The following is a 56,878-nucleotide window of genomic DNA, read 5'->3' as shown; positions in this document are numbered from 1 at the left end:
TTGACCCGACACTTCGTCGTCTCGAAATTGCCGACGTTGGCCCTGTGGTGATGGCCGATACAGTAGGTTTTATTCGCCATCTGCCCCACAAGTTGGTTGAAGCGTTCCGAGCAACGCTTCAAGAAGCGACGGAAGCATCGCTGTTAGTGCATGTAATAGATGCGGCTGATCCTGATCGTGATGCCAACGTTGAGCAAGTCGATCGTGTGCTAAAAGAGATAGGCGCTGATAGTGTGCCAGTGCTTAAGGTCATGAATAAAATTGATCGTCTTGATAGTGCACCGCGAATTGAGCGCGATGGCCACGGCGTTCCCGAGGTTGTGTGGCTCTCAGCTCAGCAAGGGCAAGGCCTTGATTTGCTGCATGAGGCGCTAACCGAGCGTTTGGCAAATGATGTTATTGGCTTTTCGCTTACACTGTCTCCGGAGCAGGGTAAGCTGCGTGCAGGCCTACATGAGTTGAACGCAGTTCGAGAAGAATATTTTGATGAGCAAGGACAGTCTGTTTTAGACGTGCGCTTGCCTAGACGTGATTTCAATCAGCTCATGGCTCAACTTGGTGAGCGTGCCAATACCTATTTACCCGTCGCTTTACGCGAAATTGACGAATGGTAGTCAAGTAGGCGGCATTGCATATACGAGCTTAAATATAAGTGAGCCTGGGTATGTGAAGCCTATGTGAACTCGGGTAGAAGTATGGTACAAAATTTATATAGTAATAATATTAAAAGCACCATGCCTTGCTAACTGTGAGGCTAAGTGCAGGTGAACACCTGAGTGGAGAAGATGTATGGCCTGGAATGAGCCTGGTGGTGGCAACCAGCACGACCCCTGGAGCAGTGGTGGCCGACGTGGTAATAACGGCGGTGATCGTGGTGGAAGTAATGGTGGAGGTGATAATGGTGGCAATAATCAGGGTCCGCCCGACCTCGATGAAGCACTCAAGAAATTCCAAGATAAATTAAACGGAATGCTGGGTGGCGGTGGCAAAAAACGTAATGGTGGTAACGGGAGTGGTAAAAGCGGTGGTGGTAAGCCGCGTAACTCTCTAGCGCTACCTGGTTTGCTGGTCGTTGTCGCTTTAGCTATCTGGGCCGCATCCGGTTTTTATCTGGTCGACCAGTCTGAGCGTGGCGTCGTGCTACGTTTTGGTGAGTATCAGGGCATCGTAGACCCAGGTCTGCAGTGGAACCCGCCGCTAATTGACGATGTTCGTATGGTGAACGTTACCCGTGTTCGGTCAGTTTCCCAGACGCAGTCTATGTTGACTCGAGACGAAAACATCGTTGAAGTGGAAATCTCTGCTCAGTATCAAGTGGCCAATCCACGTGACTTCGTGTTGAACGTACGCGATCCGGCACTTTCTATCGAGAATGCCTTGGATTCTGCGTTACGTCACGTTGTCGGCGGTACCGACATGATCGACATTCTAACCTCTGGTCGTGAAATCTTAGGTAGCTCTGTGGCCAGCCGCCTCCAATCTTATTTGGATGCTTACGGCGCTGGTATTCGTCTCCAGACAATTAACATTGAGTCAACCTCCGCGCCTGCACCCGTTATCGATGCTTTCGATGACGTTATTCGTGCACGTGAAGATCGTCAGCGTACGATCAACGAAGGGATGGCCTACGCCAATGCCATTATCCCGGCGGCTCAAGGCCAAGCGCAGCGTGTCGTTGAGCAGGGCCAAGGTTATAGAGAGTCGGTCGTGGCCGAAGCGCAAGGTCAGGCTAACCGCTTTAACGCATTGTTGACCGAGTATCGCAACGCGCCTGACATCATGCGTGAGCGTATGTACCTGGATGCGATTGAAGACGTCTTTGGTAATACTCCCAAAGTACTGCTGGATGTCAGTGAAAATGCGCCTTTGATGTATTTGCCATTAGATCAAATGCGTGGCGGTAGCGCTGCTAGCAGTAATGCTTCTTCCAGTAACAGTGGTGATGGTAGTAGTGAATCGATTGATCCGCGGGTGCTTGATTCGTTGCGGGGAAGCCAGAGTAGCTCGTCATCCTCGTCATCAAGTAACCCCATTCGCAGGGAGGGCCGCTAAATGATTAATAATCGATCCCTGCTAATCGTAGGTGGCTTGGCCGCTGTGGCTTGGCTAGCTAGTAATAGCTTGTATGTAGTGGATGAAACCGAGCGTGCCGTTAAGCTGCGTTTTGGTGAAGTCATCGAAGAGAATATTCAGCCAGGACTGCATGTCAAAATACCGATCGCGCAAACGATTCGTAAGTTCGATACGCGTCTGCTGACTCTTGATACTGATACCAGTCGTTATCTGACCCTTGAGCAGAAAGCGGTTATTGTCGACTCTTACGTCAAGTGGCAGGTGATAAATCCCACGCGTTACTACGAGGCGACTGCAGGCGATGAAATGATGGCGATTCGCCTGATTCAGCCGCGTGTAGACGAAAGCTTACGTAACGAGTTTGGTCGCTTGAATCTTCAGGAAATTATCGCCGAACGTCGCGATGATCTGATGACAGGGCCTACCGCTGAGCTAGATGAGCTGATGCGTGATGAGCTTGGTGTGGCGATACGTGACATTCGTATCAAGCGTATCGACTTGCCAGAAGATGTATCGGCAGCGGTATTCGAGCGGATGCGCTCTGAGCGTGAGCGTGAAGCTCGTGAATGGCGTGCACAAGGTCAGGAAGAGGCTGAGCGTATTCGCGCTAACGCTGATCGTCGGCGTCAGGTACTGCTCGCCCAGGCCAATGAGCGTTCTGAAACGCTGCGTGGTGAAGGCGATGCAGAAGCAGCAGCAATTTTTTCCCAGGCTTATGGCCAGGATCAGGAATTCTTCGCTTTCTGGCGCAGCTTAAACGCTTATCGTGAAAGCTTCGCGGGTGATGACAACCTGCTGGTACTGGAACCGAATAGTGATTTCTTCCGCTATTTGCGTAGTGCGGTTCCTAGTAACGGAGAGTAGTCATATGTGTGCCTAGCCCCGCAAGGTTATGCAATCCTAGCGGGGTTCATCTGGCGCACAAACGTGATAGACTTAATTAACCGGGCGTCGCCCGGTTTTTTTGTGGCCCTCATTTCACTAGCGCTTGTCCATGAACGCCTAAAACGCGTCATGATGTAGCTGCTTGTTTGGGCCTTCATTGTCTCGCAGGATTGTTCACATGACCATCGCTGACCGCTGGCTATTGCCCGACGGCATGGATGAGGTGCTGCCGCCTCAGGCAAGCCGCATGGAAGAGCTGCGCCGTGCGCTGCTTGATCTCTACCATTGCTGGGGCTACGACCAAGTAATGCCGCCGCCGGTGGAGTTTTTGGACTCCTTGCTTACGGGTACCGGTACCGATCTAGATCTTCAGACGTTCAAATTAACTGACCAACTAACGGGTCGCATGATGGGTGCATCTGCCGATGTAACTCCTCAGGTGGCGCGTATGGATGCCCACTCCCTGAAGCGGCAAGGGCCGGTTCGATTGTGCTACTGCACGAATGTGCTGCGCGCTAAAGCCGACCAGCACCAGGGGGGGAGAAGCCCTGTGCAGGTAGGGGTCGAGCTGTTTGGTCACGCAGGTTTAGAAGCTGATAGTGAAATTATTCATTTGGCACTGGCCAGCTTAAAAGCAGCGGGCGCTGATGAAATTCACCTGGCGCTAGGCCATATTGGCATTTATCGTAGCTTTGTCGAGGCAGCTGCGCTTAGCGATGAGCAGGAGCGGGCGCTGTTTGAAGCGCTGGCGCTGAAATCGCCGGGCCAGTTAGCTGAGCTCGTTCACCGCAGTGTCAGCGACCCAGCCTTGGCCGATATGCTGATAGCGCTTGGTGAGCTGCATGGTGATGCAAGTGTGTTAGGGCAAGCACGAGATCGTTTTGCCGGTGCCCCCGCGCCGGTGAGGGCGGCACTTGACCAGTTGGAAGCACTCTATAAAGGCGTATTGGCGCGCTTTGATGTTTCGCTCTATTTTGATTTAGCGGAGCTGCGTGGTTATCAGTACCACACTGGTATGATGTTTGCTGCCTATGTGCCTGGTTATGGCCATGCATTGGCCAAAGGCGGGCGTTATGATGACACTGGTCGTGCTTTTGGACGTGCGCGTCCGGCGACCGGTTTTTCTATGGATTTAAAACAATTGGCATCCCTGGCACTGGCTTCACCCAGCCAGGGGGCTGTTTGGGCGCCTGCCCAAGAAGAAGAGTCGTTTAACGCTGCCATTGCTGCGCTGCGTGAGCAGGGTGAACGCGTGATTCAAGCGCTGCCTGGGCAGCGTACTGGGCCGGCGGAGCACAGTTGTGACCGCCGTCTTGAGTTTATTGACGGTCGTTGGCAGACAATGACCCTGACACAAGAGACGAGTGCATAATGGGTAAGAATGTCGTAGTCCTGGGTACCCAATGGGGTGATGAAGGCAAAGGCAAGATTGTTGACCTGCTCACCGAATCAGCCTCAGCAGTGGTGCGCTTTCAAGGCGGTCATAACGCAGGCCATACCTTGGTGATTGACGGTGAGAAAACGGTTCTTCACCTGATTCCCTCTGGTGTGCTGCGTCCAGGTAAAACCTGTGTGATCGGTAATGGCGTCGTATTGTCGCCTGAAGCGCTGATCAAAGAGATCCGTGAGCTTGAAGAGAAGGGCGTACCGGTACGTGAGCGCTTGCGCCTGTCACCAGCTTGTCCGCTAATCCTGCCTTACCATGTGCGTTTGGACCAAGCACGTGAAAAAGCGCGCGGCATTGCTAAGATCGGCACCACTGGTCGTGGAATCGGGCCGGCTTACGAGGATAAAGTTGCCCGTCGTGGTCTGCGTTTAGGCGATATGCTTCACCGTGAGCGTTTTGCCTCGAAGCTTGGCGAAGTATTGGACTACCACAACTTTGTGTTGGTGAACTATCACGGCGAGCCGGCGGTGGACTTCCAGGAAGTGCTGGATACCGCTATGCAGATGGCCGAAGAACTACGACCTATGGTTACAGACACCGTTAGTATGGTGCATGATCTGCGTAAAGCCGGTGAGAACATCTTATTTGAAGGTGCTCAAGGCTCGCTGTTGGATATTGATCACGGTACCTATCCCTACGTCACCAGCTCTAATACCACCGCTGGCGGAACGGCTACTGGTTCAGGTGTTGGCCCGCTTTATCTGGACTACGTACTGGGTATCACCAAAGCCTATACCACCCGCGTTGGCTCTGGCCCATTCCCGACCGAGCTTTTTGACGACCATGGCCGTCATCTAGCCGAGCGTGGGCATGAGTTTGGCGCAACCACGGGGCGCGCGCGCCGTTGTGGTTGGTTTGACGCCGTAGCGTTGCGTCATGCGGTGCAGATCAACTCAGTCTCTGGTATCTGCTTAACCAAGCTTGATGTTTTGGACGGCCTGGAAAATATTCGTGTGTGCGTGGGCTATCGTAGTAAAGATGGCGATGTGCTGGATAATCCGGTTGATTCCGAAGGCTACGAAGCTGTTGAGCCGCTGTACCATGATCTACCGGGCTGGAAAGAATCTACCCTGGGCGCCAAGAAGGTTGAGGATCTGCCGGCCAATGCACGTGCTTACATCAGCTTCTTAGAAGAGCAGGTAGGTACCAGCATTGATATTATCTCAACTGGCCCTGACCGTATGGAAACCATTGTCCTGCGTAACCCGTTTGAAGGCTAAGCTAGCATTCATGCATAAATAATTTGTGTGTTTGTAAGCTGCTGAGATGATTGAGTAGTTGAAAAAATGAGTGGTTGAAAAAAGGGGCGATTGAATCGCCCCTTTTTGCTTTTTAGCAGCCGTATTGAAACTAAAAGTCGATGCCGCGACGGGCTTGCAGGCCATTGTTAAACGCGTGCCGTACTTCTTGCATCTCTGTCACTGTATCCGCCATTGCCACTAAATCCCGATGCGCATTGCGTCCGGTAATAATTACCGTTTGTTCTTGCGGTCGATTGATCAGTGCTTGCTTAACCGTATCAATATCTAAATAACCGAACTTCAACATGTAAGTGATTTCATCCAGGACAACGAGGTAAGTCGCTGGGTCTGCGAGCATTTTTTCAGCTTCTTGCCATACTGCTTGGCAAGCTTGGGTGTCTGACTCGCGATTCTGAGTATCCCAAGTAAAGCCCGTGGCCATGATGGCAACACTGAGATTTGCGTCTTCTTCCAGCCGATTGCGTTCACCGCACTCCCATAATCCCTTAATAAACTGCACGACACCAACTTTATAGCCATAGCCAAGCGAGCGAGTGACGGTGCCCCAGGCGGCAGTTGTCTTACCTTTGCCATTGCCCGTATTTATCAGTAACAGCCCACGCTGCTCGGTAGCGTTGGCCACTTTCTCGTCAACGCGGGCTTTCAGTTTTTCCATCGACGCCTTGTGACGTGCATCGCGATCGCTCATGGTCGGTGTCCATCGGTTAGTGATTAAGTAAATGATGGCTAGGTTAATTCATCCAGCGCCAATTTAATATTGCTATGGTTAAGTCTTGTATAGTTAATGAATGATTCTGTGCAAGTTTTGGGGGGCTGAAATTAGCGCTGCAAGACACATTATGTAAGAAATTGGCCGGGTGGGGGCTAGCTGCTCTAGAATAGTGGGTCATGTCTTACTAGGAATGATGCCATGCCCTCATTTGATATTGTGTCAGAGTTTGATCAGCACGAAGCTTCCAACGCTATCGACCAAGCAAATCGTGAAGTGCAGTCGCGCTTTGATTTTAAAGGTGTTGACGCCAGCTTTTCACTTGAAGGAGAGAAAGTTCAGCTTGAGGCTGAGGTTGATTTCCAATTAAAACAAATGCTTGATGTGTTGCGCAATCGACTGATCGCGCGGGGAATTGATGCCCGGTGTATGGATATTCAAGACCCAGTGTTGTCTGGCGTGAAAGCCCGTCAGGAGGTCGTTCTAAAGCAGGGACTTGATCAGGCTGAAGCAAAAGATGTGGTTAAGCGTATCAAAGCCAGCAAGCTAAAAGTACAGGCTCAAATTCAGGGTGAAAAAGTGCGCGTTACGGGTAAAAAACGCGACGATCTTCAGAGCGTGATGGCGCTTTTACGTGGCGAAGAGGGGCCTGAACTACCGTTACAGTTCGATAACTTCCGTGATTAATTAACTCGATCGACAGTAATACGATGGTGCAGCGTTAGGCGCTGCCTCATCAAATAATTTATAAGCTTACAGGAGTCACGCACTATGTCTGATCCGCAGCCGGTTTATTTAAGCGACTATCAGCCGCCCGCCTACCTAGTTACCCATACCGAGCTGACGTTTGATCTTGACCCTGCAGCAACCCGCGTGAAAGCACGCCTGCAAATAGAGCGTCATCCAAGCGCTGATTCACAAGCGCCGTTAGTGCTTAACGGTGAACATCTGACGCTGATATCACTCGCTATCGATGGCAGCCCTTTGTCTGATGCTGCGTATCAGTTAACGGGCGAGGTGCTGCACATAGCGGATGTGCCAGAGACCTTTATGCTGGAAAGTGAGGTGGAGTTAGCTCCCAGCAGTAATACTGCGTTGGAAGGGCTGTACCAATCTAACGGCATGTATTGCACCCAGTGTGAGGCAGAAGGCTTTCGGCGAATTACTTATTACCCCGATCGTCCTGATGTGATGGCCACTTTTAAGGTAACAGTGATTGGTAACGCCACCAGTGAGCCAGTGCTACTCGCCAATGGTAACCCTATTGATCAAGGTGCGTTGGAAAATGGCCGCCACTTTGCAACCTGGGAAGACCCGCACCCGAAACCCTGCTATCTGTTCGCTTTAGTCGCCGGTAATTTGCATAAGGTGGAAGATTCTTTTGAGACTATGAGCGGTCGCAACGTGACGCTGCAGTTATGGGTCGAGCAAGAAAACTTAGATAAAACCGAACATGCGATGGCCTCCCTTAAGCGTGCCATGGCATGGGACGAACAGACCTATGGCCGTGAATACGACCTTGATCTGTTTATGATTGTGGCAGTGAATGACTTCAATATGGGAGCAATGGAAAACAAAGGGCTTAATATATTTAACTCCGCTGCGGTATTAACGCATCCCAATACCGCGACGGATGCAGCCTTCCAAAATGTGGAAGGGATTGTTGCCCATGAATATTTCCACAACTGGTCAGGCAATCGAGTGACTTGCCGTGATTGGTTCCAACTCTCTTTAAAAGAGGGCTTTACGGTATTTCGTGATCAGTGTTTTTCCGCCGATACCAACTCGGCTCCCGTTAAGCGCATTCAAGACGTATCGTTTTTCCGCACTGCTCAGTTCGCCGAAGATGCAGGGCCAACGGCGCACCCGATCCGTCCAGACCACTTTATTGAAATCACCAACTTTTACACCCTGACGATTTACGAAAAGGGCGCAGAGGTGGTGCGCATGCTGCGTAATTTACTGGGTTGGGAAGACTTCCGTCGCGGCTCAGATCTTTATTTTGAACGTTTTGATGGTCAGGCAGTGACCATCGAAGACTTTGTGGGCTGCATGGCCGAGGTGTCTGATGTAGACCTTAGCCAATTTATGTGTTGGTACTCCCAGGCAGGTACGCCTGAAATCGATGCGCACGGTGAATACGATTACGCCCATGGGGAGTATCATCTCACTCTGCGCCAACGTACCCCCGCGACTCCAGGGCAATCAGACAAACTGCCGTTACACATTCCTGTGCGTATGGGGCTAGTGGGCACCAAGTCGGGGCAGGACCTGACATTAACACTGTCAGGTGAGAAGCTGGGTAACGACGCTGTTATTCATCTCACCGAAGATGAACAGAGGTTTGTCTTTACTGATGTTGCTGAAGCGCCAGTTCCGTCACTGCTGCGCGATTTTTCTGCACCCGTAAAGCTACACTTTCCCTATTCGCGTGAAGACCTTGCGTTTTTGCTGACACATGACAGCGATGGCTTTAACCGTTGGGATGCGGGCCAGCGGCTTGCTATGCTGGCGTTAGATGATCTAATCGCTGCACACCGTAATGGTGTTGAAAAGGTCATGGATAGCCGTGTTGTGGAAGCCTTTAGAACGCTGCTTACCGGCTCTATGAGCGATAAAGCGGTGCTGGCAGAAATGCTGACGTTACCCTCTGAAGCCTATATTGCCGAGCAGCAGCCGATTGTAGATGTGGACGCAATACACGCCGCTCGCGAATTCGTGCGTCAGTCGTTAGCCGTTGCGCTGCGTGATGAATTTGTCGCTGTGTATAAAGCGAATCAGCGCGATGAACCCTACGCGCCAACGCCTGAACAGATTGCCCAGCGTAGCCTCAAAAACGTCGCCTTAACTTATTTAATGGCGATTGAGGACGAAGAGGGCATTGCGTTTTGCGAAACGCAGTTTGCTGCGGAACATAACATGACCGATGTTCGTCATGCGCTGACCTTGTTGGTCCATAGTGACCGTGATGATATTGCGTCTCCAGCGTTGAAAACATTTGGCGAAAAATGGGCACATGACCCGTTGGTTATGGATCAGTGGTTCACCATACAGGTATCACGCCCACAGCCAGATGTTCTAGAGCGTGTGCAATATCTTATGCAGCACCCAGCATTTTCAATTAAGAATCCTAATAAAGTGCGTGCCTTGATCGGAGCATTTGCCCAAAATCGGGTTAATTTCCATCGTTTAGATGGTAAAGGATACGCGCTGTTAGCCGATGTGGTTATTGAGCTAAATCGCCTGAATCCCGAAATAGCTGCACGGCTGGTGACACCGTTAACCCGTTGGCAGCGTTTCGACGAAGAGCGTCAACAGTTAATGCGCGATGAACTTGTGCGTATTAAGCAGGAGCCTTTATCGTCAAACGTATTCGAAGTTGTTGAGAAAGCGCTGGCATAAGGTAAGCCAACGAACTAACCATGGAGAGGGAATGCGCCGGTGACAGATGCACAGCAGCACTATTTACTGATTGTTAACGGTAAGTCTGCCGGTAACCCGGCGCTGCGCGAAGCTGTTGAAGAGCAGCGCAAGGCAGGGATGTCGATCATCGTACGTTCGACCTGGGAAGGCGGCGATGCCGCTGAGTTCGCTGCCCAAGCGGTCGAGCTGGGCGCCACGCGGGTCATTGCCTGCGGTGGCGATGGTACCGTTAATGAAGTGGTTAACGGGCTCATGCGGATTGCTCATGATCTGCGACCAGCGCTAGGCATTGTACCTTTAGGCAGTGCCAACGATTTTGCTACTTCCCTCGGTTTGCCGCTGGAGCCAGGGCCAGCGCTTGAGGCCGCAGGACACTTGTCTCCATCGCCGATTGATGTGATCAGAATGACCGCTCAGTCAGGATCAGAAGAAGCGGTTAGTTATTACATCAATATGACAACCGGTGGATTTGGCGCCGAAATTACCTCATCAACCCCCAAAACGCTAAAGCGCATGTTAGGTGGTGGCGCATACTCCCTGATGGGCGCTTTGAAAGCATGGCGGCATCGCAGCTATTGCGGCACGTTGCATTGGGGGGATCAGCAGCAAGAAGTATCGCTATTACTTCTCGCGCTGGGCAATGGTCGCCAATCTGGCGGCGGGCAAGTATTGGCGCCAAGAGCTAAGCTCGACGATGGCCGTTTCGATGTGCTACTGGTTAAGGACTTTTCATCAGCGACAGAGTTGCCGAGGTTGCTGAATGAGCTGCAGCAGTTTCCAGCCGAAGGGCGCTTTGTGCGTTATTTTACCGCCAGCCAGCTGTCGGTGACGACTCAGCCAGATGACGAGCCTTGGCCGTTAACCTTAGATGGAGAGGCGCGCCGCTATGAGCGATTTTGTGTCGAAGTCGTGCCACTTGCCTTAAAAGTGCTGCTGCCGGAAGGGTGCTCACTATTGACGGCTAATGATCGCCACTAAGTGTTTTTTTATTATTTGAATCACTGTTAAGGAGAAAGCCCAATGGTAAATCGCTTTTGGATGCCACTACTGGCCAGTCTCGCGCTGCTGTTAAGCGCCTGCGGCGATGCTCAGGAAGATGCCACGCCAGAAAACGAAGAGAGCACCTCTAGCAGTGACGTTGATGCTCAACAGGCACCTACTGCTGCAGATGGCAGCGAAGAGACAGATGAAGCCGCTAGTGCGGATGATATCGAAGAAGGCATTGAAGCGCGTCAAACGGCAGAGGCGCTAGAGGAAGCAGAGGCGCTGAAAGATGACAGTAATGATGCATCGGAAGCCTCAACCTCGCCCAATAACCAAGAGGTGCAGGCAGATGAAGACACGCTTGCAGCGGACCCTGAAGATGCTCTCGATGAAGCCAGTGCTATGCCTGGCGAAACCACTCGTTCAGATGTCGATGACGTTATTGCTGAAACCGAGCGCCGCTTTGAAGAAGCCCAGCGTCGCTTAGATGAGCAATTTCAAGAAGTCGAGCAGCAGACACCGACCTTGGAGCCGATGGATGGTGACGCTCCAACCCCAAGTTGGGAAACGGAGTCCAGCTTACCCGGTACATCAGACTTAGATGATCATTTGGAAGCCACCGACGTAGATGCGCTGATTGAAGACACTGAGCGACGTTTTGAAGAAGCGCAAAAGCGTTTAGAAGAGCAGTTTGAGGCCCTGGAGAGTGAGCAGCCGATCAGTGAAAGTATGGACAGTGAAAGTATGGACAGTGAAAGTATGGACAGTGAAAGTATGGACAGTGAAAGTATGGGTAATGAAAGTATGGATAGTGTTGGTGAGGAGCAAGAAACTGAGCGTACTCAGGAGTAATGTGCTTACATAACCAGTGAATATGAATAAGGCCCGCTGCATGAGCGGGCCTTGTTTTATTCCTCTGGTGTTAGACCGGACGAATGTTAGAAGCCTGAAGGCCTTTTTTACCCTGTGTTACCTCAAAGCTGACTTTTTGACCGTCTTGCAGGGTCTTGAAACCTTCAGCTTGAATTTCGGAGAAGTGGGCAAATAGATCGTCACCGCCATCATCAGGAGAGATGAAGCCGTAACCTTTGGTCTCGTTGAACCACTTGACAGTGCCAGTCGCCATCGTCCATATCCTTAACATGCTTAATGATTGGGCATGCATCCATTGTGAATGCCTGCCAAAATTAATGTAGAAGCAAATAATTCAGACGTCCAGTTGCGGACTTAAGATTTTTTAACTTTTGGCGGGCTTCCTCTTATGACACAAATCGGCTTTATCGATGCTCAGTTTGTCTCGTTCCTTGTGGCAATAACGCTGCTATCAATAAGCCCTGGGGTTGATACGCTGCTCGTCATTCGCAACACTGCCCGTGGTGGTGTTCGAGATGGTGTTGCAACAAGTATTGCTATTTGCTGCGGACTGTTCGTCCACGCGACTGTTTCAGCGCTGGGTATTTCGCTGATACTGCTGCAGTCGGCCTGGGCATTTAATATGCTAAAACTGGTGGGGGCTGCCTACTTGATTTGGCTAGGTATCTCCAGTCTGCTGGCGGCGCGTCGTGGTACTCCCTTGCCTGTTCGGGGCGTAGTGACAAGCGGCTCTCCAGTGCCATTTTGGCAACCCATCAAAGAAGGGTTGCTGTCCAATGTCTTGAACCCCAAAACCGTGGTGTTCTATATGGCATTTTTACCCCAATTTATCTCGCCTTCTGATCCAGCACTGCTGAAATCATTATGGCTCGCCGGGGTTCATTTCGTGATTGCCAATATCTGGCAAATTAGCGTGGTGCTAATGGTGGGCGGGGCAAGTAAATGGTTGGCCAGCGCTCGTTTTGCACAAACGCTCAATGCCGCTACCGGTGTGGTGCTGGTGGTATTTGGCGTTCGTTTAGCGTTAGAACAGCGCCCGGTATAACCGAGCGCTGTATCAGTGGTGGGTATGTCGAGGTTATCGGCTGACAAGCAGCGCGCGATCATAGCGAACGGTCTGCTCACTCTCACTAAGCAGTGAGACACCCTCGCTGTTGCCGCCGTTTGCCAGGCTTTCGAAAATAACCCGATAGCTCAACACGGCCTGCACATAATCTCGGGTTTCCCGGAAAGGAATGCTTTCTACAAACAGGTCAAATGATTCCATGCTGTTGTTGCCTAGCCATTGATCTACTCGGCCTGGTCCTGCGTTATAAGCGGCGGTGGCGGCCAACCGATTGCCTTGATAGCGTTCCAGCTTGTCACGCAAGTAGGTGCTACCTAAGCGAATATTAAGCTCAGGCTCTAAAACGCCGTAAGGACCCGGATCATTTAGCCCCAGTTGACGGCTAACTTGGCTTGCAGTCCCTGGCATTAGCTGCATTAACCCTCGGGCACCCGCAGGCGAAAGGGCGACTGGGTTGTAAGCGCTTTCACGACGGGTAATGGCCATCAGTAAATAAGGGTCGACGCCGGTTATGCGGCCCCAATGTAGGAAGCTATCACGATAAGCCGCAGGGAAACGCCAATCCAGCGCGTCCCACATTTCAGCTGCAATCGTGGTTTGCACTAAGCGAGCATGCCACTGCTGGTGAGCAGCGTAATCGGCGAGCGCCCGCGCCTGATAGGGTGTGCCATTCTGTACGGCATATAGCCACTCGCTGTTGGCTAGCCCATCTTCGCCAATACGTAGAAGTGCTTCGGTGCGCTGAACCACCGGCAGGCGTGCCGTTTGTGCCCTGGTGGCTTCGTCAAAATGGTTGCGTTCTAAGTTGAGCTGGTAGGGTTGGTTGAGTTTTTCGGCAGCAGCAAAGCCATAGAAACTCCGGTCGGTTGCTGCTTGTTGGTAACGCGCTAACGCTGCGTCACGATTACCCAGTTGCTCATTGGCCCTTGCTAGCCAGTACTGCCAGCGGCTGCTTTCCTGCTGACTGCTCGGCATCTCGGTGATCCAGTGGACGACATCGGTCCACTGTCTTTTGGCCAGAGCGTCGCGAACGCGCAATTCTAATACGCGTTCGCTGTTCAGCGAGGGTAGGACGCTGTCGACCCAGGAAAGGGTGCCAGGAACGTTACGTACGAGTGCATAAAACGCAAGTTCTTCTTCGATCGCTTGGCGGTCAGTATGGGCTAAGTTGAGGCGTGGCCCAATGGCTTGCCACGTTGAGAAGGCTGCTGGAGTGTTTTCACGCGTGTAGCGCTGCATGGCGGCTTTATAAAACGCCGCCGTGGCAGCGCATTCAGGGCCAAGGCAGGTAGGCGCTGAGGCAAGCGAGCTTGGTGAGTTATTGACCGTTTCAGCGGTATTCAATGCTGCTTGCCACTGACTGCTCAGTAACCCACCTAGATAGCTGCTTAAGCGCTCTTCGCCCGCCTGCCAAGCGAGCATTTTACGCTCCCAAATTGCCGTGGCATCAATGGTGCCATCCGCGCGAAGGCGATTAAATAGTGGGTCGCAGGCATCTGGCTGGGAGCTACCCACGAGCCACAGCCCAAGCCCCGCTTCGCGAGCTTCAGCAGGTGCTCTATCCAAGAGAGCAGTGTAGTAGTAACACTGACGGGCAGTGCCTGCTGGTACGCCGTCAGCAACGGCAAGCAGATCGCCAAATCGGCCCGCATAGCCATACTTTGCGATCGCTTGGCCACGCATCCATTCTGATAGCGGTGAATCAGTATGGCGCTCGATAAACTGCAGCACTTGACTGGTGGCTGCATTAGGCAATTGGCTACGTAGGCGATGGTAGTCAACATAACCGCTAAGGATATGCCCCTCTATCGCGCGGTCATTGATCTGTTGCCACTGCTGTTGACGTGCAGCTTCAAGTGCTTCACGCATCGCTGAGTCAGATGTTGCCCAGGAGGCAGTTGGTAAACCGATGAGCATCGCCGCACATAGGCTGCGAAATGTTAATCGAAATGGCGAAGCTTGCATGGCACTCCCTCTTGCTCGCTAATGGTGTCTAGCCGCTATAGTGCTAGAACTGTATTGCTGGGTCGATGATGAACTAAATGTGCCAACAATGTTCTGATAATTACGAAACCTGGAGGATTCAATAACGATGGCACGAATGTCTACGTGGTGGTTGTTTCGACGGCTCAAAACACGTGTATGGGCAGTGAAACGCATTGGCCGAGCTCTAAAGCTGTTTTTGCCCATGACGCGTGACGTGCTGCGAGGCAGTTTTCGCCCTATTCCCTGGTCGGCCTTTGGGCTGATGGCGCTAGCACTTGCTTATCTTGTCATGCCTTTTGATCTTATTCCCGACTTTCTCGTAATGATTGGCGTTGTTGATGATGTTCTGATCGTAGGTTGGTTACTTAATCGTGTCGATGCCCACCTGTCAGAATATCGTCATTGGAAATATGCAGAGGAAGCGCCAGCCGCTTCTTCTCACTCACCTTCTTGAAATCCCGCCGCTTATCCCCATATTGAGTTCACAACCTTTTTCGCTCCTGCCTAACGTTAGGCAGGAGCGCCAAGCACAACGTGATTAATGAGGGCTAAGCGCATGACGACGGCAACCCAGGAAGAAACTCTTGGCTTTCAAACGGAAGTTAAGCAACTCCTAAATTTAATGATTCACTCCCTGTATTCTAACCGGGAGATATTTTTACGCGAGCTGATCTCTAACTCAGCTGATGCCTGCGACAAGCTGCGATATGCCGCACTTGATAACGATGCGCTTTATGAAGGTGACAGCGAGCTGCGCATTGAAATTGAGCATGATCGCGAGGCTAACACCATCACGCTACGTGATAATGGCATTGGCATGAATCGCGATGATGTCATTGCGAATCTGGGTACTATCGCACGCTCAGGTACCGCAGAGTTCCTAAAGCAGCTCTCTGGCGAGCAGCAGAAAGACGCTAAGTTGATTGGCCAGTTCGGGGTGGGTTTCTACTCTGGATTTATTGTGGCTGATGAAGTGACGGTACGCACCCGCAAAGCGGGCACTGACGCCTCAGCAGGGGTCGAATGGCGCTCCAAGGGTGAGGGTGAATTCACCGTTGCTGATATTGAATGTGAACGTCACGGTACTGAAATCACGCTGCATCTTAAAGACGATGCGAAAGAGTTTGCCGACGACTATCGCCTGCAAGGGCTAGTGCGCAAATACTCCGATCATATTGAAGTGCCCGTGCGCATGCCTAAAACCGAAACGGCGAAGGACGACGAAGGCAACGATATTGAAGGCAGTGAAATCACCACGTGGGAAACGGTGAACGAAGCGACTGCATTATGGGCGCGTCCGAAAAGCGATGTCACTGAGGACGAGTACAAGGCATTTTACAAGCACGTTGCCCACGATTTTAGCGACCCGCTGACCTGGAGCCACAATAAGGTTGAGGGCAAGCTGGAGTATACCAGCCTGCTGTATGTGCCGGGCCGTGCACCGTTTGACATGTTCGATCGTGATGGCGCTAGAGGCGTTAAACTGTATGTTCAGCGTGTGTTCATTATGGACGACGCGGAGCAATTCTTGCCCCTGTATCTGCGCTTTATCAAGGGCGTATTAGATACCCGTGATCTCTCTCTGAACGTTTCTCGTGAGCTGCTTCAGCAAGACCCCAAGGTCGATAAGATCAAGGGTGCGTTGACCAAGCGTGCGTTGGATATGCTTAAGAAGTTGGCGAAAGACAATGAGCAGTACCAGACCTTCTGGAATACATTTGGCAGCGTGCTAAAAGAGGGGCCAGGTGAAGACGCCGCCAATCGCGAAAAGATTGCTGGCCTGCTCCGTTTTGCTTCAACGCATACCGATACTGCCGCCCAGGAGCACTCGCTGGTCGACTACGTTGAGCGCATGAAAGAGGGGCAGAAGAAGATTTACTACGTGGTTGCCGACAGCTTTAATGCCGCGAAAAACAGCCCGCACTTAGAGATCTTCCGTAAGAAAGGTATCGAAGTGTTGCTGCTATCGGACCGTATTGACGAATGGCTAATGAGTCATCTCACCGAGTTTGATGGTAAATCGTTTGCCGATGTGGCTAAAGGTGAGTTGGACCTTGGCGATGTGGAAGACGAGGAAGAGAAGAAAGCTCAGGAAGAAACAGCTAAGGCCAAAGAAGACCTAGTTAAGCGCGTCAAAGAAGCGTTAAACGAGGGTGTTCAAGAGGTGAAAATCACCCATCGCCTAACGGATTCGCCTGCCTGTGTCGTGCTTCCTGAGCACGAAATGGGCTATCAGATGCGTCGGATTATGGAAGCCGCTGGCCAGCCATTGCCCGAGGTGAAGCCTATTCTGGAGCTAAACCCCAGCCATGCTCTGGTGGCGCGTCTGGAAAATGCTGACGGTGACCTGTTTGGCCAGTTGGCGCATATTTTGCTGGATCAGGCGATCATCGCTGAAGGCGGTCATCTTGATGACCCCGCTGCCTATGTTAAGCGGCTTAATCACGTCTTGACGGCTTGATGAGTCCGTAGTTGATTGATGCGGCCCGCTTGGATATCCAAGCGGGCCGCTTGTTTTAATAGAGATGATGATAAAGTAAGCGCTAAACGCACGAGACCAATGATCAGGATATCGTCATGGCTGATGAGCAGCAGATGAATGTCGCAGTGCTGGGGGGCGGAAGTTTTGGTACCGCTCTGGCGAGTATTGCAGCAGATAATGGCGCAAAGGTGCGCCAGTGGATGCGCGATGAAGCTTTGGTGACGCAAATAAATCACGAGCATCGCAATGGGCGCTATCTACCACATTATGTAATTAATCCCGCCGTCATCGCGTCTACGGATCTTCAATCGGTGCTAGAAGACGCTGAGTTAGTGCTGATTGCTATCCCTTCCAAAGCATTTCGCAGTGTTGTTCAGGCTGCCAAGCCCTGGTTAACCCCGGAGCAAATTCTGGTCAGCACCACCAAAGGTATTGAGCAAGATAGCTTTTTACTAATGAGCCAGGTGCTTGAACAGGAAACTGGGTTTGCCCACGTTGGCGTCATTGCAGGGCCTAATTTAGCGTCCGAAATCGCTGATAAGCAGTTGACTGCCACCGTCATTGCCAGCGCCGATGCGCTCACCAGAACGCGGGTGCAGCAAGCGTTAGGCTGTCGCTACTTTCGCGTCTATGCCAGTAATGATCGTCATGGCGTTGAGCTGGGCGGGGCGCTTAAAAATATCTACGCCATTGCCGCAGGTATGGCGGCAGCGCTGGGAATGGGGGAGAACACTCGCAGCATGCTGATGACGCGAGCGCTAGCAGAAATGAGCCGCTTTGCCGTTGCTCAGGGCGCTAACCCGATGACGTTTTTAGGCTTGGCTGGCGTCGGTGATTTAATTGTTACCTGCTCTTCAAATCTATCCCGCAACTATCGGGTTGGCTACGCCATGGGGGAAGGGCGAGGTCTTGATGAGGCAGTATCGGCATTAGGTCAAGTCGCTGAAGGGGTAAATACCGTCAAGCTTGTCTGCGCTAAAGCGCGTGAAATGGGTGTTTATATGCCACTGGCTGAGGGCCTGAATCGCGTGCTGTTTGAAGGTGTTCCGGCTCAGGAGATGGCACGCACTCTGATGATGGGCGAGCAAAGCAGTGATGTGGAATTTATTCTGCCTCGTGAGGCTGTTCAGCAAGCCCACCGTGAAAATGGGGGCAAGAATGCCTAGTGTGCTAGTGATGCGTCATGGTGAGGCTGCATCGGGGTTTCCCGATCAATCGCGCCGATTAACGCCTCGTGGTGAGCTTGAAGCCGAAAAAATGGCCCGCTGGCTGGCCATGCGTATTGAGCAGGGGGAACTATCTTGCCCCACGATTTATGCCAGCCCTTTTGTACGAGCTCAGCAGACCGCTCAGCGGATCTGTGATGCGTTGGGTGTGCCACTGACTACATTGGCGTTTATTACCCCGGAAGATTCACCCAGTGATGTTAGTGAATGGCTGCTTAATCAAGCTGCAGATGCCCCGATGATGCTCGTCAGCCATATGCCGCTGGTGGGTGAGTTGGCGGGTCTGTTAGTAGAAGGCGTGCCGAGCCAGGGGATTGGCTTTCCTACCGCTGCCATTGCAGAGCTGGAGGCTGACGTGTGGGCCGCCGGTTGCGCACAGCTAAAACGCTTTACCCAGCCAAGTCAGTTGTTATAACGCTTCTAGACACAAAAAAGCGGCTGCCGAGGCAGCCGCTATGACATGGATGTCACTCGTCGGTCGATGTTACAGCAATGCGTCCAGCTTCTCTTTTAACAAGCCATTAACTTGCTGCGGATTCGCCGTGCCGCGAGATGCCTTCATGACTTGGCCAACGAAGTAACCAATCATCTTGCCGCGTTTCTCTGGCTCAGAATCACGATATTGGGCAACCTGAGCTGGGCTCTCTGCGATAACCTGGTCAATCATCGCTTCGATCGCGCCAGTATCCGTTACTTGTTTCAAGCCTTTTGCGTCAATGACGGCGTCGGCGCTATCGCCTTGGCCATTCCACAGTGCTTGGAAGACTTGCTTAGCGGCTTTGCCGTTAATGGTGTCATCCAGTACGCGGCTAATCAGCTCGCCGAGCTGTTTTGCGGAAACCGGGCTGTTCTGAATGCTTAGGTTCTCACGGTTAAGTGCACCCGAAAGCTCCCCTTGTACCCAGTTGGCGGCCTGTTTAGCATCGCCGCACACTTGCTGTACTTCTTCGAAAAATTCGGCCATTTCTCGGCTAGCCGACAGTACGTGGGCATCATAGGCCGATAAGCCTAGCTCATTCTGGAAGCGCGCCCGCTTGTCGGCAGGAAGCTCTGGCAACTGGCTGCGAAGGTGATCAAGGTAAGCTTGATCTAACACCACGGGTAACAGATCCGGGCAGGGGAAGTAGCGATAGTCGTTAGCTTCCTCTTTGGTACGCATGCTGCGGGTTTCATCGCGCTCAGGATCAAACAGGCGGGTTTCCTGCACGACCTTGCCGCCGTCTTCGATCAGCTCAATCTGGCGCTCGACCTCATAAGCAATGGCGCGCTCAACAAAGCGGAACGAGTTGACGTTTTTGATTTCCGCACGAGTGCCGAAGGCTTCTTGGCCTTTAGGGCGTACTGAAACGTTAACATCGCAGCGCATTGAACCTTCCGCCATATTGCCGTCGGAAATGCCCAAATAGGTCACAATAGAGTGAATCGCTTTGAGATACGCGGCGGCCTCTTTTGCACTGCGCATATCCGGTTCAGAGACGATTTCCAGTAGCGGTGTGCCCGCCCGGTTAAGGTCGATGCCCGTCATGCCGTGGAAGTCTTCGTGCAGCGACTTGCCAGCGTCTTCTTCAAGATGGGCGTGATGAATACGAATACGCTTGGTCGATTCGTCATCTAGGGTGATTTCGACATCACCTGCGCCGACGATCGGATGATACATCTGGCTGGTTTGGTAGCCCTTGGGCAAATCGGGATAGAAGTAGTTTTTACGGTCGAACACCGATACTTCAGGAATGTCGGCATGTACCGCAAGCCCAAATTGAACGGCCATGGCCACGGCCTGCTCGTTCAGCACAGGCAGAACGCCGGGTAAGCCAAGGTCAACAGCACAGGCTTGAGTGTTCGGTTCTGCACCAAAAGCGGTGGAGGCGCCGGAGAAAATTTTCGAACGAGTTGCGAGCTGAACGTGTACTTCCAGCCCAATCACGGTTTCCCATTGCATTAGGCGTTCTCCTCGGCAAAAGCAGGGCGTTGTAAGTGCCAATCAGTGGCTTGCTGGTACTGGTGAGCCACGTTTAGCAGCTGTGCTTCTGCAAAGTGGGTACCCAGGATCTGCAGACCAACCGGGCGGCCATTAGAAAAGCCTGCAGGAACGCTGATGCCAGGAATGCCGGCTAGGTTAACGGCGATGGTGTAAATGTCCTGTAGATACATAGACACCGGATCTTTCTTAGCGCCAAGATCAAATGCGGGCGTTGGCGATGCTGGCCCCATCAGTACGTCTACGTCTTCAAAAGCGTCCAGGAAGTCCTGTCGAATCAAACGACGCACTTTCTGTGCTTTGGTGTAGTAGGCGTCAAAAAAGCCTTCAGAAAGCGTGTGCGTGCCAATCAGGATGCGCCGCTTCACCTCATCACCGAAGCCTTCCGCACGCGACCGCGTGTAGAGATCAATAAGGTCAGCCGGTGCATCGCAGCGATGCCCGAAGCGCACGCCATCATAGCGGGAGAGATTCGAGGACGCCTCAGCGGGGGCGATAACGTAATAAGCTGGAATCGCATAGTGGGTATGCGGCAGGCTCACTTCGCGTACGGTCGCTCCCAGTGATTCATATACTTTCACTGCCTCGCGGACCGCTTTTTCGACGTCAGCGTCTAAACCATCGCCAAAGTACTCCTTTGGCAGGCCGATTTTGAGGCCAGAAAGCGGTGCGTTGAGCGTTTCTGTGTAGTCGGGCACGCCGCGGGCAACGCTGGTGGAATCACGTACATCATGGCCAGCAATGACATTGAGCAGATGTGCGCAGTCTTCAGCACTTTTCGCCATAGGGCCAGCCTGGTCGAGGCTAGACGCGTAGGCAATAATGCCATAGCGAGAAACGCGGCCATACGTAGGCTTCAAGCCGGTGATGCCGCAAAATGCCGCCGGTTGGCGAATAGAACCGCCGGTATCTGTGCCCATTGCTGCAGGGACAAGGCCTGCCGCTACTGCGGCGGCACTGCCACCTGAGCTGCCGCCAGGAACTGCAGTAAGGTCCCAGGGATTTTTTACCGCACCAAAATAGCTATTTTCGTTGGAAGAGCCCATCGCGAACTCGTCCATGTTGGTTTTACCCAGGCTAATGGTGCCGGCAGCGTTGAGTTTCTCTACCACGGTGGCATTGTAAGGCGCGATAAAGTTATCGAGCATTTTTGAACCGCAGCTGGTCTTCACCCCTTGAGTACAAAAGATATCTTTCAGCGCGAAGGGAATGCCTGCTAGCTTGCCAGCCTTACCTGCAGCACGCGCATTGTCGGCAGCTTCTGCCTGATTAAGTGCTTGCTCGGCGGTGACAGTAATAAAGCTATTGAGCGTGCCATCAGCTTGCTCGATACGCTGTAAAAAGTGTGAAGTCAGCTCTCGGCTGGAAAGCTCACCGCTTTTCAGGGCGGCGGCAAGCTGCGTTACGGTTTTATCATGCATGACCCGGAAGCTCCGTTCGGGGGCGAATAGAAAGAGCAGAAAATAGCGGCCTGTGCGTGGTAATCTGGCTACTCCACCACGCGGGGTACGAGATACAGGCCATTTTCTACTGCCGGAGCACAGCGCTGGAAAGCGTCGCGCTGGTTAGTTTCCGTGACTTCGTCGGCTCGCAGCCGCTGTGTGGCATCCAGCGGGTGCGCAAGCGGCGCAACACCATCGGTGTCCAGGCTTTGTAGCTGATCGACCATGTCCAAAATGCGGCTTAGATCGTCGACAAAACCACTGGCTTGGTCATCGCTAACGGCGAGTCGGGCCAAGTGTGCGGCCCGGCGCACATGAGATTCTTCAAGCGCCATGATCGAATTTTCCTCGCAAACGTGATGGAACATATTCCGCGTTCAGCGGTATACATACGGTCATCTTAAATTCGTCTTGTGTAGCAGACGTAGAAAATAGCCGCAAAAGGTACCACATATTGGCCCTGACGGGCAGTATTAGGCACGACTCGTGCTTGCTGCCAAGGGGTAGCGGTGATACCGTTTGCATCCGCACAGGGTTCCCGGTCTGCACTAGGTAACAACATCCATGTTCAAACGTTTGAGGGGGCTGTTTTCCAGCGATCTGTCGATCGACTTGGGTACGGCCAACACACTGATTTATGTACGCGGTCGTGGCATCGTTCTCGATGAACCGTCCGTAGTCGCTATCCGCCAGTCTGGCAACATGCGCAGCGTGGCATCGGTTGGCACCGACGCCAAACGTATGCTCGGTCGCACGCCAGGCAATATTACCGCCATCCGCCCGATGAAAGATGGTGTTATTGCCGACTTCACCGTGACAGAGCAGATGCTTCAGCACTTTATCCGTAAAGTGCATCAAAGCACCTTCTTAACGCCCAGTCCTCGCGTTTTGGTGTGCGTTCCCTGCATGTCAACGCAGGTTGAACGGCGCGCTATTCGCGAGTCGGCGGAAGGTGCTGGTGCGCGTGAAGTGTTTTTAATCGAAGAGCCGATGGCCGCCGCAATTGGTGCCGGGCTTCCGGTTGAAGAAGCGCAGGGCTCAATGGTGGTTGATATCGGTGGTGGTACTACCGAGATTGCCATTATTTCGCTCAACGGCGTGGTTTATTCAGAATCTATTCGTGTCGGTGGTGACCGCTTTGACGAGGCCATCACTGCGTATGTGCGTCGTCACTACGGCAGCCTGATTGGTGAAGCCACCGCCGAGCGCATTAAAGAAGAGATCGGTTGTGCCTATCCGGGCGGCGAACTGCGCGAAATTGATGTGCGTGGACGTAACCTGGCAGAAGGCATACCGCGTAGTTTCACACTGAACTCCCATGAGATTCTCGAAGCGCTTCAAGAAACCTTGGGTTCTATTGTGGCAGCGGTCAAGAGTGCCCTTGAGCAATCACCACCGGAACTGGCTTCTGATATCGCTGAGCGTGGCTTGGTGCTGACAGGCGGTGGCGCACTGTTGCGTGATCTCGATAAATTGATCGCCGAAGAGACAGGCTTGCCGGTGATTGTGGCTGAAGATCCGCTCACCTGTGTGGCCCGCGGTGGCGGCAAGGCACTGGAAATGATTGATCAGCATACCTTCGAGTTGCTGTCGAGCGACTGATCGTAGCGGTTTATCGCGGGGGATTGCCTATTAAACCGCTATTTTCGCACGCGTCATTGCCAGGGTATCGGCTATTCTTCTGTGTGCTATTGGCAAGCATTTTAATGTTTGCCGATCAGCGATTTACCCGCATGGAAGATGTGCGTGCCCAAATGACGATGATTGTTGCCCCCATTCAGTGGGTCGTTAGCGTGCCTAGCGATCTGCTTAACTGGGGGGCGCTTGCGCTTTCTGACCAGCAAGCGCTCGTCGATGAGAATCGTCGCCTGCGTGAGCAAATTTTGACGCTGTCACATCGTGGTCAGCGGTTGGCGAATCTGACCGCGGAGAATGCCGAATTACGTGATCTTCTGAAGGCAGCTCAGCGTAGAGATATTCCGTACATAACCGCTGAGCTTCTGTCGCTAGATAATGATCCTTTTAGTCATCAGATGGTGGTTGACCGAGGGCATCGAAATGGTGCCTATGTTGGTCAGCCGGTGATTGATGCGTTTGGCTTAGTGGGGCAAGTGACCGCTGTGTCGGCGTACTCAAGTCGCGTTCTGTTGCTGGCTGATGCGAGCCATGCATTGCCCGTTCAGGTGAATCGCAATGGCTTGCGATTCATTGTGCAGGGAGCTGGTCGTTACGGCAGCGTGAAAGTTTTGCATGTGCCTGATACCGCCGACATTCGCGAAGGTGATCTGCTGACCACGTCAGGGTTGGCCGGACGCTTCCCGCCAGGCCATCCCGTTGCTAGGGTCACCGACGTTTACCACGACCCAGGTCAGCCTTTCGCTCAAGTGACCGCAGAGCCCTCTGCTCAGTTGCAGCGTTCACGTCACTTCCTATTGTTGTTCCCGCCGCCCCGTGAAGAGATAGAGGATACTATTTGGGGAGAGGGTATGGATATTTCAGCCGCTGCACTGCACGCTGCCCAGCGTATTGGTTTGCAGCAGGATGCTGCACGAGAGGTGCAGTAATGGCTAAGACGCCAGTCGTATCGCTTATCTTTGTCTGGTTTACGCTTGTCCTTGCATTGTGCTTGCAAGTGATGCCTTTAGCCGAAGGGTGGCAAGTCTACCGTCCTGAGTGGATAGGGCTAATGCTGATTTACTGGTGCATGCGAACGCCGGATAGAGTGGGTGTTTTTCATGGCTTTGTTATCGGCATTCTGATGGATTTGATCGAAGGTACCGCGTTAGGTCAGCATGCTCTGATATTGTCGCTGTTGGCCTTCTTATGCGCCCTGGTTTACCCCCGCTTTCGCGCTTACTCTTTAGTACAGCAGTCTGTTCTCGTGCTGGTCTTATTAGGCTTGGTGCAGTTGATTGAGCAGTGGTTACGCACACTGACGGGGGATTTTTCAATCCATTTGTCTTTTTTGATTCCATCACTGATCAGTGCTGTTCTGTGGCCCTGGTGGTCTACCATGCTTAAAGCGCTCGAACAGCGTTTAGCTAGCGTTTGATAAGCTGCTGGAGTTGCTGTAATGGATAGTTCACGTTCTGCATCGTCGCCTGTGTTATGCCTTGCCTCGGCATCGCCCAGACGTAAGGCGTTGTTAGCATCGATAGGTGTGGCGGTCGAGGTCATGCCAAGTGACGTAGATGAAGTGCCGCTCAAGGGTGAATCTGCGCAAGCTTATGTGGAGCGCTTGGCGATTGCGAAAGCGCAAGCGGCTGTTTCAAGAACAGCCCTTCCTGTGCTCGGTTCAGATACGGCCGTGGTGATTGATGATCAGATATTGGGCAAGCCAATTGATGAGCATGATGCAGCCGTTATGCTTAAGAAGCTGTCAGGGCGTCGTCATAATGTATTAACAGCGGTCGCTGTGGCTGGCCCCAAGGGTGTACTCTCTTGTTGTGTGACAACGGTCGTCAAGATGCGCGTAATCAGTCAGCAGGAAATAGCTGACTATTGGCAAACCGGTGAGCCAGTAGACAAAGCCGGAGGATACGCCATCCAAGGTTTAGCCGCTGTGTTTGTTGAAGAAATTAAGGGCAGCCATTCAGCAGTCGTGGGGCTGCCACTCTATGAAACAACACGCTTGTTGTGCCAGCAAGGGGTGCCAATCTGGTCGGGCTGCTATCAGCAGAGATAACCGCCATTTCGCCGCCTGCTGTGTTGGCAAGGATACTGTGACTCAATAAGGAATTTTGCATGAGCGGTGAAGTCCTCATCAATTTAACGCCAATGGAGACTCGCGTTGCGCTGGTGGAAAATGGTGTCTTACAAGAGGCGCTCATTGAACGCTCACGTAGGCGCGGCATTGTAGGTAATATCTACAAAGGCAAAGTAGTGCGTGTACTGCCTGGTATGCAGGCTGCTTTTGTTGATATTGGCCTTGAGCGCGCGGCGTTTATTCATGCCCATGAGGTAATGCCATCAGGGACGCCTAATGATGAGCAGCAGACTATTGGTCAGTTGCTACATGAAGGTCAGGCGCTTGTCGTTCAGGTTACCAAAGATCCCATTGGCACCAAGGGTGCCAGGCTCACTACCCATCTCTCGATTCCGTCACGTTATCTTGTCTATATGCCTGACTCTCCCCACCATGGCGTGTCTCAGCGCATTGAAGATGAGCGTGAGCGGGAGCGTTTGAAAGCGCTGCTAGATAAGGGAATTGACGAGCAGACCATCGAGGTAACCGGTGGCTTCATCGTGCGCACTGCGGCAGAAGGGGTTGGCGATGAAGAGCTGGCGGGGGACATGTACTTCCTGCTGCGTATTTGGCGCAAAGTCAGTGAGCGTAAAATAACGGCGGCGTCGCCTAGCGTGATCTACGATGACCTACCGTTGTTTATGCGTACATTGCGGGATGTTATGCGCGATGATATTGAAAAAGTGCGCATCGATTCCCGCGAGAATTTTGTCAAACTGGTCGAGTTCGCTGAAGAGTTTATGCCCGATGCGGTAGACCGTATTGAGTATTATCCAGGCGAGCGACCCATCTTTGATTTGTATAGCGTTGAAGATGAAATTCAAAAAGCACTGGGTCGCAAGGTTCAGTTAAAGTCTGGTGGCTATCTGGTTATCGACCCGACGGAAGCGATGACCACGATCGATGTTAATACCGGTGGTTATGTCGGTCATCGTAATCTTGAAGAGACGATTTTTAAAACCAACCTGGAAGCGGCGACTGCGATTGCCCGTCAGCTTAGGCTTCGCAACCTTGGCGGTATCATTATTATCGACTTTATCGATATGGTGGATGTAGAGCATCAACGCCAAGTGTTACGTGTACTTGAAAAAGCGCTAGAGCGTGACCATGCGAAGACGAAGTGCACTGGGGTGACTGAGCTGGGCTTAGTGCAGTTGACCCGTAAACGCACGCGGGAAAGCCTGGAGCAAACCTTGTGCGAAGCTTGCCCAACATGCAGTGGGCGCGGGACGTTGAAAACGCCTGAAACTGTTTGTTACGAGATTTTTCGCGAGATATTGCGCGAAGAGCGTGCCTACAGTGCCGAAACGTATATGGTGCTTGCTTCTCAACCGGTGGTTGACAGACTGTTGGACGAAGAGTCTGCGGCGGTTGCCGACCTGGAAACGTTTATTAATAAAACCATTCGTTTTCAGGTAGAGCAACACTACTCCCAAGAACAGTACGACATCGTACTAATGTAATGATAGCGTTACGTTCATTCTCTCGATGGTGCCTAGTAGCGATCGCCTCGCTACTAGGCGGCCTTGCTGTCTTTCTATTATTGGCGCGCTTATTAATTAGCCAATCCAGTCTGCTAACACCGAAAATAGAAGCGTTATTAGAGGCCCGTGTGGGGGTGCCCGTTACTATCGAGCACCTATCGCTGTCGTTGGCGCGTAACGATCTTGTATTGCAATTGGAGGGCGTGCATTCAGCGACGCCTGACGGGCAGCCATTAGTATCCCTTGAAAGTGCACATTTGCGGCTCGATGGTTGGGCGACATTGAGAAGCATTGCACCCGTGTTTAATGATGCGCGCATCACAGGCCTTGAATTTCATCTATATCAGCAGAGAGACGCTGCTTGGGGTTGGCCGGCACCAGCAGAGCTGCCGATCGTTATGTCTCAGGAGCCTACTGTTGATTTGGCGGCGTTGGACGCCTGGGCAGGGCTTATTCTTCGCCAGCGATTGTGGGTAGATAATACTCGTCTGGTGCTGCATGGAAGTCAGCAGGCCGTCACCTTGCACGCGCCTACCTTACTGCTCAATGGCGATGAGCGGCGGACGCGCTTGGAAGGCGCCGTCACGATCTTAGAATCTCAAAGCGTGGATTCGCAAGGCGTTGGGTCTCAAGAAATGCAGGCTCAAGAAGCCGAAGCACAAGAAGCGCTGCCGGCCATTGCGATGAACGTGGAGATGCAGCCTGGAGATCAGGGTTTCCGTGATTTTTCAGCGGCGCTCCAGTTGGACATGCAACTGGATCATCTAGTGGCACTAGCCGCTGTTTTACGTTCCGATCGCATGCCTTCCCTAGAGCAAATGGGAGGCGAGGTTACGTTGTGGGGACGCTGGCATGCAGGACGCTTAGATGAGGTTCGCTTGGCTGTCGACGTTCCACAGTTGACCCTGCGCCACGAGATTCAATACGCCGTACTGCAAAACATTCAGGCCAATGGCCTTTGGCGGCGAGACGGTGAGGGCGGCGAAGCATGGCTTAGTGGTGATGCTGAAAACGTCGAGTGGGCGCGTCCAGAAGGTGGAAGTGGTGGCCCAGCCTTACCGCGGCATTGGTACTTATCCCACCAGCCTGATCAATGGGAGGTGCGCACCAGCACATTTGAGCTGGCTTCTTTGGCGGCTTGGCGCGACTATATTTTGTTGCCTGAATCACTTACTCGAGTGTTACAAACACTATCACCCCGTGGCCAGGTCCAAGGTTTGCGTTTAGGTCAGCATGAAGGCCATTGGGGGGTTGATGCGGCGTTAACCAATGTGGCGGTGCTGCCTTGGGAGCAAGCGCCAGGAGGTGGCCCGTTAGATGCTTGGGTACAGGCAAGAGACTTTCGCGGTAGGGTAACGTTTAACAGTGCTGGAAGCAGCTCACTTAATTTTCCTGAATTGTTTGAATCACCCATGCTGTTGAGCCATGCCGAGGGCGTGGTGGAGTGGGTGTATGACGGCCCGAGCACGATGATCAGTGGTAGGGATCTACGCCTAGATTGGGATGGTGCCGAGGTGAGTGGGGGTTTTGGTCTGATTGCGGGTGAACAGGGCGGCCAGTTTGGGCTTGATATTGCGTTTGCAAATGTTGATGCGCTTAATTACCCGCTCTCTCAGTGGCTGCCCATTAAAGCTCTTGAGCCTGAACTTCGTGAGTGGCTATTAACCGATATAGGCGGTGTTGTTCCCCATGGCTCGCTCAAGCTTAGCTTTCCCTTTACTGGGGAAGAGGCTGGTTCAGAAAGTCAGTTTGCAGACCAAATTTCCTCTACGTTGGCCCTCTCTGTGACACAAGGGCGATTACCCATCGCGCCTGAGTGGCCCATGCTTGAGGAGATCGAGGGCAGGTTGGTTTGGAAGGATCAAGTGCTGGAGGCGGTTATTCAGCATGCTGAAAGCCAGGGCATTGACGTCTCTGATGGGGTGCTAAAGATGGCTGATGAGACGCTTAATTTGTCGGGAAGTGTCAGCAGTGATAGTGATTCTCTGCTGGCGTTTCTCCAGGCAATGCCTGAGATTGATCTGCCTCTGCTTAACGATGTTCGTGCAGAGGGCCGAGTTGAGGGTGACATCGCTTTATCGTTACCACTGAGCGCACCGGACTCATTGGCGCTGGAGATTAATGCTCGACCAAATATCACAACGCTTGCTTTTCAGCCTGTCGAGATTCCGCTAGAAAATCTTCAGGGGGAGATGACGTGGCAGCAGCACGGTGAAAAAAGCGCTTTGCTCGGGCATGTCTCGGGTCTGTGGTCAGGTAATTCCATAGAAGCGGATATCAATGTTCCGGACGACGGTATTGCCTTGGGTGGGAATATTGATGTCGCCACCTTATTTCAACTGGCCAATATTCCCGCTGAACAAGCTCGCCAGCTGTTTGAAGGGCGTGCTCAGTGGCGTGGGCAGGTCAACCTACAGCCATCACCGTCGATCGTCCTTGAAAGCCGCTTGCTTGGCATTACAAGCAGGTTGCCGCCGCCATTTAGTAAGTCCGCTGAACAGCCATGGCCATGGCGGTTAAGCGCTGACTTCGACAGTGGTCGCTTAACAACACAGTTAGCCGATATCGTTAATGCTCGCGTACAGCTTGATCATGATGAGCTGGCAGGGGTAATTGCTTTGGGCAGTGCTGCCGCACCGAGTGGCTGGCCAACACAGCCAGGTTGGAGCGTTGTCGCGCAGGTTGATGAGTTGCCTCTCGATGACTGGCAGGAGTCGTTGTCACCGTTGATGCAGGCGTCGTCTTCGCCGAATGGCGATAGTGAGGATACGCCAATATCAGTAATGCTGAGTACGCCTTGCGTGCATTTCCGTGATGCGTGTTTTGGTCGCTTAGAAGCGACAGGCAGTATTGAAGGAAAGCGCTTGGCTATGCAGCTAAGCGGTGACCTTGTGTCAGGTCGAGTGACTTATCAGCCCGGTAGCGCGCTGCCGCTTGATATCGCTATCTCGTCGCTGGCAGTAGACCGACTATTTGATATGCCTGCTGCAGCGCATGACAGCAGTGCGCCGACCCCTGGCTCTTGGATGGATGCTGTTGAAACTCAGCACACCACACCAATTGCTATACCAGAATGGCTTAACCAACTGCCGGATGGCAGGCTCAGACTAGCCGATATTGGCGTTGGTGAAGGGCGTTTCGGACCGTTAACCGCTTATTGGCAAAGCCAGGGGCAACGTTTTACTCTTTCCCCGGTCGGACTGACATTAGGGCAGCTCTCTGCCCGCGGAGAACTGGTATGGGAAGGCGACGCTAACAATAGCCATACCCGCGCTGATGTTTCGATACAGGGTGGTGATGTAGGCACTGCGTTAGAGCGTCTAGGCCAACCAGTTGCCATGCGTAGCCGTTCCACGGATGTCGGCGCAGCGCTGACGTGGCCAGGCGCTCCCTGGCAACTTGAATTAAGTCGGGCGGAAGGCGATATTCGAACCGATGTACGTGATGGGCGCTTTGTGACGCTGGAATCTACACCGGCTCGCTTGGTTGGTCTGCTTAATTTTGACAATATACTGCGTCGCTTGCGTTTCGATTTTTCGGACGTGACGGGACAAGGAACTGCGTTTGATCGGGTGCATGGCACGGCAGATGTCGCCGCGGGTCAATTACTGCTGCGCGGTCCACTTTCCATTGAAGCGCCATCTACCACGCTAACCCTGACGGGAAGCGTCAATCTTATACAACGTGAACTTGATCAGCGACTAGGCGTCACACTACCTATTAGCCAGAGCTTGCCTATCGCAGCCATAGCCGTAGGTGCTCCGATTGTAGGTGGCGCTCTTTTTGTAGCGGACCAGCTGTTTGGTAGCGCGTTAGATCAAGCAACCACTATTCACTATCGCGTGCGAGGTCCGTGGACGTCGCCGCAGATCACTCTAGAAGGCCCTTAATGACCGCACATAAGAGCGATGTAAATACCGCTGTTTCCATTTTGTTGACACCGAGTGGCCTGGATTTGGATGCCTTAGATACAGGGCTGTCTTATGCCATGGGGGCTGGTATTGATTATGCCGATCTCTACTTCCAGCGTACTTGGCAAGAGGGGTGGGTGCTGGAAGATGGTGAAGTAAAAGAAGCCAGCTATAACATTGATGGTGGTGTTGGTGTGCGCTCCTTAGCAGGTGAAAAGACAGGCTTTGCCTACTCCAATCAAATTACCGCAGATGCGCTAATGGATACTGGCCGTACAGCAGCGGGCATTGTACGAAGTGGTAAGCAGCTACCTGGGCAGCCGGTAGTGGCAGTCAGTGCTGCCGGTCGTTATGCAGGGCTTGACCCGCTGGCGGGGCTTACCGCTGACGAAAAAGTGGCGATGTTAAAAGAAGCAGACCGCATTGCGCGCGCGGCTGACCCCTGTATTAGCCAAGTGAGTGCCTCATTGTCAGGCACTTATGAAGTGGTATTAGTCCGTGCCAGTGATGGCACCTTGGCGGCAGATATCCGCCCATTAGTCCGTTTTAATGTGAGTGTTATCGCGGCTAAAAACGGTCGGCGAGAGCGAGGTGGTGCTGGGGGCGGCGGTCGTTACTCCATGTCCAGGCTGCGAGATGAAAAAGTAGCGGAACGCTATGCGAAAGAGGCTGTTCGCCAAGCCTTGGTTAACCTCGAAGCAGTCGATGCACCTGCTGGTCAAATGCCTGTTGTTCTCGGTGCTGGCTGGCCAGGTATTTTGCTTCATGAAGCGGTGGGCCACGGGCTTGAAGGCGATTTTAATCGTAAGGGCAGTTCAGCGTTTGCAGGGCAGATGGGGAAACGTGTTGCCGCGAAAGGTGTGACGGTTGTCGACGATGCTACCGTTGCTGACTGCCGTGGTTCGTTAAGCGTGGACGATGAAGGCACGCCAGGGCAATACACGCCGCTGATTGAAGACGGTATTTTAACTGGCTATATGCAAGACAAGCTTAATGCACGGTTAATGAATATGGCACCAACGGGTAATGCGCGGCGTGAATCTTTTGCCCATTTGCCGATGCCACGTATGACTAATACTGTCATGCTGGCAGGCCAGGATGAGCCCGCCGACATTATCAAAAGTGTTAAGCGCGGTATTTATGCGGTCAGTTTTGGTGGTGGTCAGGTCGATATTACATCAGGCAAGTTCGTATTTTCCGCTAGCGAAGCCTACCTCATTGAGGATGGCAAAATTACTGCGCCTGTTAAAGGAGCTACCTTGATTGGCAACGGTCCTGAGGCAATGGGGCGTGTTTCAATGATTGGCCATGATATGGAAATGGATACAGGAATAGGTGTCTGCGGCAAAGAGGGGCAGGGAGTGCCGGTAGGCGTCGGTCAGCCCACCCTTAAGCTGGATGAGCTGACAGTCGGTGGTACTCAGTCTTCGTGACTTGATTGCCATCACTGGGTCTTGATGACTTGGTCTTAATGACTTGGTCCTTATGAACTAGCCTTTATGGCCCAGTCATTGAGACATGCAGGAGTTAGAGTGCCAGCGTATCGCGTAAGTGTTTGAACAGCTTGCGCGAGCTGGTCGGCGGTTTACTTTGCTCACGCTCTTTGCGCGCATTGCGTACTAGTTGTCGTATTGCCTGACGATCAGCGTTAGGGTATTCCGCCATAAATAGATCGACAGCGCTGTCACCTTCTTCGACTAACCGATCGCGCCATTTTTCTAGCCGGTGAAAGGCATGATCGCGCTGCTCTTTTTCCTGCTCGATAGCGTCGAAGACACCCTGTATGGCAGTAAGGTCTTCTTTGCGAATAAGCTTGCCCACATATTGCATATGGCGACGGCGGCCTTCATGGGAGCGGATGCGCGAGGTTTCTTCTATGGCGCGTAACATGTCGTCAGAGAGCGGAAATTTTGCGCGCTCGGCAGGTTTCATCGCGATAAGCGTTTCGCCAAGCGCCTGAAGGGCATGCATTTCCCGCTTGAGCTGAGATTTACTGGGGCGCTCTTCTTGTTCATCAATATCGAAGGGCTCGGGGCGTTGCTTAGGCATACTAGAACTCACTAATTAGTTTCGTTTGCAGCATTATATCAGGCTGCGACCACAACATTGATCCGCCAATGCGATTCAGGCGAAAAGGAGGCCAAAATGGCACAAGCATTTGATGCAGCGGCCCAGCAGGTGCTGTTAACCCAGCGTGCTGAAGAGGCGCTTGCGCTGGCAAAAAAATTAGGCGCAGATGCTGCTGAAGTAGGCGCTAGTGTAGATCAAGGTCTTGGGATAAGCGTGCGTCTTGGTGAAGTAGAAACTGTTGAGCTTTCACGTGATCAAGGAATTGCCATTACGCTATATGTTGGGCAGCGCAAGGGCAGCGCCTCGTCTACCGATGCCAGCAGCGCGTCAATTAAAGCCACGGTAGAGAAGGCCCTGGCAATTGCTCGTTATACGGGTGAGGACCCTGCCGCAGGGTTAGCAGATGCGTCGCTAATGGCAACTGACCTACCTGACCTTAAAGTGCATTATCCCTGGGCGTTGACGACTGACGAAGCAATCGAATTGGCGCTGGCATGTGAGCAAGCTGGGCGTGATGTAGCGGGGATTCATCAGTCGGAAGGTGCTTCGCTATCCAGTGGTGAGGGAGTGCGAGTTTACGCTAACAGCCACGGTTTCCTCGGCACCCAGAAAGGCAGTAGTCATTCACTTTCCTGCATGCTGATTGCACAGGATGAGAAGGGCATGCAACGCGATTACGATTATACCTCGGCTCGTAATCCTACCATGCTTCGAGATCCTGCGGAGGTTGGTCGCGAAGCGGCATCACGCACGCTACGTCGTTTAGGTGCCCAACGGCCGCCGACAGGCACCTTCCCGGTGCTGTTTGACCCGTCGCTTTCCAGCGGCCTGGTAGGTCACTTAATGGGTGCGTTGGCCGGCGGGGCGCTTTATCGCGAATCCTCTTTCTTATGTGATCGTTTAGGTAGCTCGCTATTCCCGAGCTGGTTTGGCTTGGAAGAACGGCCTATGGAGGTCGGAGCGACGGCTAGCTCGCCATTTGATGCTGAGGGCGTTCAGACTCGCAACAATCGCTTTATTGAGCAGGGTAGCGTTGCCAGCTACATGCTGTCTGCTTACAGTGCGCGGCGCTTAGGTATGCAATCGACAGGTAATGCAGGCGGTGCGCGCAATTTACGTTTGTTAGCGCCGCTGACGCCCCGAGATGATTTGCTGAAGCAGATGGGGCGTGGCATTTGGGTGACTGAGCTAATGGGGCAGGGGGTTAACGGCGTGACTGGCGACTATTCGCGAGGCGCTGCAGGCTTCTGGGTAGAAAATGGCGAAATACAGCACCCTATCGAAGAATTCACTATTGCCAGTAATTTGAATAGCATGTTTGCTGGCTTGGTCGCCGTCGGTGATGACATCGATACCCGTGGCAGTATTCACACGGGTAGCTGGCTAATTGATGCAATGACCGTCGCTGGTAACTAACAACTGAGGTAACAGCTCAGTTAACACGTTGGCTGACGCTGTTTTGCTGATGTTATTGGTCTTCGCTGATGTTAGTGGTCTTCGTCAAAACGTGCGTCGAACAGCGCTTCAATCGCCTCTAGTGCTTGTTCGGCGTCATCGCCTTCCGCATGAATTCTAAGTTCAGTGCCGCAAGGGGCGGCCAGCATCAATAACGACATAATGTTGGCCGCGTCTGCCATTTGTTGTTGTTTGTAAACGTGAATGTTGGCCGAAAACTGTTGGCCACACTTGACGAGTTTTGTCGCTGCACGAGCATGAAGGCCGCGCTGATTAGTGAGTGTTAAGGTTCTTTCTGGCACTCTGGTTCCTTTTAGCCGAGTGGGGTCGTGAAGAAAAGGCGTTGCTTATTGCGCGTTTGTTGAAGGCGCGGATGTGGAGGGCTGCTGTTCACTGAGGGTGTACTGCAGGCCTAGCTCACGATGACGGAGTTGAACCTCTCCCGCTTGTTTCACCAGCATTTGCGCCAGTTGTTCCACCATATAGACAGAACGGTGCTGCCCGCCGGTACAGCCAATCGCAATGGTCATATAACTGCGCTGGCTATTTTGGTAAGCGGGTAGCCACTTTTCCAGCCATGTCTGGATATCATTGCGCATTTCTTCTACGACGGGATATCCCTTCAGAAAGTTGATGATATTGGCGTCACGCCCAGTATATTGGCGTAGTGTAGGGTCCCAGTACGGGTTGGGTAGACAGCGCACGTCAAAGACGAGATCTGCGTCAAGTGGGACGCCCCGTTTATAGCCAAATGACTCTAGTGTCAGCGTTAATCTATCTTCACGCTGCTGGGCAACCTGATCCGTTATCCGGCGGCGCAGGTCATGAACCGACAGGCGCGATGTGTCGATCATCAGGTCAGCAAGGTCACGGATGTCGAGCAGAGTTTCTTCTTCTTTATTGATGGCCTCTTCAAGCGTCATGTCACTATCACGCGTCAGAGGGTGGCGACGACGCGTGGCTGAGTATCGCTCAAGAAGAATCCGGGCATCGGTGGTTAGATAGATAACCTGGAAGTGGATGCTTTTCTGACGCAAAGATTCAAGCATTTTTGGCAGTTGCTTTAATGCAGCAGGTAAATTGCGCGCATCGATACTTACCGCTAGTTGGGGGCGTGCCCCTTGCTCACGAAGCTCATCCACCAGGGAGCTGAGTAGCATGGCGGGCAGGTTATCGATGGCGCAGTAGCCAAGATCTTCTAACGCTTGTAAGGCGATAGATTTACCGGACCCTGAACGGCCGCTAATGATCACCAATTGCATAGAGTTTCTCTTGGCATGCCAATAAAAGTGGAGGTAAACGTTGGACAAGTAGGCAGTGTCTAGCGGTGGACCATTTAGCTAACAGGCTGTTCACGAATTTTTGCTGTTATAAGGTCCAATAGCTCACGTTGGCTAGCCGCTCTACGAAGCTGCTGACGTGTGTCAACGCTGTTCATGATGGACGCCACTTGCCCTAATAAGGCTAAGTGCGTGTCGTCCGCCTCTTCGGGTACTAAAAGTACGAAAACAAGGTCGACGGGGTCGCCATCAATAGCATCGAAATCTACAGGCTCAGCTAACTTTAAAAAACCAGCGATAGGCGAGCTGCAGTGAGGGCTACGGGCGTGAGGAATGGCAACGCCGTTGCCTATTCCAGTGCTACCCAAACGCTCACGACCAATCAGGCGGCTGAAGACTTCTTGGCTATCTAGGCTTGGCGTGTTTTGCGCAATAAAGGTGCTGAAAAATTCCAGCACCCTTTTTTTGCTGCCCCCGGGGACGTCATACAGCACGCGCTCCGGGGGAAGTATGGTTTCCAACGTCATTGAGTTAACGCACGCCAGCGCCTTGGGCGCGAGCTTGTGCTTTTTCCTTGTGTTTAACGAGTTGACGGTCAATTTTGTCCGCTAGTGCATCAATCGCAGCATACATATCATTGTCTAATGCTTCTGCATGTAGATCGGCTCCTGCAGCATGCAGAGTGCAGGCAGCTTGCTGACGCTCCTTTTCAACAGATAAGGTTACTTGTACGGTGGTGATGTTGTCATAATGGCGCTCAACGCGTTCCAGCTTCTCATTTACATAGTCACGCAAGGCGTCAGTCAGATCTACGTGATGACCAGTGATATTTACTTGCATTGACGTGCTCCTTATCCATCGGACTGTTCTTCGATTGTAACCCTTTTTGCGCTATTGCAAAGCCCCTAGACAGACTTTGTCTCGTTAGCACTGTTTTATTAGCGTAAACGGCGGCGCTCGCTTGAAGAAGGAATGCCCATTGACTCGCGATATTTGGCCACCGTTCGCCTTGCTACATTAATGCCACCCTCTTCCAATAGCGCCACGAGGCGGCTGTCTGAGAGCGGTTTGCCGGGCGGTTCATCTTGCACCAGTTTTTTGATTCGAGCCCGGATGGCGGTGCTGGAGTGACTGTCGCCGCCGTCCTGACCACTTACTTGGCTGGAAAAGAAGTATTTGAGTTCGAACACACCGCGCGGGGTATGGATATATTTCTGGGTGGTGACCCTGGAAATAGTAGATTCATGCATTTCAACGGCGTCTGCGATATCGGCTAAGATCAGCGGTTTCATGGCTTCTTCGCCGTGTTCCAGAAAGCCTATCTGGCGAGCTATGATTTCTCGGCCCACCCGCAGTAGCGTATCATTTCGACTTGAAAGGCTCTTGATGAGCCAGCGAGCTTCCTGGAGATGCTCTTTTAAAAATTGGTTATCTTGGCTCTTGTCAGCCCGTTTGATGAGGCTTGCGTAGTCAGGTTGAATGCGCAAGCGCGGCAATGCCTCAGGATTTAGCTCCAGGTGCCATCCTTCGTAGTCATGGCGCACGACTAAATCTGGCGTTACATAGCTGTCATCAGTGTCGCCAAAGGCACTTCCTGGGCGAGGATCAAGGCTGCGGATCAAGCGGATGACGTCATCAAGCTGCTCATCATCCAGGCTTAACCGCCGCTTTAGCAAACGCACATCATCTTTACCGAGCGCTTCAAGAAATTGACGCACTAGCCGCTTGGCAGGCATCAGCAGCGGTGTATCTTCGGGTAGGGAAGCGAGCTGCAGCATTAAGCACTCCCGCAGGTCGCGAGCAAAGACACCGGTGGGCTCAAACTGTTGAAGGCGCAGTAAGGTTGTTTCAACTTCACGCTGGCTAAGGCCTTCATGCCCTTGGGCTTTCAATCCTTCGCGAATGTCATTGAGAGGCTGGGTTAGGTAGCCGTTGGCATCCAGTGCATCGATGAGGCTTTCAGCAATGGCATGGTCGCGTGGTGAAAAATCTGTCATGGCGAGTTGCCAAAGTAAGTGGCCATGCAAACTTTGCCCCGCGGCTTGACGCTCAAAGTCAGGCCCCTCGCTGCTGGTGCCATGGCTGCCTAGGTCCTGATAAGTGTCTGACCAGTCACTGTCAGTAGAGAGTTCATTAGGAATGCTTTCGGACCATTCAGCTTCCTGGGGTTCACTAACGGCCTGTTCGCCGAACTCATCTTCCTGCTCAAGCATTGGATTGGCATCAAGTGCTTGCTGAATTTCTTGACGGAGGTCCAGCGTTGATAGCTGTAACAGGGCGATAGCCTGCTGCAGCTGAGGTGTCATGGTCAGCTGTGTACCGATACGCAATTGAAGAGAAGCTTTCATGACCATCTGAGAACCACTCGTTAATCAGAAAGCTCCACCCTAGTGCGAGTTATGGCTTGGTGCAAGTGCAATAAGTATGCCACCACTACTATTTTTTTTGCAGGTGGCTGTTTACAGGCGGAAATCAGCTCCCAAATAAACGTCTCTTACCCGCTGGTTGTTGAGAATTTCCTGAGGGGGGCCGCTGGCGATGATATGACCGTCACCTACAATGTAAGCAATATCGCAAATATCTAGTGTTTCCCTGACGTTATGATCAGTGATCAACACGCCGATATGGCGTTTTTTGAGGGCTCGAATGATCGTTTTAATATCACCCACTGAGATCGGATCAACGCCGGCAAATGGCTCATCAAGCAGAATAAAGGCAGGCTCTGTCGCGAGGGAGCGTGCAATTTCAACACGTCTACGCTCTCCGCCTGAAAGACTCATACCGAAGTTGTCACGAATGTGGGTGATGTGAAAATCTTCCAGTAGCGACTCAAGGCGCTGCTCCCGGGCGCTACGATCGAGTTCTTTACGAGTTTCCAGGATTGCCATTATGTTGTCGGCGACAGAAAGTTTGCGAAAAATAGAGGCTTCCTGAGGCAAGTAGCCAATACCTGCCATTGCACGTTCATGCATGGGGGCATGCGTTAAATCAAGCTCGTCAATGCCAACCTTTCCCGCATCAGACTTTACCAAGCCGACAATCATATAAAACGATGTCGTTTTGCCAGCGCCATTGGGGCCTAGCAGCCCTACCACGCTGCCTTGAGATATCTCTAGGTTAATATCCTTAACGACACGGCGGCGTTTATAGCTTTTGGCTAAGTGGCGAGCATAAAGGGTTTTTATCGGCGCTGATTCTGAAGCTGTGGTTTGAGGTACGGGCTCTGCGTTATTTGTCGCCACTGGACACTCCTATTGTTCCGGCTGAAGAGTCATGCGGATACGTTGTGGTTCACTACCACTAACATCAGAACGCGCCTGAACCACACCTTGGTCGATAAAATACTCTAAGCGTCCACCTTCAAAGCGGTCTGCTTGTTGGGTCAGTTCCGCCTGGTCAATGAGCTCTACCCGGCGCTCGGCAACATGATAAATAATGCGCTTTGCCCAGCCTTCCATTGGGCTAGCTTGGTCTTCGAGCTGGTTGCGTATATAGGCTCGTCCACCGGTTGCAATGGCGCGCGATAGCTCGCCAGCATCGTTACGCTGAATCTCAACGCGATCTCCGCGCAGTTGCATATTGCCCTGCCGAATATCGACGTTGCCTGAATACACAGCAGTGCCTGCGCGTTGATCGAGATCTAAACGGTCAGCCTCTACTTCCACGGGGGCTTGGCTTTGTGCCATGACCGGTAGCGCTGCCGCTGAAATGGGTAGTGCAATGACGAAGAGTGCCGTGCGAATAAGAGCGTTCATCGCGACTCCTACTGAGAACGAGTGGCAGGCGGGTGAACGCCGCGCACGTTATTGGTTAAGCGGATCTGGCTATCATCCAGCCATACATCCATACGTGAAGCGTCGATGCGCTGGGGCGGTTGCTGAAGTATGGTTTCGGCATCGCTCCAAGCATGACGGGTGGTGCCATCATAATGTAATAACTCTGTATTCAGCTGCCAGCCTTCATCAGGTGCAAGTAATTGGGCTGAGCCAGCTAGCGTGAGCACCTGCGTGTCAGTATTTAGGGTGCCGGTCTCCGCCGTCGCTAGCCATTGACGCTCTTCGCTATCGAATAGTGTCGCCCTGGGGGAGAAGACATCTGTCATCGCCGTTTGAGGGGTATGGACTAAGCGTGGCGTCGTCAGCGACTGCTGGATGGCACCGGTGTCACCAAACAGAGTGATTTCTGCATTCTCTAATACATGGCCGGGCTCTTGAGCACGAGCCTCAGCGTCGATTGATTGGTCTTGAGGGCCGCGCGGGTCCAACCATACCAGTATGCCACCTAAGGCAAGCACCATGATGGTTATCCAAATGCGTTTTTTAACCCAAAAGCGCATTACGATTGGCCGTGTAGGTACGTATCTAAAACAGCATCCCAATGGCCTTGAGACATCAATAAGGTGTCGCAGATTTCACGTACAGCGCCGTGGCCACCAAGCCGATCGGTGATCCAGTCAGCGTGAGTATGCATATAATCAGGAGCATTAGGGACGGTGATGCCTACGCCAGAACGTTTAATTGGAGCAAGGTCTGGTAGGTCGTCACCACAATAAGCAACCTGCTCAAGCGTGATGTCTAGGCGTTGGCAAAGCGCGCGTAGCGTAGTGAGTTTATCCTCGCACCCTTGATACACATGGGTAATACCCAACGACGCAGCACGTTGGCTGACCATGGGAGAATCACGCCCAGTAATTAAGGCAACATGGATTCCGACGCGTTTCAAAAGTTTGAGGCCGTGGCCATCTTGGGTATGAAACGCTTTGATTTCGATACCGTCAGCTTGAAAATAGAGGCGGCCATCGGTAAGTACGCCGTCAACGTCAATGGCAAGCAATTTTACGCGGCGAATCCGGTCTTGTAGAGCGTCAGGTAGGGCCATGAAGCCTCCGTATTATTAATGTTTGAAAAGATTGATTAAATGACACCGCTAGCAAGTAAGTCATGCATATGTAGCGCGCCAATGGGGCGCTGCTGATCATCCACGACCGCCAGTGCGGTGATTCGACTGTCTTCCATGATGCGTACCGCTTCAGCCGCTAACACATCGGGACCGATACGTTTTCCAGGACGTGTCATAACATCATCAACTAGGACGTCACGTAGGTCATGAAACTGATCCAGCGTTCGGCGTAAGTCACCGTCGGTATAAACGCCGGCAAGGCGTCCTTCGCTATCGATTACGCAGGTAAAGCCCAACCCTTGGCGAGTAATTTCCAAGAGTGCGTCCCGTAGCGGGCTGCCTAATGCTACTTGGGGGAGGCGTGATCCGTTGTGCATTAAATCCTTTACACGCAAAAGTAGGCGTTTGCCGAGGCTTCCACCTGGGTGTGAAAGCGCAAAATCTTCCGCGGTGAAGCCACGTGCTTCTAATAATGCCACGGCTAAGGCATCACCTAAGGCAAGTGCTGCTGTGGTTGAGCTGGTCGGCGCTAAGTCGAGAGGGCAGGCTTCGCGCTCAACGCCGCTATTAAGGTGAGCATCGGCATGTTTAGCTAATGTGGAACCAGGGCGTCCAGTCATACTGACAAGGGGGGTTCCTAAGCGTTTCAACAGCGGAAGCAGCGCGGTGACCTCTGCGGTTTCGCCAGAGTTCGAGAGTGCTAGTACAACATCTGCGCGGGTGATCATGCCGAGATCGCCATGACTGGCTTCACCTGGGTGTACAAAAAAAGCAGGTGTGCCGGTGCTTGCCAACGTTGCGGCCAGCTTGCCCGCAATGTGGCCGGACTTACCCATGCCGGTTACCACTACGCGGCCCTGGCAGGCAAGGATAAGTTCACAGGCGTGGTCAAAGCTCTCATCAAGTTTTGCCTGAAGCCCACCGATTGCGGCCTGCTCAATTTGCAGTGTGCGCAGCGCACTTTCACGCAGTGGGCTAGGTGTCGATAGTGGCTGGCGCATGAGGGCATCTCTTTTCATAAGCGGTCAAAAGTAGGTCGGTAAGAATAACATCTTGGCGCGGTTTGTAGGTAAGGCGCGTATCCTACTCCTCTGCGCGGTTGCAATGAGCGCATCTGTTACTGTGAGTAGCGTTCAGTTACGATGTTCGATAATATTTCGAAAACACTGTTTTTTAAACTGCCTGTGCTTTAAAACTAGCTGTTTTTTTGAATTATTTGTTTTTAACTAACTCATGCGTAGCCAGCATATACTAATGCTGTTGCGGCAAGACGACCATCAAGGCCAGCCAGCCCATGACCGATGCTCCCTTCATCGAAATTGAAGATTTGTACTTCTCGCGGGGTGATCATGATATTTTTCGCGGAATCAATATGACGATTTCGCGTGGCCAGGTAACGGCTATCATGGGGCCAAGCGGTACCGGCAAGACGACCCTTTTAAAGCTAATTGGTGGGCAATTAACGCCTGACCGAGGGCGAGTGCTAATCGACGGTCAAGATGTCCATCGCCTGTCGCGTAAAGCCCTGTTTACGTTGCGTAAGCGCATGGGTATGTTATTTCAGAGCGGCGCACTGTTTTCAGATCTTGATGTATTTGAAAACGTAGCGTTTCCGCTTCGGGTACATACTGACTTGCCTGATCCTATGATACGCGATCTAGTGCTTCTTAAGTTACAGGCAGTGGGTTTGCGCGGGGCTAGGCACTTGTCGCCTGCTGAGCTTTCAGGGGGAATGGCAAGGCGTGTGGCACTGGCACGGGCGGTAGCGCTTGACCCAGAGCTAATCCTTTATGATGAGCCGTTTGTCGGGCAAGACCCCATTTCTATGGGGGTGCTTGTACAGCTAATTAAACGGCTGAATCAGGCACTGTCGCTTACGTCGGTGATCGTTTCGCACGATATCAAAGAGACCCTCAGTATTGCGGATTATTTGTACCTAATTGCCGATGGGCAGGTGGTAGCCTCTGGCACGCCAAGGACCTTAGATACGAACCAAGATCCCCGAGTAAGCCAGTTTATCCATGGTGAGCCAGACGGGCCGGTGCCGTTTCACTATCCCGCTGAGACACTTTACCGCGATATTCTAGGCCAAGCCTCCGCAGGGAAGGTGCGTTAAATGCAATCAAATATTAAACATGCTATTTCGCATGTTGCTCGGCTGGGGCAAAAAGGGTGCGATGCCTTAGAGTCGCTAGGGCGTGCAGGTGTCTTTCTTGCCCAGTCGGCAGTAGGAGTGCCTTCTCGGGAAGGGTGGTCGTTGTGGCTGCGCCAAGTGCACTTTGTCGGTGTACTGTCTCTGGCTATTGTGCTGGTGTCAGGGCTGTTTATAGGCATGGTGCTTGCGCTACAGGGGTATACCATTTTGGTTGACTTTGGGGCAGAGCAGGCGCTTGGCCAGATGGTCGCTCTTTCGCTTCTTCGAGAGCTAGCGCCGGTGGTCGCTGCGCTGTTGTTTGCAGGGCGCGCGGGCTCTGCGTTGACAGCGGAAATTGGTCTGATGAAGGCGACTGAGCAGTTAACCAGTATGGAAATGATTGGCGTTGATCCACTGCGCCGAGTTGTGGCTCCAAGGCTGTGGGCAGGTTTTATTGCGCTTCCTATTCTGACCGTTGGTTTTAGCGTGGTGGGGATTTGGGGGGGGTATCTGGTTGGTGTGGAATGGCTGGGGGTTTTTGAAGGTTCCTACTGGAGCAATATGCAGGCTAGTGTTTCGTTTGTTGATGATATTGGTAATGGAATAATCAAAAGCCTTGTATTTGCAGTGGTTGTCACCTGGATTGCGGTGTTCCAAGGGTATGACTTAGTGCCTACCTCTGAAGGTATTTCACGTGCGACAACACGCACGGTGGTGTATTCATCGCTTGCTGTTTTGGGGCTGGATTTTGTATTGACCGCCGTGATGTTTGGCGGCCTTTAATGGGTGGAGCAATAACATGAAGCGCAGTAAAACCATGGAGTTTGGCGTTGGTCTGTTTATGCTTGCGGGCATTCTGGGGCTTGTTTTTTTGGGCTTGCGCGTAAGCGGCATGACGCTTTCAACATCTTCCGACACGTTTCGTCTTGAGGCCAGTTTTTCCAATATTGGCAGCCTGAAACCACGTGCGCGAGTCACCATGGCCGGTGTTACTGTGGGGCGGGTAGAGGCCATTGAGCTTGATACCGAGTGGTATGATGCACGAGTGGTGTTGAGCCTCGATAGCGACCTTGAAGGTCAGCTTTCGCAAGATACTACCGCGGCTATTTTGACGGCTGGGCTGCTCGGTGAGCAGTATATTGGCCTGAGTGTTGGTGGTGCTCCTGAAGTGCTTGAAGAGGGGGATGTTATTCGAGATACCCAGTCTGCCTTGGTGCTCGAAGAACTTATCCAGCAATTTGTATCCAATATGGTTACTAACTAAGCAGCGTGGGTGCTGTCAGTTGTCATGAGGTGACTTTAATGAAAGATAATAGCGTAATGTTGGCCCGTCGTTGGCTCTTTTTGTTGATGCTGGCGGTTGTTCTGCTGCCTTTTGCTGCCCAGGCTCAGTCGAAATCTCCAGAAGCGTTGGTTCGTGACAATGTCAATGACTTCATGGAGCAGATTAACGGTAGAGAAGATTATTACGCCAATAATCTTGATGAGCTTAAAGCGTTAGTCAACGATAGTCTGAATGGTGTGGCGGATTTTCGTTATATTGGCGCTAGCGTGATGGGAAGCTACTTTCGCAATGCAACGCCAGAGCAGCGTAGTCGGTTCGCCGATGTTTTTCGTCAAACTCTGATCGACACATACACGCGTGGTCTCGTGACCTTTGATTATGATGAGTTGAGAGTGTTGACCGACCAGCGCGGTCAGCGCTATGAAGATCAAGCCAGTGTTGATATGGAAGTTGTTGCCACTAATGGTCAGGTTTACCCCGTTAGCTACAGTCTGCGACTTTCAGATGGTGAGTGGAAAGTGGTCAATGTGATTGTTAATGGCATCAATTTAGGGCTGACCTTCCGTAATCAGTTTGATCAGTCGATGCGCGAACATAACCGAGACTACGATGCCGTCATTCGTAGCTGGTCACCCGAAATTGGTGTCGACGAGCTTGAACAAGGGGGTAGCGCGTGACGACGCTGTTATCTACCTCCCATGTTTCGCTGATTGCGCAGTCTTGCGCGCTGGCGGTTCAGGGTGATCTCAATGTCAATGCAGCGGCCGATGTGGCCGCTGCAGGCGTTAAATGGCTTGAAAGCGCTCGATTAACGGATGTTGTCCTCGATTTCTCAGGCGTTTCAAAGGCAAGTAGCGCGGCGATTAGCGTTCTGTTTGAATGGCTGCGTGCGTGTCACTCGCTAGGCATTGTCGTTACGTCGATTGCATTATCTGCTCCGCTTGAGCGTTTAACGTCGCTCGCTGAGCTCGATGCGCTAATAGGTTCGCCCAACGCTGAAGCGTGAGTGCTCGTCTGGCATCGCCAAGCGTGCCGCTTTTCTTTATCATGTTCCCCCTGTTCCTCTCTAATTCGACGACCCCCTATTTCAACCACCTAGTTCAATGACCCAAAGGAGTTTCCTGTCTTATGCAACCCAACGAGGTAAAAGCACTGCTTGAGTCCCGCATCGATGGATGTGATTTTCATATCCAGGGTGAAGGCTGCAATTTTCAGGTGATCGCGGTTGGCGAAGCTTTTGAAGGTCTTTCTCCTGTAAAGCGTCAGCAACTGGTCTATGCGGCGCTAAATGACGAAATTGCATCCGGCGCTCTGCACGCCATTAGTATCAAAACGTTTACTCCGGCGCAGTGGCAAACTGCACCGGAAAACGCATAGTAGCGGCTTATCTATGGATAAATTAATCATTACCGGCAATGGGTCGGTAGATGGCGAAGTGTGGGTGAGTGGCGCCAAGAATGCGGCGTTGCCAATTTTGTGTGCCAGCCTTTTGGCGGATGGCCCGGTCATTATTGGTAATTTGCCTCATTTGCAGGACATCACTACGACGCTGGAGCTGCTAGGGCGGATGGGCGTTGAGCCGGTGATGGGAGAGAAACTCAGTATCCAGCTTGACGGCTCTCAGGTAACGCAGTGTCATGCTCCCTACGAACTCGTTAAGAAGATGCGCGCCTCCATTCTGGTGTTAGGCCCGTTGTTAGCACATTTCGGTAAGGCAGATGTTTCTCTACCAGGGGGATGCGCAATTGGTTCACGTCCGGTGGACTTGCATATCCGTGGTCTTGAGGCGATGGGCGCAGAGATCCGTGTTGAGGCGGGTTATATTCGTGCCCGAGTTGATGGACGCTTGAAAGGGGCGACTATCTTCTTTGATACAGTGACGGTAACGGGTACTGAAAATCTGCTGATGGCGGCAACGCTCGCAGAGGGCACCACTATTCTTGAAAATGCTGCGCGCGAGCCGGAAATTGTCGATCTCGCCGAGTGTTTGATCAAGATGGGGGCCAATATTCGTGGGCATGGTACTGACACAATCGTGGTTGAGGGCGTTGCGACGCTGCACGGCTGCGAGCACGATGTCATGCCAGATCGTATTGAAACGGGTACTTTCCTGGTGGCTGCTGCCATGACAGGTGGTCGCGTGAAAGTGAAGCGCACCCGTGCTGATATTTTAGAAGCGGTGCTTGCGAAGCTTGAAGAAGCCGGTGCTGAGATTACCAGTGGCGATGATTGGATCGCGTTGGATATGCACGGTAAGCGCCCAAAAGCGGTTAATATTCGCACTGCGCCCTATCCTGCATTCCCTACCGATATGCAGGCCCAGTTTGTGGCGATGAATGCTGTCGCCGAGGGGCATTCCCGGGTAGTGGAAACCATCTTTGAAAACCGCTTTATGCACGTGCAAGAGCTAAACCGGATGGGGGCGAATATTGCCCTTGAAGGTAATACGGCACTGATTGATGGCGTAGAGAAGCTTTCAGGTGCGCCGGTAATGGCTACCGACCTTCGTGCGTCAGCATCATTGGTGATCGCGGCAATGATGGCTGAAGGCGAAACGCTTGTAGATCGTATTTATCATATCGATCGTGGTTATGAGTGCATTGAGGAAAAATTACAGCTGCTGGGTGCGCGCATTCGCCGTATTCCTGGCTAAGCCATGTTATTAACCATTGGCCTGAATAATGAGTAAGCAACTGATTTTGGCCCTTTCAAAAGGGCGTATTCTGGACGAAACGCTGCCGTTGTTGGCGGATGCGGGGATTACCCCGGCAGAAGATTTGGGTAAAAGCCGTAAGCTGTTGTTTGATACTAATTTGCCAGACGTAAAGTTGGTGATTATACGGGCAACCGATGTGCCGACCTATGTGCAGCTGGGTGCCGCAGATGTCGGCATTGCAGGTAAAGATGTTCTGCTTGAACATGGGGCTGAAGGGCTATACGAGCCCCTAGACTTGGATATCGCTCGCTGCAAGCTGATGACTGCTGGTGTGACGGGACAGTTGCCAGCTGAAGCGCGTCGTCGTGTAGCTACTAAGTTTGTTAACGTAGCGAGGCGTTACTATGCGGAGCAGGGTATTCAAGCCGAAGTGATCAAGCTCTATGGGGCGATGGAGCTTGCTCCGCTGATGAATTTGGCCGACGAAATTGTTGATATCGTGGATACCGGCAATACGCTACGCGCCAATGGTATGGAGCCTCGTGAGCTCATTGCCCATATCAGCACCCGCCTAGTGGTTAATAAAGCCGCCATGACCATGAAGCATGATCGTATTAAACCATTGTTAGCCCGCCTAGAAAGTGCGGTTAAAAAGCGCCAGACTCAGCCTATTGAATGACACGAGGTTTACCATGAGCGATAAGTCCACAGCCACCATTGCCCGTCTCTCGACTGTTGATGGGGCATTCCATCAGCATTTAGACGCGCTGCTGGATTGGGAAGGGGTGTCTGATAAGGCAGTACAGGCTCGTGTTGAAGAGATATTGGCAGATGTTAAACGGCGAGGTGATAGTGCGGTGGTTGAGGCAACAAATCGCTTTGACCGCCTGTCAGTCGAAAGTATGGAGCAGCTACGCCTATCTCCTGAGCAACTGAAAAAGGCCTTTGACGGTCTGTCTGCTGAGCAGCGCAATGCGCTGTCAGCCGCCGCTGAGCGTATTAGGCGTTATCATGAGCGCCAGAAGCCAAGCTCGTGGCAATACGAAGAGGCTGATGGAACGGTGCTGGGCCAAAAGGTCACCCCGCTGGATCGCGCAGGTATTTATGTGCCAGGCGGGAAAGCCGCTTATCCTTCATCGGTATTGATGAATGCTATCCCTGCCCATGTGGCTGGTGTGCGCGAGATTGTGATGGTTGTGCCGACTCCGGACGGTGTGCTGAATGATCTCGTGCTGGCAGCTGCGCATCTGGCAGGCGTCGATTATGTGTTCACGATTGGTGGCGCACAGGCGGTCGCGGCGCTTGCTTATGGAACTGAAAGCGTTCCGCGAGTAGATAAAATTGTAGGGCCTGGAAATATCTACGTGGCGACTGCTAAGCGCGCGGTATTTGGTCAAGTTGGTATTGATATGATTGCCGGTCCCTCTGAAATCATGGTGGTGTCTGACGGTCAGACAGACCCGGATTGGTTGGCAATGGACTTATTCTCTCAGGCTGAGCACGATGAGGATGCCCAGGCAATTTTTGTTAGTTGGTATGCTGATCATCTGGATGCCGTTGAAGCTTCAGTAGAGCGATTGTTGCCGACACTTGAGCGGGAAGATATTGCCCGTGCTTCGCTGCAGCGCCGTGGGGCATTAATCCTATGTCAAGATCAGGCCGAAGCCATTGAATTGATCAACCGTATTGCGCCGGAGCACCTTGAGCTTTCAGTCGAGGCGCCTGGCGACTGGCTTGATGACGTGCGTCACGCTGGGGCTATCTTCATGGGGCGGCATACGTCGGAAGCTCTGGGTGACTATTGTGCAGGGCCGAACCATGTGCTGCCCACGTCTGGAACCGCCCGTTTTTCATCGCCACTGGGGGTGTATGATTTCCAGAAACGCTCCTCCATTATTCACTGCTCGCCTGACGGTGCGTCTGAGCTTGGTAAAATAGCCTCTGTACTTGCCCGGGGCGAATCGCTGACGGCCCATGCTCGTTCGGCGGAGTATCGTATTAACGATTGAGTATTGTCTGAAAAAGCCCGTCTGAAAAAAAACGCTGCCTGAACAAGCGTCGATAACCATCAGAGCGACTTACGAGTCGCTCTGATGCTCTCCTGACGTAGCATTAATGGGTACCGGCCGTTCACCTACTTCCAGTGTCATGTCCATACGTTCACCGCTTCGTACGATCGTCAGCGGTAGTTTTGTGCCGGGTGGAATGGAAGCAATCGCGCTCATTGTTACCCGAGCATCCAAAATCACTTGACCGTCAATAGACAGCAAAACATCGCCGGGCTGTAAGCCTGCTTTAGCGGCAGGCCCGTCTTTCACAACGCCAGCGACGATCACGCCTTGAGGAGTTCTTAACCCAAACGATGCGGCCAGCTCGCGGGAGAGTGCTTGTGCTTCTATGCCTAGCCAGCCGCGTATGACGCGACCGCGGGTAACCAGTTCATTCAAGATGCTGTGGGCAAGGTTGGCTGGAATTGCGAAGCCAATCCCTTGTGATCCCCCTGACCGTGAGAAAATAGCCGTATTAATGCCCACTAAAGCGCCGTCAGGGTTGACTAATGCGCCCCCGGAATTGCCTGGATTTATCGCTGCGTCTGTTTGAATGAAGTCCTCGTAGGCATTTAAACCTAAGTGGCTGCGCCCCGTCGCGCTGATAATGCCCATGGTAACGGTTTGCCCCACGCCGAAAGGATTGCCAATAGCAAGTGCTACATCGCCTACGGCTACCTGTTCTGAATCGGCAAGCTCAATTACTGGCAAGTCATCAAGGGTAATGCGTAAAACGGCAAGGTCGCTTTCTGGGTCAGTGCCAATTACCTCAGCAAGTGTTTCCCGGCCATCGCGAAGTGCTACCTGTATTTGATCGGCGCCATTAATGACATGATGATTGGTTAGCACGTAGCCGTCATGGCTGACGATAACGCCAGAGCCCAGGCTCGACAGCATTCGCTGCTGAGTGGTTGCATCGTCGCCGCTGAAGAACTGCTGGAAAAAAGGATCGGACATCAGTGGATGCTGATCGCGTTCAACAATGCGTGATGAATAGATATTAACCACGGCTGGCGCCGCTTGGTTAACAGCGTTGGAGTAGCTTGCAGGCCCTTGGTTGCGGTTGAGCGGTTCTGCTTGGCGAATCTCTGGGGCGGGTCGATTGGCTGCCGACTCTCCGCTAGTAGGCACCAGCGAAGTAGGGGGTTCGACCGTTGCGGGTGGCGTTTGCCGAAACGGATTGGGCAAATACTCTGGGAAAGCAAGTAGCACCAAGGCGGCGAGCAATAGCCCGGTGATAATTGGCCATATATAGGGCAGCACAGAGCGGTGCATGCGAAATTTCCTCAGCGGGTGATAGTCTAAATGGTCGCGAGGTTCGCGATAACGCGAAGCGAGATTTACAATAGTTCCATCGTAACACTTTATTGAGATGTTCCTCACGATAGCTTGTTAATCGGTTAAGGAGTCAGTGTGATCCATCGTGACCAACTAGTTGCTGCATGCGACCATCAATTGCGCTCATCGCAATTTAAAGATTTTACCGTTAACGGCCTTCAGGTGGAGGGGCGTGACACTGTAACGCGGGTGATGTCAGGGGTGACGGCATGTCAGGCGTTATTGGAGGAGGCGGTCGCTTGGCGAGCGGACATGGTGTTAGTACACCATGGCTATTTCTGGAAAAACGAACCGGTGGCCATTACTGGCATGAAGCAGAAGCGAATTAAAATGCTGCTGGATAACGAGATGAGCTTGCTGGCTTATCACTTGCCATTAGATGCGCATGCCGCGTTTGGCAATAATGCCGAGCTGGCCAAGCGTCTGGGGTGGAAGGTCGAGGGATGCATTGATGGTGAGCTTGGCGAAGGACTGTTATGGTCCGGCCGATTGGCTGAGCCGCTAAGCGTTGCAGAGCTGGGCAGTCAATTGGCTGCAGTGCTCCATCGAGAGCCTTTAGTGGTTGAATCGCCTTTAGTTGGCTCTGTGGAACGGGTCGCATGGTGCACCGGAGGCGCTCAAGACATGATTACGGCGGCTTACGATGCAGGCGCGCAAGTTTTCGTGTCTGGGGAAATATCAGAGCGCACGACGCACCTAGCTAGAGAGATGGGTATTCATTACATTGCTGCTGGTCACCATGCTACTGAGCGTTTTGGTGTTCAGGCGCTGGGTGAGTGGTTGGCGAGTGAGTATGATGTAGAGCATCGATTTGTCGATATCGATAATCCCGCCTAGCGCTAACTTGTGCAAGGCATCCGCAGCGGTTTGCTATGCGGATGCTTTGACCTTGTTAGTTATTAATAACGAGGGGGTTGCGGGGCGGGCTCGTCATGTTCTTTCAAGCTGCCTTTTAGGCCAAAGTCCTCGGATAACGTACCGCTTTTGCCATCTGCATAATCACGCGGAGTGTTAACATCACCTTCATCCTCTGTGCTAGGCGTGAGTTTGTTTGTGGAAGGTGTTATGGCCGTTTCCAGTTTCCATTCAGCAGCTTCGCTGTCTATTTGCTGTTCTAGCCGATCAGTTTCCTGGCGAATATTAATGATGTGCTGCTGGATGCCAGTGAGATGGCTTCCCATGCCTTTCTTAAGCTCGGCTATTTGATGTTCACGCTCAAGCAAAGCCTGCTTTAATGTAGCGTGGTCACGTTGGCTTTTGCTGAACAGGCGATAACACGCCAAGCCGATAACAAATCCAATAACGAGACCGATAATCGTAAAAGTGAATGGCGAGCTTGCTTCCACAGTATTCTCCCTAGAGATGATGCACGCCACCAGGCGCATGGCGGGGTTTGGCAAATAGTTTAACAAACAGCTTAACAAAGCGTGACCATTATAGGCGCGTATCCGTCGGTTGGGTCAATCCGCTCATGCGCTCAGTTATTATGCAGCGTATAATATTGTTTTTTTATTTGGGCAGGCTGTGTTCTTACAACGTCACAGTTCCGTTCACGATGTGTGCTGTGGGAGCGAGTTGATGTCATCATTATCTGCACGTCAAGACAGCGAGCAGGCGAGCCGATTAACGCCTTTTGCGCGGTATCAGGAAGACTTAAAGCGTGACGATTTTCAGTACGACCCTGCTCAAGAGCAGGCGGTTAAGCATCTTCAGCGCCTTTATGATGAGCTGCTAGCCATACCTGCTAGTGCTCCTAAAGCCGTCGTTGCTAACAAAGGGTTAAAGGCAAAAGTTGCCGGGCTGCTTGGTAAAAAGGTCAGTGCCGGCGGGCCAGTGCTGCCTGATGTTAAGGGGCTCTACTTTTGGGGAGGTGTGGGGCGTGGGAAAACGTATCTAGTCGATACTTTCTACGAGGCGTTGCCGTTCCCTGAAAAAATGCGCACCCATTTTCATCGTTTTATGCAGCGTGTCCACAATGAGTTGACTCACTATAAGGGCGAGAAGAACCCATTGACGCTGATTGCTGGCAAGTTTGCTGCTGAGGCGCGCGTCATCTGCTTTGATGAGTTTTTTGTCAAAGATATTACCGATGCAATGATCTTGGCAAATTTGCTTGAAGCGCTGTTTGAGCGTGGCGTGGTGTTGGTGGCGACATCAAATATAGTGCCAAATGACCTTTACAAAGATGGGTTGCAGCGCGCACGGTTTGTTCCCGCCATTGAGCTAGTGAATCGTCACTGCGAGGTCGTCAACGTCGATTCTGGTGTTGATTACCGATTGCGTGCCTTAGAGCGGGCTGAGATTTTTCATGCGCCGCTTGATGAAGCGGCTGAGCAAGAGCTAAGCAGAAGCTTCAGAGAAATAGCTGGCCATGAGGGTGAGGAGGGGGCGCCTCTTGAGATTAATCATCGTGTTTTAAAGACGCGCCGACTCCACGACGATGTGGCATGGTTTGAATTTGTCGAACTCTGTGATGGGCCGCGTAGCCAGAATGATTACATTGAGCTTGCCAGAGAATTTCATACGGTTTTGGTATCCAACGTCACTCAGATGAATGCAAAAACAGACGATCAGGCTCGCCGCTTTATTAATATGGTTGACGAGTTTTATGATCGCGGGGTTAAGCTATTGATGTCGGCAGAGGCGCCAGTTGAAGCGCTGTATAGCGATGGAAAGCTGACCTTTGAATTTCAGCGGACGCTGTCGCGTCTGCAGGAAATGCAGTCTAAAGAGTATTTAGCGCTACCCCATAAGCCCTAGTATCGGGTGCGCCGATAAACACGATGCAGGCAACACTAATATCAATAAGAGCGATATCAATAAAAAAGAGTGGCGGTACTTAACTTGCGGCGATACTTGCTGTAGAATGCCGCCTCGCTGCATGTTGCTGGTTTTTTCTGGCAACCAAAAAAAATAGGGATGGTGCTTCATCGCTTACGTAGCGGTGTTAGCTACCCAACACACTTAATCTGGTGATTTTATCCATGAAGACGTTCAGTGCTAAGCCGCAGTCCGTCCAGCGCGACTGGTACGTAGTCGACGCTACGGACAAAACGCTCGGTCGTCTGGCAACCGAGATTGCTCGCCGCCTGCGTGGCAAGCATAAGCCCGAATTTACTCCTCACGTTGATACTGGCGATTACATTGTTGTTATCAACGCTGAAAAAGTCCATGTGACCGGCAACAAGGCGAAGGCTAAAACCTACTACCGCCACACTGGTTACCCGGGCGGTCTGCGCTCTATGACATTCGACAAAATGCTTGATCATGCCCCTGAGCGCATTATTGAGTCTGCCGTTAAAGGTATGTTGCCGAAAGGTCCTTTGGGTCGCGCCATGTACTCAAAATTAAAAGTGTACGCCGGTGCCGAGCATCCGCATGCTGCCCAACAGCCGCTTGAACTGAACATCTGAGGAAATCTTCGCCATGACACAGCAGTATTACGGTACCGGGCGCCGCAAGACTTCCACCGCTCGCGTGTTTATGAAGCCGGGCTCTGGCAAAATTACTGTCAACGATAAAGACCTTGACCTGTATTTTGGTCGTGTAACTGGTCGTATGGTTGTTCGTCAGCCGCTTGAGTTGACTGAAACGCTGAATCAGTTTGACATATTCGTCACTGTTGCTGGCGGTGGTGGTTCCTCTCAAGCAGGTGCCATTCGTCACGGTATTACTCGCGCCCTGATGAACTACAATGAAGACCTGCGTCCAACGTTGCGCGCCGCTGGTTATGTAACCCGCGATGCTCGTCAGGTTGAGCGTAAGAAAGTCGGTCTGCGTAAAGCACGTCGTCGTCCGCAGTTCTCTAAGCGTTAATTTCACGCTATGCGGCAAAAGCGCCCAGGTCAAAGACCTGGGCGCTTTTTATTGGAATATCAAAAAATTATAACGCTTATACCACCATGGTCACGGGCGGTTGTTCTTGTGCAGAGCGCTTTGTTTTTTTAACATAGAGCGTATTTGATATTCGTCGTCGCAAGACGCCTTTGCGGCGGAACGGGTAAGCTGATGGGAGAAACCAGAAATGGCAGATAACGGCGTAAACAAAGGTCGGCGCCGTTTCCTTGTAGGCGCCACCTCCGTTGTGGGGGCGGTGGGCGCTGTCGGGGTTGCGGTCCCCTTTGTGGCTTCTTGGCAGCCTAGTGCCAGGGCAAGAGCGGCAGGTGCGCCTGTTCAAGCTGATATATCGAAGCTTGAGCCTGGGCAGCGTATGACCGTTGAGTGGCGCGGTCGGCCGATTTGGATTATTAATCGTACGCCGGAAATGATCGAGCGAACTGAGGCGTTAGGTGCCGACAGTTTAGCGGATCCTGATTCGGAAGTGCCGCAGCAGCCAGCGTATATCCAAGGTGGTTTGCGCTCTATCAAGCCGGAAATAGGCGTGTTGATTGGTATTTGCACGCACTTGGGCTGTTCGCCCCTGTTCCGACCTGAACCGAATGCCGAAGGGGTGGGGGTGGAGAATTGGCCGGGTGGTTTCTTCTGTCCATGTCATGGTTCTCGCTTTGATTTGGCTGGTCGCGTGTTCAATAACGTACCTGCGCCGATCAACCTTGAGGTTCCACCCTACCGCTTTGAAAATGATGACATTATTGTCGTCGGCGAAGATGAGGAGGCTGCCTGATGGGTAATCCGAATAAAGCCAAGGCGGAAAAGGGCCTCATGCGTTGGGTAGATGATCGCTTCCCTGCCACTCAAATGTGGCAAGAGCATCTTTCCAAATATTACGCGCCTAAAAACTTCAACTTTTGGTATTTCTTTGGCTCGTTAGCGCTGCTGGCGTTGGTTAACCAAATCTTGACCGGGGTTTGGTTAACCATGAGCTTTAACCCCTCTGCTGAAGGTGCATTCGATTCTGTCGAATACATTATGCGTGATGTGGAGTGGGGGTGGCTGATTCGCTATATGCACACCACCGGCGCTTCTGCCTTCTTTCTTGTCGTCTATCTGCATATGTTCCGTGGCCTTTTGTATGGTTCGTACAAGGCGCCTCGCGAATTAGTGTGGGTGTTTGGTATGACGATTTATCTGGTGCTAATGGCAGAAGCCTTTATGGGCTATTTGTTGCCATGGGGTCAGATGTCTTACTGGGGTGCTCAGGTTATTATTTCGCTGTTCTCAGCGATCCCTGGCATTGGCCCTGATCTGGCGCAGTGGGTGCGTGGTGACTTCCTTATTTCAGGTATTACCCTCAACCGTTTCTTTGCACTGCATGTGGTTGCTCTGCCAATTGTTATTTTAGCGCTCGTCGTACTGCATATTATTGCGCTACACGAAGTGGGTTCAAATAACCCTGACGGTATTGATATTAAGCAGAAGAAAGATGAGGCAGGCGTGCCGTTGGATGGGATTCCCTTCCATCCTTACTACACGGTAAAAGACTTGGTGGGTGTTGCGGTCTTCCTGTTTGTTTTCTGTGTAGTGGTGTTCTACTTCCCAGAAGGCGGCGGCTACTTTATTGAAAAGCCAAACTTTGATCAAGCTAACCCGCTGCAAACGCCTGATCACATCGCGCCCGTTTGGTATATGACGCCTTTCTATGCCATTCTTCGCGCAATCACTTTCTCAGTGTTCGGCTTAGACGCTAAGTTCCTCGGTGTTATCTTTATGGGGGCTGCGATTGCAATATTGTTCGTTCTGCCCTGGCTGGATCGTAGTCCGGTGCGTTCAATGCGCTATAAAGGTTGGATGTCGAAAACCATGCTGACGCTGTTTGCTATCAGCTTTGTCATCCTTGGTGTTTTGGGTGTGTTGCCATCGACAGAGGGCAGGACGCTACTAGCCCAGGCCTGCACCGTGATTTATTTCGCCTTCTTTGTCTTGATGCCGTTCTACACCAAGCTGGAGAAGACTAAACCCGTTCCGGAAAGGGTGACTGGCTAATGAAAAAGTATCTTTTTGGACTCCTTTTCGCGTTAGTGCCAGTAACTGCGATGGCTGCCGGTGGTGCGAGTGTTCCACACTCGATGGAGCCTGATCTGCATGATCAAGCCTCGCTGCAAAATGGCATGAAGCTCTATGTTAACTACTGCATGGGCTGCCACTCGCTTCAGTATCAGCGCTTTGCTCGTGCGGCTGACGATTTGGGGATGCCTCAGGATTTGGTTGAAGAAAATCTGATTTTCTCGTCAGATTTGGCCTACAACGACCAAATGCATAATGCCATGAACAGCGGTGATGCGGAGGGTTGGTTCGGTGCGCCGCCTCCGGATCTATCGCTCAAGACGCGTGTGCGTGGAACGGATTGGATCTACTCTTATCTGCTTAGCTTCTACAAAGATCCGAGCCGCCCCACTGGTGTTAACAACACGGTATTTGACCTGGTAGCGATGCCTAATGTGTTGGAGCCTCTACAAGGCGTACAAGAGCTGGTGTGTTCGGAAACGGATCATCCGGTGGCGGGGCAGTCACCCGATCCTTTATCGGGTAAGTACCAGTCTTGTGATGTGCTGCAAGTGACCCAGCCAGGTTCTATGGAACCTGCTGAGTTTGAGGAAGCAGTGTATGATCTTACTAACTTCCTAGCTTATGTGGGCGAACCCTCCAAGCTTCAGGCTCAGGCGCTGGCACCTAAAGTGCTGATCTTCATTTTCATTTTTGGTGTGATTGCCTACTTGCTTAAGCGCGAGTACTGGCGAGATGTTCACTAATAATTAAGTGATGAGCGGCATGTCGGGCGCACGGCGGAAGCCGTGCGCCCTTTGTTTATCTAGTCAGTCGTAATGCAAAGCGGGTTA

57 protein-coding genes (1 of these 57 cut by a window edge) are annotated in these 56,878 nt (G+C 52.3%); 38 read left to right on the top strand and 19 right to left on the bottom strand.

Annotation, left to right across the window (positions count from 1 at the left end):
• The 5 genes from hflX to NDQ72_12665 form a co-directional block, all read left to right on the top strand.
• Window positions 1–614, top strand: partial view of a GTPase HflX gene (gene hflX, locus NDQ72_12685; protein WKD26924.1) — the final stretch only. 697 nt of this gene lie to the left of the window's left edge; 614 of the gene's 1,311 nt are visible here — the last part of the coding sequence; the start codon falls outside the window, past its left edge; the stop codon is at window positions 612–614.
• A 175-nt stretch (window positions 615–789) separates the two neighbouring features.
• Window positions 790–2,052 (top strand): FtsH protease activity modulator HflK, encoded by a 1,263-nt coding sequence (gene hflK, locus NDQ72_12680; protein WKD26923.1) that lies wholly within the window; start codon window positions 790–792, stop codon window positions 2,050–2,052.
• Entirely contained in the window at window positions 2,053–2,937 is an 885-nt protein-coding gene (hflC, locus tag NDQ72_12675) for a protease modulator HflC (GenBank protein WKD26922.1), read from the top strand. It abuts the gene before it with no gap.
• 199 nt (window positions 2,938–3,136) lie between these two features.
• Window positions 3,137–4,330, top strand: coding sequence for an ATP phosphoribosyltransferase regulatory subunit (locus tag NDQ72_12670; protein WKD26921.1), 1,194 nt, complete (start codon window positions 3,137–3,139; stop codon window positions 4,328–4,330).
• Window positions 4,330–5,625 (top strand): adenylosuccinate synthase, encoded by a 1,296-nt coding sequence (locus tag NDQ72_12665; GenBank protein ID WKD26920.1) that lies wholly within the window; start codon window positions 4,330–4,332, stop codon window positions 5,623–5,625. Before NDQ72_12670 ends, NDQ72_12665 begins: the two co-directional genes overlap by 1 nt.
• Window positions 5,626–5,755: 130 nt before the next feature.
• Here NDQ72_12665 and cobO read toward each other — a convergent pair whose 3' ends face one another.
• The gene (gene cobO, locus NDQ72_12660) at window positions 5,756–6,355 is read right to left on the bottom strand and encodes a cob(I)yrinic acid a,c-diamide adenosyltransferase (protein WKD26919.1); all 600 of its coding nucleotides are present in this window, start codon (window positions 6,353–6,355) and stop codon (window positions 5,756–5,758) included.
• A 222-nt stretch (window positions 6,356–6,577) separates the two neighbouring features.
• Here cobO and NDQ72_12655 point away from each other — a divergent pair, with 222 nt between their 5' ends.
• From NDQ72_12655 to NDQ72_12640, 4 genes are all read left to right on the top strand, one after another.
• The gene (locus NDQ72_12655; GenBank protein ID WKD26918.1) at window positions 6,578–7,063 is read left to right on the top strand and encodes a YajQ family cyclic di-GMP-binding protein; all 486 of its coding nucleotides are present in this window, start codon (window positions 6,578–6,580) and stop codon (window positions 7,061–7,063) included.
• Window positions 7,064–7,147: 84 nt separating this feature from the next.
• Window positions 7,148–9,778: an aminopeptidase N gene (gene pepN, locus NDQ72_12650; GenBank protein WKD26917.1), complete on the top strand. Its 2,631-nt coding sequence runs from the start codon at window positions 7,148–7,150 to the stop codon at window positions 9,776–9,778.
• 39 nt (window positions 9,779–9,817) lie between these two features.
• The gene (yegS, locus tag NDQ72_12645; GenBank protein WKD26916.1) at window positions 9,818–10,777 is read left to right on the top strand and encodes a lipid kinase YegS; all 960 of its coding nucleotides are present in this window, start codon (window positions 9,818–9,820) and stop codon (window positions 10,775–10,777) included.
• Window positions 10,778–10,819: 42 nt separating this feature from the next.
• Window positions 10,820–11,635 (top strand): hypothetical protein, encoded by an 816-nt coding sequence (locus NDQ72_12640; protein ID WKD26915.1) that lies wholly within the window; start codon window positions 10,820–10,822, stop codon window positions 11,633–11,635.
• Window positions 11,636–11,705: 70 nt separating this feature from the next.
• On the opposite strand, the gene NDQ72_12635 is transcribed toward NDQ72_12640, so the two are convergent.
• Window positions 11,706–11,909, bottom strand: coding sequence for a cold-shock protein (locus tag NDQ72_12635; protein ID WKD26914.1), 204 nt, complete (start codon window positions 11,907–11,909; stop codon window positions 11,706–11,708).
• Between the two features lie 135 nt (window positions 11,910–12,044).
• Between NDQ72_12635 and NDQ72_12630 the strand changes: the two genes are divergently transcribed.
• A complete protein-coding gene (locus NDQ72_12630; GenBank protein WKD26913.1) occupies window positions 12,045–12,701 on the top strand; it encodes a LysE family translocator in 657 nt (218 codons plus the stop codon).
• Between the two features lie 33 nt (window positions 12,702–12,734).
• On the opposite strand, the gene NDQ72_12625 is transcribed toward NDQ72_12630, so the two are convergent.
• On the bottom strand, window positions 12,735–14,687 hold the full coding sequence (locus NDQ72_12625; GenBank protein WKD26912.1) for a transglycosylase SLT domain-containing protein: 1,953 nt from the start codon (window positions 14,685–14,687) through the stop codon (window positions 12,735–12,737).
• Between the two features lie 127 nt (window positions 14,688–14,814).
• Here NDQ72_12625 and NDQ72_12620 point away from each other — a divergent pair, with 127 nt between their 5' ends.
• The 4 genes from NDQ72_12620 to sixA all read left to right on the top strand — a co-directional run bounded on the left by NDQ72_12620 (window position 14,815) and on the right by sixA (window position 18,831).
• Entirely contained in the window at window positions 14,815–15,162 is a 348-nt protein-coding gene (locus tag NDQ72_12620) for a YkvA family protein (GenBank protein ID WKD26911.1), read from the top strand.
• A 102-nt stretch (window positions 15,163–15,264) separates the two neighbouring features.
• Window positions 15,265–17,169: a molecular chaperone HtpG gene (htpG, locus tag NDQ72_12615; protein WKD26910.1), complete on the top strand. Its 1,905-nt coding sequence runs from the start codon at window positions 15,265–15,267 to the stop codon at window positions 17,167–17,169.
• 116 nt (window positions 17,170–17,285) lie between these two features.
• Entirely contained in the window at window positions 17,286–18,356 is a 1,071-nt protein-coding gene (locus tag NDQ72_12610) for an NAD(P)H-dependent glycerol-3-phosphate dehydrogenase (protein ID WKD26909.1), read from the top strand.
• Window positions 18,349–18,831: a phosphohistidine phosphatase SixA gene (sixA, locus tag NDQ72_12605; GenBank protein WKD26908.1), complete on the top strand. Its 483-nt coding sequence runs from the start codon at window positions 18,349–18,351 to the stop codon at window positions 18,829–18,831. Before NDQ72_12610 ends, sixA begins: the two co-directional genes overlap by 8 nt.
• A gap of 69 nt (window positions 18,832–18,900) precedes the next feature.
• On the opposite strand, the gene gatB is transcribed toward sixA, so the two are convergent.
• From gatB to gatC, 3 genes are all read right to left on the bottom strand, one after another.
• Window positions 18,901–20,355: an Asp-tRNA(Asn)/Glu-tRNA(Gln) amidotransferase subunit GatB gene (gatB, locus tag NDQ72_12600; GenBank protein WKD26907.1), complete on the bottom strand. Its 1,455-nt coding sequence runs from the start codon at window positions 20,353–20,355 to the stop codon at window positions 18,901–18,903.
• Window positions 20,355–21,815, bottom strand: a complete 1,461-nt coding sequence (gene gatA / locus NDQ72_12595) for an Asp-tRNA(Asn)/Glu-tRNA(Gln) amidotransferase subunit GatA (GenBank protein ID WKD26906.1) — start codon at window positions 21,813–21,815, stop codon at window positions 20,355–20,357. Before gatA ends, gatB begins: the two co-directional genes overlap by 1 nt.
• A 68-nt stretch (window positions 21,816–21,883) precedes the next feature.
• Window positions 21,884–22,171, bottom strand: a complete 288-nt coding sequence (gene gatC, locus NDQ72_12590; protein ID WKD26905.1) for an Asp-tRNA(Asn)/Glu-tRNA(Gln) amidotransferase subunit GatC — start codon at window positions 22,169–22,171, stop codon at window positions 21,884–21,886.
• A 229-nt stretch (window positions 22,172–22,400) separates the two neighbouring features.
• Between gatC and NDQ72_12585 the strand changes: the two genes are divergently transcribed.
• Genes NDQ72_12585 through tldD form a run of 7 tightly spaced genes read left to right on the top strand, consistent with a single transcriptional unit; the run spans window position 22,401 to window position 32,409 of the window.
• Window positions 22,401–23,438, top strand: a complete 1,038-nt coding sequence (locus NDQ72_12585) for a rod shape-determining protein (protein ID WKD26904.1) — start codon at window positions 22,401–22,403, stop codon at window positions 23,436–23,438.
• A 23-nt stretch (window positions 23,439–23,461) separates the two neighbouring features.
• On the top strand, window positions 23,462–24,400 hold the full coding sequence (gene mreC / locus NDQ72_12580) for a rod shape-determining protein MreC (protein ID WKD26903.1): 939 nt from the start codon (window positions 23,462–23,464) through the stop codon (window positions 24,398–24,400).
• The gene (gene mreD / locus NDQ72_12575; protein WKD26902.1) at window positions 24,400–24,888 is read left to right on the top strand and encodes a rod shape-determining protein MreD; all 489 of its coding nucleotides are present in this window, start codon (window positions 24,400–24,402) and stop codon (window positions 24,886–24,888) included. The genes mreC and mreD overlap by 1 nt, the downstream gene beginning before the upstream one ends.
• Before the next feature lie 21 nt (window positions 24,889–24,909).
• Window positions 24,910–25,521 carry a Maf-like protein gene (locus NDQ72_12570; protein WKD26901.1) on the top strand — a complete coding sequence of 204 codons (612 nt, stop codon included), beginning with the start codon at window positions 24,910–24,912 and terminating at the stop codon, window positions 25,519–25,521.
• Between the two features lie 59 nt (window positions 25,522–25,580).
• Entirely contained in the window at window positions 25,581–27,044 is a 1,464-nt protein-coding gene (gene rng / locus NDQ72_12565) for a ribonuclease G (protein ID WKD26900.1), read from the top strand.
• The gene (locus tag NDQ72_12560) at window positions 27,044–30,955 is read left to right on the top strand and encodes a DUF3971 domain-containing protein (protein ID WKD26899.1); all 3,912 of its coding nucleotides are present in this window, start codon (window positions 27,044–27,046) and stop codon (window positions 30,953–30,955) included. The genes rng and NDQ72_12560 overlap by 1 nt, the downstream gene beginning before the upstream one ends.
• On the top strand, window positions 30,955–32,409 hold the full coding sequence (tldD, locus tag NDQ72_12555) for a metalloprotease TldD (protein WKD26898.1): 1,455 nt from the start codon (window positions 30,955–30,957) through the stop codon (window positions 32,407–32,409). Before NDQ72_12560 ends, tldD begins: the two co-directional genes overlap by 1 nt.
• Before the next feature lie 94 nt (window positions 32,410–32,503).
• On the opposite strand, the gene NDQ72_12550 is transcribed toward tldD, so the two are convergent.
• Entirely contained in the window at window positions 32,504–33,025 is a 522-nt protein-coding gene (locus NDQ72_12550) for a DUF615 domain-containing protein (protein WKD26897.1), read from the bottom strand.
• A 96-nt stretch (window positions 33,026–33,121) separates the two neighbouring features.
• Here NDQ72_12550 and pmbA point away from each other — a divergent pair, with 96 nt between their 5' ends.
• The gene (gene pmbA / locus NDQ72_12545; protein WKD26896.1) at window positions 33,122–34,462 is read left to right on the top strand and encodes a metalloprotease PmbA; all 1,341 of its coding nucleotides are present in this window, start codon (window positions 33,122–33,124) and stop codon (window positions 34,460–34,462) included.
• Window positions 34,463–34,533: 71 nt separating this feature from the next.
• On the opposite strand, the gene NDQ72_12540 is transcribed toward pmbA, so the two are convergent.
• The 10 genes from NDQ72_12540 to NDQ72_12495 form a co-directional block, all read right to left on the bottom strand.
• Window positions 34,534–34,803 carry an HPr family phosphocarrier protein gene (locus NDQ72_12540; protein ID WKD26895.1) on the bottom strand — a complete coding sequence of 90 codons (270 nt, stop codon included), beginning with the start codon at window positions 34,801–34,803 and terminating at the stop codon, window positions 34,534–34,536.
• Between the two features lie 45 nt (window positions 34,804–34,848).
• Window positions 34,849–35,763: an RNase adapter RapZ gene (gene rapZ, locus NDQ72_12535; GenBank protein WKD26894.1), complete on the bottom strand. Its 915-nt coding sequence runs from the start codon at window positions 35,761–35,763 to the stop codon at window positions 34,849–34,851.
• 74 nt (window positions 35,764–35,837) lie between these two features.
• Complete coding sequence (ptsN, locus tag NDQ72_12530; protein ID WKD26893.1) at window positions 35,838–36,308, bottom strand: PTS IIA-like nitrogen regulatory protein PtsN; 471 nt, start codon at window positions 36,306–36,308, stop codon at window positions 35,838–35,840.
• A 4-nt stretch (window positions 36,309–36,312) separates the two neighbouring features.
• Window positions 36,313–36,621 carry a ribosome-associated translation inhibitor RaiA gene (gene raiA, locus NDQ72_12525; GenBank protein ID WKD26892.1) on the bottom strand — a complete coding sequence of 103 codons (309 nt, stop codon included), beginning with the start codon at window positions 36,619–36,621 and terminating at the stop codon, window positions 36,313–36,315.
• A 98-nt stretch (window positions 36,622–36,719) separates the two neighbouring features.
• Complete coding sequence (locus tag NDQ72_12520; protein ID WKD26891.1) at window positions 36,720–38,135, bottom strand: RNA polymerase factor sigma-54; 1,416 nt, start codon at window positions 38,133–38,135, stop codon at window positions 36,720–36,722.
• Between the two features lie 105 nt (window positions 38,136–38,240).
• Window positions 38,241–38,966: an LPS export ABC transporter ATP-binding protein gene (lptB, locus tag NDQ72_12515; protein ID WKD30392.1), complete on the bottom strand. Its 726-nt coding sequence runs from the start codon at window positions 38,964–38,966 to the stop codon at window positions 38,241–38,243.
• A 66-nt stretch (window positions 38,967–39,032) separates the two neighbouring features.
• Complete coding sequence (gene lptA / locus NDQ72_12510; protein WKD26890.1) at window positions 39,033–39,536, bottom strand: lipopolysaccharide transport periplasmic protein LptA; 504 nt, start codon at window positions 39,534–39,536, stop codon at window positions 39,033–39,035.
• 8 nt (window positions 39,537–39,544) lie between these two features.
• Window positions 39,545–40,117, bottom strand: a complete 573-nt coding sequence (gene lptC, locus NDQ72_12505) for an LPS export ABC transporter periplasmic protein LptC (protein WKD26889.1) — start codon at window positions 40,115–40,117, stop codon at window positions 39,545–39,547.
• Window positions 40,117–40,659 (bottom strand): HAD hydrolase family protein, encoded by a 543-nt coding sequence (locus NDQ72_12500; GenBank protein WKD26888.1) that lies wholly within the window; start codon window positions 40,657–40,659, stop codon window positions 40,117–40,119. Before NDQ72_12500 ends, lptC begins: the two co-directional genes overlap by 1 nt.
• A 35-nt stretch (window positions 40,660–40,694) precedes the next feature.
• On the bottom strand, window positions 40,695–41,681 hold the full coding sequence (locus tag NDQ72_12495; GenBank protein ID WKD26887.1) for a KpsF/GutQ family sugar-phosphate isomerase: 987 nt from the start codon (window positions 41,679–41,681) through the stop codon (window positions 40,695–40,697).
• A gap of 293 nt (window positions 41,682–41,974) precedes the next feature.
• On the opposite strand from NDQ72_12495, the gene NDQ72_12490 reads away from it, so the two are divergent.
• From NDQ72_12490 to hisD, 9 genes are all read left to right on the top strand, one after another.
• Complete coding sequence (locus tag NDQ72_12490) at window positions 41,975–42,796, top strand: ATP-binding cassette domain-containing protein (GenBank protein ID WKD26886.1); 822 nt, start codon at window positions 41,975–41,977, stop codon at window positions 42,794–42,796.
• Window positions 42,797–43,597 (top strand): lipid asymmetry maintenance ABC transporter permease subunit MlaE, encoded by an 801-nt coding sequence (mlaE, locus tag NDQ72_12485; protein ID WKD26885.1) that lies wholly within the window; start codon window positions 42,797–42,799, stop codon window positions 43,595–43,597.
• A gap of 16 nt (window positions 43,598–43,613) precedes the next feature.
• On the top strand, window positions 43,614–44,078 hold the full coding sequence (gene mlaD, locus NDQ72_12480; protein ID WKD26884.1) for an outer membrane lipid asymmetry maintenance protein MlaD: 465 nt from the start codon (window positions 43,614–43,616) through the stop codon (window positions 44,076–44,078).
• 38 nt (window positions 44,079–44,116) lie between these two features.
• Window positions 44,117–44,776, top strand: a complete 660-nt coding sequence (locus NDQ72_12475) for an ABC transporter substrate-binding protein (protein WKD26883.1) — start codon at window positions 44,117–44,119, stop codon at window positions 44,774–44,776.
• Entirely contained in the window at window positions 44,773–45,105 is a 333-nt protein-coding gene (locus tag NDQ72_12470; protein WKD26882.1) for an STAS domain-containing protein, read from the top strand. Before NDQ72_12475 ends, NDQ72_12470 begins: the two co-directional genes overlap by 4 nt.
• Window positions 45,106–45,227: 122 nt before the next feature.
• Window positions 45,228–45,476, top strand: coding sequence for a BolA family transcriptional regulator (locus tag NDQ72_12465; protein ID WKD26881.1), 249 nt, complete (start codon window positions 45,228–45,230; stop codon window positions 45,474–45,476).
• Between the two features lie 13 nt (window positions 45,477–45,489).
• Window positions 45,490–46,752, top strand: a complete 1,263-nt coding sequence (gene murA, locus NDQ72_12460) for a UDP-N-acetylglucosamine 1-carboxyvinyltransferase (GenBank protein ID WKD26880.1) — start codon at window positions 45,490–45,492, stop codon at window positions 46,750–46,752.
• 28 nt (window positions 46,753–46,780) lie between these two features.
• Window positions 46,781–47,434 (top strand): ATP phosphoribosyltransferase, encoded by a 654-nt coding sequence (gene hisG, locus NDQ72_12455; GenBank protein ID WKD26879.1) that lies wholly within the window; start codon window positions 46,781–46,783, stop codon window positions 47,432–47,434.
• Between the two features lie 13 nt (window positions 47,435–47,447).
• Entirely contained in the window at window positions 47,448–48,764 is a 1,317-nt protein-coding gene (gene hisD, locus NDQ72_12450; GenBank protein WKD26878.1) for a histidinol dehydrogenase, read from the top strand.
• Window positions 48,765–48,833: 69 nt separating this feature from the next.
• On the opposite strand, the gene NDQ72_12445 is transcribed toward hisD, so the two are convergent.
• Window positions 48,834–50,078, bottom strand: a complete 1,245-nt coding sequence (locus NDQ72_12445; GenBank protein WKD26877.1) for a Do family serine endopeptidase — start codon at window positions 50,076–50,078, stop codon at window positions 48,834–48,836.
• A 138-nt stretch (window positions 50,079–50,216) separates the two neighbouring features.
• Between NDQ72_12445 and NDQ72_12440 the strand changes: the two genes are divergently transcribed.
• Entirely contained in the window at window positions 50,217–50,978 is a 762-nt protein-coding gene (locus NDQ72_12440; GenBank protein ID WKD26876.1) for a Nif3-like dinuclear metal center hexameric protein, read from the top strand.
• A gap of 62 nt (window positions 50,979–51,040) precedes the next feature.
• Here NDQ72_12440 and NDQ72_12435 read toward each other — a convergent pair whose 3' ends face one another.
• Window positions 51,041–51,487 carry a YhcB family protein gene (locus NDQ72_12435; GenBank protein WKD26875.1) on the bottom strand — a complete coding sequence of 149 codons (447 nt, stop codon included), beginning with the start codon at window positions 51,485–51,487 and terminating at the stop codon, window positions 51,041–51,043.
• 232 nt (window positions 51,488–51,719) lie between these two features.
• Between NDQ72_12435 and zapE the strand changes: the two genes are divergently transcribed.
• The 6 genes from zapE to NDQ72_12405 all read left to right on the top strand — a co-directional run bounded on the left by zapE (window position 51,720) and on the right by NDQ72_12405 (window position 56,791).
• Window positions 51,720–52,901 carry a cell division protein ZapE gene (gene zapE / locus NDQ72_12430; GenBank protein WKD26874.1) on the top strand — a complete coding sequence of 394 codons (1,182 nt, stop codon included), beginning with the start codon at window positions 51,720–51,722 and terminating at the stop codon, window positions 52,899–52,901.
• A gap of 224 nt (window positions 52,902–53,125) precedes the next feature.
• A complete protein-coding gene (rplM, locus tag NDQ72_12425) occupies window positions 53,126–53,554 on the top strand; it encodes a 50S ribosomal protein L13 (GenBank protein ID WKD26873.1) in 429 nt (142 codons plus the stop codon).
• Window positions 53,555–53,567: 13 nt separating this feature from the next.
• A complete protein-coding gene (gene rpsI / locus NDQ72_12420; GenBank protein WKD26872.1) occupies window positions 53,568–53,957 on the top strand; it encodes a 30S ribosomal protein S9 in 390 nt (129 codons plus the stop codon).
• Between the two features lie 208 nt (window positions 53,958–54,165).
• Window positions 54,166–54,765: a ubiquinol-cytochrome c reductase iron-sulfur subunit gene (gene petA / locus NDQ72_12415; protein WKD26871.1), complete on the top strand. Its 600-nt coding sequence runs from the start codon at window positions 54,166–54,168 to the stop codon at window positions 54,763–54,765.
• On the top strand, window positions 54,765–56,024 hold the full coding sequence (locus NDQ72_12410; protein WKD26870.1) for a cytochrome bc complex cytochrome b subunit: 1,260 nt from the start codon (window positions 54,765–54,767) through the stop codon (window positions 56,022–56,024). The genes petA and NDQ72_12410 overlap by 1 nt, the downstream gene beginning before the upstream one ends.
• Window positions 56,024–56,791, top strand: coding sequence for a cytochrome c1 (locus NDQ72_12405; protein ID WKD26869.1), 768 nt, complete (start codon window positions 56,024–56,026; stop codon window positions 56,789–56,791). The genes NDQ72_12410 and NDQ72_12405 overlap by 1 nt, the downstream gene beginning before the upstream one ends.
• Window positions 56,792–56,878: the final 87 nt, after the last annotated feature.

The sequence above is a fragment of the Halomonas sp. KG2 genome (assembly GCA_030440445.1).
GTDB lineage: Bacteria > Pseudomonadota > Gammaproteobacteria > Pseudomonadales > Halomonadaceae > Vreelandella.
This window is presented reverse-complemented; position numbering and strand designations above follow the sequence as displayed.

Bases quoted from the DNA above. Each gene is read 5' to 3' on its own strand.
- hflK (WKD26923.1), top strand. From the start codon at position 790: ATGGCCTGGAATGAGCCTGGTGGTGGCAACCAGCACGACCCCTGGAGC.
- hflC (WKD26922.1), top strand. From the start codon at position 2,053: ATGATTAATAATCGATCCCTGCTAATCGTAGGTGGCTTGGCCGCTGTG.
- NDQ72_12670 (WKD26921.1), top strand. From the start codon at position 3,137: ATGACCATCGCTGACCGCTGGCTATTGCCCGACGGCATGGATGAGGTG.
- NDQ72_12665 (WKD26920.1), top strand. From the start codon at position 4,330: ATGGGTAAGAATGTCGTAGTCCTGGGTACCCAATGGGGTGATGAAGGC.
- cobO (WKD26919.1), bottom strand. From the start codon at position 6,355: ATGAGCGATCGCGATGCACGTCACAAGGCGTCGATGGAAAAACTGAAA.
- NDQ72_12655 (WKD26918.1), top strand. From the start codon at position 6,578: ATGCCCTCATTTGATATTGTGTCAGAGTTTGATCAGCACGAAGCTTCC.
- pepN (WKD26917.1), top strand. From the start codon at position 7,148: ATGTCTGATCCGCAGCCGGTTTATTTAAGCGACTATCAGCCGCCCGCC.
- NDQ72_12640 (WKD26915.1), top strand. From the start codon at position 10,820: ATGGTAAATCGCTTTTGGATGCCACTACTGGCCAGTCTCGCGCTGCTG.
- NDQ72_12635 (WKD26914.1), bottom strand. From the start codon at position 11,909: ATGGCGACTGGCACTGTCAAGTGGTTCAACGAGACCAAAGGTTACGGC.
- NDQ72_12630 (WKD26913.1), top strand. From the start codon at position 12,045: ATGACACAAATCGGCTTTATCGATGCTCAGTTTGTCTCGTTCCTTGTG.
- NDQ72_12625 (WKD26912.1), bottom strand. From the start codon at position 14,687: ATGCAAGCTTCGCCATTTCGATTAACATTTCGCAGCCTATGTGCGGCG.
- NDQ72_12620 (WKD26911.1), top strand. From the start codon at position 14,815: ATGGCACGAATGTCTACGTGGTGGTTGTTTCGACGGCTCAAAACACGT.
- htpG (WKD26910.1), top strand. From the start codon at position 15,265: ATGACGACGGCAACCCAGGAAGAAACTCTTGGCTTTCAAACGGAAGTT.
- NDQ72_12610 (WKD26909.1), top strand. From the start codon at position 17,286: ATGGCTGATGAGCAGCAGATGAATGTCGCAGTGCTGGGGGGCGGAAGT.
- sixA (WKD26908.1), top strand. From the start codon at position 18,349: ATGCCTAGTGTGCTAGTGATGCGTCATGGTGAGGCTGCATCGGGGTTT.
- gatB (WKD26907.1), bottom strand. From the start codon at position 20,355: ATGCAATGGGAAACCGTGATTGGGCTGGAAGTACACGTTCAGCTCGCA.
- gatA (WKD26906.1), bottom strand. From the start codon at position 21,815: ATGCATGATAAAACCGTAACGCAGCTTGCCGCCGCCCTGAAAAGCGGT.
- gatC (WKD26905.1), bottom strand. From the start codon at position 22,171: ATGGCGCTTGAAGAATCTCATGTGCGCCGGGCCGCACACTTGGCCCGA.
- NDQ72_12585 (WKD26904.1), top strand. From the start codon at position 22,401: ATGTTCAAACGTTTGAGGGGGCTGTTTTCCAGCGATCTGTCGATCGAC.
- mreD (WKD26902.1), top strand. From the start codon at position 24,400: ATGGCTAAGACGCCAGTCGTATCGCTTATCTTTGTCTGGTTTACGCTT.
- NDQ72_12570 (WKD26901.1), top strand. From the start codon at position 24,910: ATGGATAGTTCACGTTCTGCATCGTCGCCTGTGTTATGCCTTGCCTCG.
- rng (WKD26900.1), top strand. From the start codon at position 25,581: ATGAGCGGTGAAGTCCTCATCAATTTAACGCCAATGGAGACTCGCGTT.
- NDQ72_12560 (WKD26899.1), top strand. From the start codon at position 27,044: ATGATAGCGTTACGTTCATTCTCTCGATGGTGCCTAGTAGCGATCGCC.
- tldD (WKD26898.1), top strand. From the start codon at position 30,955: ATGACCGCACATAAGAGCGATGTAAATACCGCTGTTTCCATTTTGTTG.
- NDQ72_12550 (WKD26897.1), bottom strand. From the start codon at position 33,025: ATGCCTAAGCAACGCCCCGAGCCCTTCGATATTGATGAACAAGAAGAG.
- pmbA (WKD26896.1), top strand. From the start codon at position 33,122: ATGGCACAAGCATTTGATGCAGCGGCCCAGCAGGTGCTGTTAACCCAG.
- rapZ (WKD26894.1), bottom strand. From the start codon at position 35,763: ATGCAATTGGTGATCATTAGCGGCCGTTCAGGGTCCGGTAAATCTATC.
- ptsN (WKD26893.1), bottom strand. From the start codon at position 36,308: ATGACGTTGGAAACCATACTTCCCCCGGAGCGCGTGCTGTATGACGTC.
- raiA (WKD26892.1), bottom strand. From the start codon at position 36,621: ATGCAAGTAAATATCACTGGTCATCACGTAGATCTGACTGACGCCTTG.
- NDQ72_12520 (WKD26891.1), bottom strand. From the start codon at position 38,135: ATGGTCATGAAAGCTTCTCTTCAATTGCGTATCGGTACACAGCTGACC.
- lptA (WKD26890.1), bottom strand. From the start codon at position 39,536: ATGAACGCTCTTATTCGCACGGCACTCTTCGTCATTGCACTACCCATT.
- lptC (WKD26889.1), bottom strand. From the start codon at position 40,117: ATGCGCTTTTGGGTTAAAAAACGCATTTGGATAACCATCATGGTGCTT.
- NDQ72_12500 (WKD26888.1), bottom strand. From the start codon at position 40,659: ATGGCCCTACCTGACGCTCTACAAGACCGGATTCGCCGCGTAAAATTG.
- NDQ72_12495 (WKD26887.1), bottom strand. From the start codon at position 41,681: ATGCGCCAGCCACTATCGACACCTAGCCCACTGCGTGAAAGTGCGCTG.
- NDQ72_12490 (WKD26886.1), top strand. From the start codon at position 41,975: ATGACCGATGCTCCCTTCATCGAAATTGAAGATTTGTACTTCTCGCGG.
- mlaE (WKD26885.1), top strand. From the start codon at position 42,797: ATGCAATCAAATATTAAACATGCTATTTCGCATGTTGCTCGGCTGGGG.
- mlaD (WKD26884.1), top strand. From the start codon at position 43,614: ATGAAGCGCAGTAAAACCATGGAGTTTGGCGTTGGTCTGTTTATGCTT.
- NDQ72_12475 (WKD26883.1), top strand. From the start codon at position 44,117: ATGAAAGATAATAGCGTAATGTTGGCCCGTCGTTGGCTCTTTTTGTTG.
- NDQ72_12465 (WKD26881.1), top strand. From the start codon at position 45,228: ATGCAACCCAACGAGGTAAAAGCACTGCTTGAGTCCCGCATCGATGGA.
- murA (WKD26880.1), top strand. From the start codon at position 45,490: ATGGATAAATTAATCATTACCGGCAATGGGTCGGTAGATGGCGAAGTG.
- hisG (WKD26879.1), top strand. From the start codon at position 46,781: ATGAGTAAGCAACTGATTTTGGCCCTTTCAAAAGGGCGTATTCTGGAC.
- hisD (WKD26878.1), top strand. From the start codon at position 47,448: ATGAGCGATAAGTCCACAGCCACCATTGCCCGTCTCTCGACTGTTGAT.
- NDQ72_12445 (WKD26877.1), bottom strand. From the start codon at position 50,078: ATGCACCGCTCTGTGCTGCCCTATATATGGCCAATTATCACCGGGCTA.
- zapE (WKD26874.1), top strand. From the start codon at position 51,720: ATGTCATCATTATCTGCACGTCAAGACAGCGAGCAGGCGAGCCGATTA.
- rplM (WKD26873.1), top strand. From the start codon at position 53,126: ATGAAGACGTTCAGTGCTAAGCCGCAGTCCGTCCAGCGCGACTGGTAC.
- rpsI (WKD26872.1), top strand. From the start codon at position 53,568: ATGACACAGCAGTATTACGGTACCGGGCGCCGCAAGACTTCCACCGCT.
- petA (WKD26871.1), top strand. From the start codon at position 54,166: ATGGCAGATAACGGCGTAAACAAAGGTCGGCGCCGTTTCCTTGTAGGC.
- NDQ72_12410 (WKD26870.1), top strand. From the start codon at position 54,765: ATGGGTAATCCGAATAAAGCCAAGGCGGAAAAGGGCCTCATGCGTTGG.
- NDQ72_12405 (WKD26869.1), top strand. From the start codon at position 56,024: ATGAAAAAGTATCTTTTTGGACTCCTTTTCGCGTTAGTGCCAGTAACT.